Here is a 57,671-nt window from a genome sequence, read left to right on the forward strand (position 1 = left end):
CCATGCGGTCTGAAGTGTCATCCGGTATTAGCTCCGGTTTCCCGGAGTTATCCCCGACTTACAGGCAGGTTGCCCACGTGTTACTCACCCGTCCGCCGCTCGTTCCACAGTCTTCACCCCGAAGGGATCAGCCTGCTTCCCGCGCTCGACTTGCATGTATTAGGCACGCCGCCAGCGTTCGTCCTGAGCCAGGATCAAACTCTCCAATAAAAGTTTTCCTGTTGCTCATTCATCAATGCTATCAAAATAGCGAATTGACGTACTGGTTGTTTTGTTCAGTTTTCAAGGTTCGAAGTCCGTCACTCTCAAAGCGACTTAAATATTATATCAAGTTACCAACTGGATGTCAATAACTTTTTAATATTGTTTTATGCGCCGTTTCAAGCGACAAGAATTAATATAACATGTATAGCAATCCATTTCAATAGCTTTTTGTTATAACATTTTTAAATTATCTGCTGTGTAATCAACAGTAACTATAAATATAACATGAAAAATATTAGAAAATCAAGTGCTTTTTTGCAAATCCTTAACTAATGTACGATTTATAAGTTGGTTTAATCTTACTATGGCTAATTATAAATTATTACATACGAAAATCTTATGGTGAAAAATCTTTGAATGAGCTTCACTGTTTTTAATTCTTTTTCAAGGACAGATAATAATATATCATGTTCATCCTTCTTGAACAACACTTTACAAGTGTCCAATTTTTACCACTATATCTTTATAAAACAGGTTATTTTCGCAACGTTTTTCTCCTTGCTACAGATAGATAACACTTCACTTTCCATCGCTTCACAAGAAGTGCTGTTGTACGATGTTGGTAACGTATGGCTCATCGAACCTGCTGGTGAGTTTTCCTCCTCTTTATTAGATTAAAATATTCAGCTGTAATTATTCTTATCCTTCGTTATTAATAGTCATCACAAAAACAAAGGCGAAAGACTTCCGTTTAGTCATCAACGGAATCAAGTAGATGTTGACAGAGGGGAAAGAAGTATGGCTTGTCGCCGCACAATTTAGCTTAACGCGGGTATTCCTGAATGTTTATGTATAGAGATTCAAAAATATTATATCCTATAACATTAAAAAATCCCCAGAGTACAATATCTGAGGATTAATGATTTTTAAAATGTAACTTCACCTTTCCAATTTAGCATGCCACCAACCATGTTTCGGACATTATAGCCTTGTTCTTGTAAGTATTGGGAGGCATTATAACTCCTTCTGCCTGATCTGCATACTAAAACATATTCTTCATTTTTTTCTAATTGATCAAGGGATTCAGGAATTTGTTGTAAGGGAATGTGCCTGGCACCTTTAATCATACCCTGCTGAACTTCTTCCTGTTCTCTTACATCTATAATGGTATATTTGTTTCTTTCCAGACTTTCCTCTACTTCTTCTGGTGATATTTCTTTAATTTCATCAGCCATTGTATTCACCCTCCTTGTTTTAATCCAATGAACTTGTTTTAACGAAAAAGATAGAAGAAACAGTCTATCTCTTCTTTAAATGTTTAGTTCGCGACAATGTTAACAAGTTTCCCAGGTACAGCAATAACTTTACGGATGGTTTTTCCTTCTATCCATTCTTGAATTCGTTCATTTTCTAGGGCTAACTTTTCCATATCTTCTTTGGAAGAATCTTTCGGAATCATCATTTTGGCTCTAACTTTTCCCATCACTTGAACAGGGATTTCAATTTCATTTTCCACAAGCTGACTTTCATCATATTCTGGCCATGGTTCATAACTAATTGTGTTTTCATGGCCTAAGATGGACCATAATTCTTCGGAGATGTGTGGTGCTACTGGTGATAACAGTTTCACAAATCCTTCAGCAAATTCTTTTGGTATGTGTGAGGTTTTATAGCAATCATTCACAAACACCATCATTTGTGAAATACCCGTGTTAAAACGCAGCTCTTCAAAGTTTTCAGTGACCTTTTTCACCGTTTCGTGATAGACGCGGTTCATTTCATCATTTGATTCATCTTTAACTTTGTTATCAAGTTGGCCGTTATCATCAACAAACAAACGCCATACACGATCAAGGAACCGGCGGGAACCCTCTAAACCATTCGTACTCCAGGCTACATCAGCATCGAGTGGTCCCATGAACATTTCATAGAGACGAAGGGTGTCTGCACCATGAGTGTTTACAATATCATCAGGGTTCACCACATTCCCCTTTGATTTACTCATTTTTTCATGGTTTTCACCTAGAATCATTCCCTGGTTAAACAGCTTCTGGAATGGTTCTTTCGTGGGAACAACTCCAATATCATACAATACCTTGTGCCAAAATCTTGCATATAGAAGGTGTAGAACCGCATGCTCAGCGCCACCTATATAAATATCAACAGGCAGCCATTTCTTCAGTTTTTCAGGATCAGCAAGCTTCTCACTATTGTCTGGATCAATATAGCGCAAGTAATACCAGCAGCTTCCAGCCCACTGCGGCATTGTATTTGTTTCTAGATAGCCTTTCTTACCCGTTTTTCCATCTGTAACCACTACCCAGTCTTTTATATTGGCTAGTGGTGACTCACCTGTTCCTGATGGTTTAATTTCATCTGCTGCAGGTAGCTCAAGCGGTAATTTTTCCTCAGGCCAAGGCTCAAGCGTACCATCTTCCCAATGGATAATGGGAATGGGTTCACCCCAGTAACGCTGACGGCTAAATAGCCAGTCCCGAAGACGATAGGTAATTTTTCTTTCGCCGTAACCCTTGTCAACAAGCCAATCAATGGCTTTATTAATAGCTTCTTCCTTATCTAAACCGTTTAAGAAATCTGAATTTATATGTTTCCCATCTTCTGTATAAGCTTCTTTTTCAATGTTTCCGCCTTCTACCACTTCTTTAATCGGCAAGTCAAATTTTCTGGCAAATTCATAGTCTCGTTCATCATGTGCAGGTACTGCCATAATGGCACCTGTACCATAGGACATTAATACATAATCGGCAATCCAAATTGGCATCTGTTCATGGTTTATTGGATTGACAGCGTAAGCACCTGTAAAAACACCGGTTTTATCCTTTGCTAAATCCGTTCGTTCCAGGTCACTCTTCGTTTCAATTTCTTTTAAATAAGCTTCTACAGCTTCCTTTTGTTCTTTCGTTACAATTTTTTCAACTAGTGGGTGCTCCGGTGCAAACACAGCATAAGTTGCACCAAACAACGTATCTGGTCTCGTTGTGAAGGCCTCGAATGTTTCTTCAGAATCTTTTATTTGAAAAGTAATTTGTGCACCTTCTGATCTTCCAATCCAATTACGCTGCATATCTTTAATGCTTTCTGGCCAATCGAGTTCTTCTAAGTCTTCAAGCAGACGGTCAGCATACTCGGTAATTTTTAGCATCCACTGCTTCATTGGTTTACGAACAACAGGATGTCCGCCCCGTTCACTTTTACCATCAATAACTTCTTCATTGGCGAGAACTGTTCCAAGTGCTGGACACCAGTTAACTGGCACTTCATCAATATACGCCAGTCCTTTTTCATATAGCTTTAGAAAAATCCATTGGGTCCATTTATAATAGTCAGGGTCTGTTGTATTAATTTCCCTGTCCCAATCATACGAAAAACCTAAAGATTTAATTTGTCTTTTAAAGGTTTCAATATTATGTTCTGTAAATTCTTTCGGGTCGTTTCCAGTATCCAGTGCATATTGCTCGGCTGGAAGACCAAACGCATCCCACCCCATCGGATGCAGTACTTCATATCCTTGCATCCGCTTCATTCGGGATAAAATATCAGTTGCTGTATACCCTTCAGGATGACCTACATGAAGACCTGCGCCAGATGGATAAGGAAACATATCCATGGCATAGAACTTTTCTTTTTCACTTTCGGTATTGGTTTTAAAGGTTTTATTTTCTTCCCAGTAGGTTTGCCACTTTTTTTCAATCTTTCTGTGATCAAATGCCATACCCTTTCCTCCTAACTAGTTTTCCTTTTCCTTTATGTATTTCTTTATGAATATAAAAAACCCCCATCCCAGTCAAACATGGGACGAGAGTTGTATTCCCGCGGTACCACCCAAATTAACACCATTTGTGTTCACCTTAGAGCTCTTAACGCAAGCCTAACGTCAGATACTACTTTCGTTCATATCTGCAACTGTAAGGGCGAGTTCATGAACATCAAGGATAGCTCGCACCAGCCGCTACCTCTCTGACTTTCTTGATGGCTCATTACTATTCCTTCTCATCGTCATTTTACGTGGTTTCCTATATGTATGAATATTGTAATGAAGGAGATAACAATTGTCAAGAATCGGCAAATATTTAGGCAAAAGCATTAAGCCTTCATACTCTCCCTCTCTTCTTGATATAGGTTTTCCATCCATTCTAGAATACTCATTTTTTGTTCTTCTCTGATTTGTTCTACAGGCTTTCTCCCCATCAGTTTTCCTTCCTTTAACACTATGGCCACATCCAGGACAGACTCCACTTCTTTTAACTCATGTGTAGTTAGGATAACTGATTGTCTCGACAAATCAACAAATTGAATGAGCCCCTGTAAAATTGATTTACGAACCATTGGATCCAGTCCGCTAAAAGGTTCATCAAGGATTAAAAAAGGGGCATTACGCGATAGAGTCATGACCATTTTCACACGACCTCGATTTCCTTTTGATAAGTGACCAATTTTGGCAGTTGGTTCAAGACTTAAAAAGTCAATTATACTTTTAGCTTTTATGCTGTCAAAATCAGAAAATTGACTATGATAATACTGTATCAGCTCTTCGATTGTAAAATAAGGAAAATAGTAGTCCTGATCAGATAAATAAGCTACATGTTTTCTAGTTTGTCTTGATGCCACTTCCCCATTGATAGTTATAACCCCTTTTGTAGGCTTAAGAAGACCTGCCATCAATCGTAATAACGTCGATTTTCCGCTTCCGTTTTCCCCTATAATACCAAAAATCCTTCCGATTTCCAGTGAAAGAGTGATATCTTTTATCGCTGGATATACCCAATATTTTTTATGAACCTCTTCAAGCTTGATCATCGTCATCACCCTTCTTAGTATATTGATGTATTCCTTCAATCATTTCACGTAAGGAAAACCCTAAACTTTGCATATCAGAAACAAACGATTGAATATATTGCTGTTTCATCTCTTCCCTTAACTGATGCAGCCGATTGTGATTTTCTGTAATAAATGTCCCCTGCCCTCGTCTACTTTCCACAATGCCTATCCGCTCTAATTCCTGGTAAACCCGTTGAATGGTATTCGCATTAACCCCTATTTCCACTGCATAGTCACGTACGGAGGTCAATCGATCACCGGGGCATCTTTTTCCCCTAATAATCTCACTTGAAATGAGATCCATGATTTGCTGATAAATGGGTTTATCTGGTTTAAAATCAATACCCACTGCTACACCTCCACTTTACGTTGTAGGAGGTAAATGGATAATAGATAAAACAGCAAGGTGAATACAGCATAGAGAAGAAGACTGCCTATTTGAAACTGAATATTACCATTAGCTGTCATAAACAAGGATGAAGGACCCCCTGAATCGATAACAGGAAAAGTTGTCTCCCATGTTACAACTCCCCAATCTGAAAGAGTATTATAAACTTTTGTGTCTTGCAGTATGGCAAATAATTTATTCAAGATATACAGAAAACCGATAATCCCAATAATTCCAATTACAACATGAAACTTTCGAAACACGTGGTAAAGACTCCATAAAAACAAAAGAATGATTGTTGGGAAGATGGTGAGTAAGCTGATATTTACAACGAGCAAAATCATATTCACGAGTAATTCCCCTAAAGGAATTCGATTTTCGATTTGATTCATAATGAGAACAACGGTACCTATTAAACCGGCAAAAGACATCGCCAGTAGAAAACCATTTAAAAATTTAGCAAGTAAAACATTATGAAGAGATTGATTTATATGTAGAAACGCGTCCATTTGCAGTGCTTCAGTGTTCAAACTTAGTAAAACATAAACCGGAAATAGAAATACACCAACACCTAGATAAGTAAATCCTGACTCCAGCTCAGTTGTTAAACCAAATAAACCGATTACCAAAAATAAACTGATAACCAGTATAAAGGTGAAAGAATTCTTCATCATCTTCCATTCTTTTTTCCAGGCGCCTAAAAAAGCTTGACCGTTCATTTTCAACTCCCCTTGTGTAGTGTACTAGTTAAATAGTACACTAAAACAAACGTGGTGTAAAGAAGAGAAATAACTGCAACTAAAAAAACCGGAAGCGCTTTTTTGCGCTTCCGAGCGATATTCTTAGCTATACTCATTAAGGTCGACTTCATCTAAATACATATCATTTAATACTTGGGAAACTTGGAGGTGTAACCTGTGCAACTGTTCTCTTTGTTGATGATTGGCACTTAACTTCATTTGCTCAATCTCAGCTTCCGCTTGTTCTAAATCCGTTTGGGCATTCGTGTAATCATAATCTACATCATACCCATTCCTGTTGGTCTCATCCAGTTCTTTCTTTGCTGTATCAATTTTTTCTTTTATTTCTGTGATCAGTCGTTCCATGGAGTCGCGAGTTGCCATAAGCATCACCTCATTTTTAATGTTAACCAATCCTTTTAATCTATACGGGGGAATATAAATCCGATTTTTTCTTTTCTCTTAAGAATGCTAAACTTTTATTAATGAAGGTAAAATTAGGCTTTTTATAAACCCAAAATGAAGGAATGGAGTTCACAATATGTTAAAACGAGTATTAACTTATTCTCATGAATTACTGCAACAAACCGTTAAACCAGGGGATTTTGTCATTGATGCAACTGCAGGTAATGGTAATGATACACTAATGCTGGCTAAGCTTGTTGGAGATACAGGTCATGTTTTGTCCTTTGACATTCAGGAGAAGGCTATTGAAAACACCCGCGAACTTCTAAGGAAACACAACATGAACAACGTATCATTGATTAAAGATAGTCATAGTCAGTTGGAAAAATACTTGCACGGGAAGATGTATGGAAATATTGACGGTGCTGTATTTAATTTGGGTTATTTACCCGGAAGTAATAAATCCATTATTACAAAGCCTGAATCCACTATAGCTGCTATTCAGCAACTCTTACCCCATTTAAAAGAAGAAAAATTAATTGTGTTAGTCGTTTACTATGGACATGAAGGAGGAGAAAAGGAGAAAGAGGAATTGCTGCAAATGGTCAAGAACTTGGACCAAAAGCGTTTTAGTGTCCTGGAATATCGCTTTATGAATCAGCAAAATCATCCCCCTTTCCTTCTTGCGATTGAGAAAAGAAAAGCCCGCTAATGTTATTTTCGTAACAAAGCGGGCTTAACTTTATGATAGAGCTTGGTATTGACATAAAAGAATTTCGCCTTAGACCCTGCAGCATTTAAAAGTTTTTTTACAAACTCATTCCCATTCTTTACTTGTTTTACTTTTTGGTCAGCTAAATACAGGCCTACCAAGCCTTTTTGGACCATTTGATGAAAGGACCTGTTCGGGATTGAATGTATATGTTTACCAGTCTGTTTATAAATGTACAGGAATCGATTTTCTAATTCCTCCGCATTTGAATAAAAGCTGCAAAAATTAAGATCCCCCTCATTGGCGTCCTCTTTCTGATCAATGTAATAATCCAGCATAATGTGAAGGCCTTGTAAATAAGGAAAATACCCCTGATAAATGACCTTTGCCAGCTCAGATGATGACTTCCCATTCAATCCGTAGGAAACCAGACAAAATACACCTAGAGTCGATCCTGTGCAGGCTGAGAATTCATACCATCTTAAATCAGGGCACTGTTCCTGATAGGAATGAAACCAATTCGTTAAACGACTAATACGCTCTTCCTGCTTCACATGTTTATGTACCTGTAAATCACGGTATAAAGAAGCTAATTGAATGAGATAAGGTCTTAGATTCTTATACCGGTCTATTTTATCAACCATTTGTTGACAGGTTCGGACTAATTGTTGTAAATAACCGTCATCATTTTGTTCCTGTCGATAAGCATAATAGTTCTTTACTGGCTCACCAGGAGTTAACGCATCAAGCATCGACTGATGAAGCCATTCAAAATCCTGTGGATCGAGTGAGGTGCTGCGATCACATAAATTATCTAAATAATCACTAATAGTTTGATAAGCGACGATAAATCGAATGGCCTCAAGACGCTTTTCTTTAGCTAATAAAGCATAAATTCCGCCGCCCTCACAGTGAAACGTTTTAGACTCAATGCTTGCCAGGGCCTGTGTCCGAAGCTCCTCATCAGGAATTTGTTCGGCTCTTTTCTTCCATCCGTTTAATTCTTTATTTACATCAGGAAATATTTTTCGGTATACGGTTACCATTAATGGTATTGGCTTTCTTGGTATATGTTCTTTCAAAACTCATCCTCCATTGTCCTATTCAATCTTTTCGTTTATAAACGCTTTTGCATACTGAAAAACTTCGTCTCTTTCAGGTTCATTAAAAATTTCATGAAATAAGCCATTCCACTGCTTATACATTTTATTTTGTATCGGTAATTGTTTGAACCATTGCTGAACTTCCTGTGCTTGTATGATTAAATCCTTACCTGCCTGCATAATTAAGGTCGGGATTTCAGGATACCGGTTGATTTTTTGAAAAGCCTGGCTTATTGCTCTTTCAAACTCATGATACCAGCGGATAGATACCTTCTTCAAAAATAATGGATCCTCTTTGTTTCGTTGATGGTAATGAGTATTTCTAGTAGACATAAAGGGATGAAGAGTAAGCTTTACCTGAAATTCAGGTACTTTCTTTTCTAACATCCTGGTAAAAAACAAAATCCATCTGGGCGGTCGTGATGCTAATCCAAGGCCAGGAGAAGATAAAATCACTCCTTTAACATCCGGCCTTTTTTCTTCCAGCATTCGAATAACCGCAAGCCCTCCCATACTATGTCCTAACAAAAATACGGGTTTTTGAAAAGCTTTCGCCTCGATTAACCAGTTAGAAATTGCTTCTATATATTCATCAAATGAATCAATATGGCCTTTTATTCCAATTGTCTTCCCTTGACCAGGCAAATCTTTGCAAATGACATTAAACCCTGCTTCCTCCCATTTATCAGCAAGCCATCCATAACGTCCAGCATGTTCAAACGCACCATGCACAAGAACAATGGTCCCTTTACTTAATTCTTGAAATCTCTTCAAGAACAATGCCTCCTGTTCATTTGATATACTTATACTAACATACTTTTCACAAGGGGGATTATCCAAATGATTGATGAATACAAAGGATTGAAACCTAAAATTGACCCAAGTGCTTTTATAGCAGATGATGCTGTCATTACTGGAGACGTAACCATTGAAAACTATGCAAGTATCTGGTTCAAAACCGTTATTCGTGGTGACGTTTCTGCTGTAAAAATCGGTCAAAATGTCAATGTTCAGGACCAATGTATGATGCATCAAAGTCCTGATCTTCCACTTATCCTGGAGGATGGTGTTACGGTTGGACACCAGGTTCTTCTTCATTCAGCTATTGTACGGAAAAATGCTCTTATTGGAATGGGTGCCAAAATTTTAGATGGAGCCGAAATTGGAGAAGGAGCATTTATTGGAGCTGGGAGCCTGGTGACCCCTGGTAAAAAAATCCCTCCTCATACAATGGCTTTTGGCAGCCCGGCTAAAGTTATACGCGAAATAACCGATAAAGATAGAAAAGAGATGAATCGAGTTCGTCAGTCCTATATAGAGAAAGGACAGTATTACAAATCCTTACAAGAGCGAAAATAAACTGGTTTTTTTTCACTCAATTAGAAGGAGATTCATCACGTATGCTGTAAAACCTTCCATAAAATAAGGGGGAGAGGATGGTTCCTTTTTATGATTTTTTTGGTTCTTTTTTGTTTATTTATGAGTATTCTTTTATGGAAGACCAAAAAATCCATTCCAGCCTTTAAAAAAACAATCACTATATATAGTCAGTTATTCCTGTTAACAGCTTTTCTACTTGTTATGGTAACCACCTTCCAGTATAAGCAAACATGGCTACCTGTGGTAGAAAATCTCATAAAAAGCCAGGAACAAACACAAACAGACAAGGTAAATGCGATTCCTGTTTCAGCAGATGAAGATATCTCATTCTCCCCTTTAATGGAGGAGGTGGAAATAAAATCATCCATGCATTTAAAAGCTCCGCATATCTTACAGTTACCAGAGCTGCCTCGCGGGTGTGAAGTAACCTCCTTAACGATGCTTTTGCAATATCATGATATTGATGTTGATAAGATGACCCTGGCAGAAGAAGTAAAAAAAGATTCATCTCCTTATAAAGTAAAGGATGACAAAACCTATTTTGGCAATCCGCATAAAGGTTTTGTCGGGGATATGTACAGCTTTTCAGAACCAGGATACGGAGTTTACCACGAACCACTGACAAAATTGGCAGAGCAGTACATGAAAAAAGAAAGAGTAGCAGATTTAAGTGGGCAATCTTTCTATCGTGTACTCCAAGCCCTAAATCAGGAACAACCTGTATTGGTGATTATTAATGCCGAATATGAGAAGCTGCCAAAGTCATCTTTTCAAACCTGGTATACTACAGAAGGACCTATTGAAATTACAATGAATGAGCATTCGGTTTTAGTAACCGGTTATGATAAGGATTATATTTACTTCAATGATCCTTTAGGAAAACAGGAAAAAGCACCCTTTGAGGATTTTATAGAGGCATGGGAGCAAATGGGAAGTCAGGCTATAACAATTAAAAGCCTTGAAGAAAAACAGGAAATATAATGTAAAAAGCTGAAGAACCTCTTGGATCTTCAGCTTTCCAACTTTTTATGAAACGGCAAGTTTGCTTTGAGTTAAATCTTCCTTTTGTAAGTCCGCAAAAGAATACTTACCTTCTACATAAATTTGATGCCACAGCATAAACATAAGAACGGTCCAAATTTTTCTGGAATAGTCCCCTTTACCTTCACGATGCTTTTCAAGAAGATCCAGAACAACCTTTTTATGAATGAAATGATCTGTTTGGCTCTCCTGAATAAGGGTTTTGGCCCACTCATACATCTCATCTTTTAACCAATGACGAATCGGTACAGGGAATCCCAATTTTTTACGATCTAATACGTGGTCAGGAACTATCCCTTGGACAGCCTCCCTTAAAATGGATTTTGTTGTCCCGTTACCTATTTTATAGTCAACTGGAATATCCCCTGCTACTTTCATGACCTCTTTATCCAAAAATGGCACACGCAGTTCTAAGGAATGAGCCATCGTTACCCGGTCTGCTTTTAATAAAATATCACCGCGAAGCCAAGTATGAATATCAATATATTGCATCTGATTGACAAATGGTTCTTTATCTACTTGCTTATACAGCGGGTTCGTAATTTGCTTGTATGGATAAGCTGAATTGTAATGGGCTAATAATTGTTGTTTCTCCTTTTCACCAAACATTTTGGCATTACCAATATAACGGTCACTTAAAGGTGTAGTTCCTCGTTCTAAGAAGCTTTTTCCTTTTACACCTTCCGGAAGGGTTTTGGCTACTCTATTCAACAAATCTTTTGCCGGTGCAGGAATAGAATTAAAAATCTTTAACGATTCAGGCTCCCGGTAAATGTTATACCCTCCGAATAGCTCATCAGATCCTTCCCCTGATAATACAACCGTTACATATTTACTTGCCTCCCGGGCTACAAAATAAAGCGGAACACATGCTGGATCTGCCAATGGATCATCCATATGCCACATAATCTTTGGGAGCCTTTTCATGTATTCTTCAGGTGTTATGGTGTATGAAATATTCTCGACGCCAAGCTTATCAGCTGTTTCCTTGGCCACATCCACCTCTGAATACCCATTGCGCTCAAAACCAACAGAAAAGGTTTTAATGTCTGGATTGATTTCTCTTGCTAATGCGACAATAATCGAAGAATCAATTCCACCTGACAAAAATGAGCCAACTGGAACATCACTTCGCATATGGACGTTTACAGAATCGTATAGGACATCCTGGATTCGCTTTTTCCAATCCTTTTTATCCATTAATAACGGCTTGAATTGAACGTGGAAGTAACGATGAAACTGCGGACTTTCTCCAGGCTTTTGAATAAAGTAATGGCCTGGTTCTACTTTTTTGATGCCCTCTGTTAACGTTAAAGGCTCAGGTACATATTGAAAACTTAAGTAATGCTGTAAAGCTTCTAAATCCACCTTTTCTTCATTCAAAATCATAGACAGACTTTTTTTCTCAGAACTGAAGAAGGTTCGACTCCCACTTTCATAATAAAATAATGGTTTAATTCCAAATGGATCTCTGGCACCGACTAAGGTCTGCTCTGTCTTATCCCAGATTAAAATGGAGAACATCCCCCGTAATTGTTCAAAGGACTTCTCTCCATACTTATGAAACATGGCTAAAATTACTTCTGTATCTGATTCGGTTTTAAATTTATATCCCTCTTTTTGTAATTCACCTTTTAACTCTAAATAGTTATAAATTTCACCGTTAAAGACCATCCAATATTGATCATCTTCATAACTAAAAGGCTGCTTACCACTATCTATATCGATAATGCTTAATCTCCTAAAGCCTAACGAAATATGTTCATCATGGAAATACCCTTCATCATCAGGTCCACGATGGGTAATAATGTTGTTTTGCTGTTGAAATCGGTTTATTTCCTGGTCGTTTAATTCTTCTGATTTGTGTCGAATCATTCCAATAAAACCACACATGATGTTTGTCCTCTCTTTCGTATATCTTACCCTCTATTTTTTTAGTATATCACACCAATTATGTATTGCTGTATGATATATATACGTTAATAAAACCCTTGATTGTATATCAAGGGTTTGGTATTTTTTCCATTAAACACTAAGATGTTGTTTTAATCCTTCCACTTTGTCAGTTCGTTCCCACGGAAAATCTCTATCTGTACGACCAAAATGTCCGTATGCAGCTGTATCTTTGTAAATAGGTCTTCTTAAATCGAGCATTTTAATAATTCCTGCAGGTCTTAAATCAAAGGTTTTTCGAATGGCGCGGACCATTTCTTCCTCACTCACCCTACCTGTTCCAAATGTATGAACTGAAATCGAAACAGGCTGAGCTACGCCAATAGCATAGGCTAATTGAACCTCGCATGTATCCGCTAACCCTGCAGCCACAATATTTTTAGCTACATATCTTGCTGCATAGGCAGCTGACCGGTCCACTTTTGTTGGATCCTTACCGCTAAATGCACCACCACCATGTCGTGCATATCCACCATACGTATCAACAATAATTTTTCTTCCGGTAAGTCCTGCGTCCCCTTGAGGTCCACCAATGACAAAACGACCTGTTGGGTTAATGAAATATTTGGTCTGCTCATCAAGTAAGTCACTTGGAACAACTTCATTTATCACGTGCTGTTTAATGTCCTGATTGATTTGTTCCAGCGGGATATCCTGATGATGCTGGGTAGATATGACAATAGCATCTACACGAAGGGGGTGATTATTTTCATCATATTCTATCGTTACCTGGGTCTTCCCATCAGGACGAAGATAATCAACAACTTCGTTTTTCCTTACATCTGCTAGTCGTTTTGATAGCTTATGTGCCAAGAAAATAGGTAACGGCATTAATTCCGATGTTTCATTTGATGCATAACCAAACATTAATCCCTGATCACCTGCACCAATCGCTTCAATTTCCTCATCTGACATATTACCCTCTCTTGCTTCAAGTGCTTCGTTAACACCTTGAGCAATGTCTGGAGACTGTTCATCTATGGCAGTCAGGACCGCACATGTCTCCGCATCAAATCCATATTTAGCGCGCGTGTAACCAATATTTTTAATCGTCTTGCGAACGATAGCAGGTATATCCACATATGTCGTAGTAGAAATCTCTCCTGAAACTAGAACAAGACCCGTCGTCACGGTTGTTTCACAAGCTACCCGTGCATTCGGATCATCTTTTATAATTTCATCTAAAATCGCATCAGATATTTGGTCACAAATCTTATCAGGATGCCCTTCCGTGACCGATTCCGATGTAAAAAGCCGGCGTTTCACAGCCATTTATATTTCCTCCTTATAAGCATCAAAAAACTTGGCCATTCCAAGACATTAGACGCTATTCCCGAATTATCATATCGCTAAGGAATAAGAATGTCAACTATTCTGACACTAATCCATATAATTCTTAATAAATCGGCTCTGTTAAACATAGATGTTGATTTCCTCTTCCAGTTCGCTCGCTTTCGACGAGCGGTCCGAGAGCCTCCTCGGCATACACCTTAGTAGTCTCCTGTATACCGCTCCAATCGACTTGATAGAGAATCAACAATAAGCTTTCTCATAGTCAATAAATAAAATAATAATTTAACTTTTTTGCACAAATAGTATGGACGATTAATACGAATATGTTATACTAATTAAAAATAATATGACAGAAATCACTTAAAATAGTATGAAAAAGGGGAAACGTGCAATGAACAAAGTGGGTCAAAAGATTGTTAGAACAAGGCTGGGTAATGTGGTGAACTCGATGCACAGCAATTTATCCACAGCAGATTTAGTTGAAAAAGTTTTGAGTCGTAAAGAAGGCATTCTCACGTCAACTGGTGCCGTACGAGCAACAACCGGCAAATATACCGGACGTTCTCCTAAAGATAAATTTATCGTAAATGATTCGATCAGTGAAGACAAAGTGGAATGGGGAGCAGTTAATCAACCTATTTCTGAAGATGTCTTCTTCAACCTTTACCATAAAGTACTTGATTACTTGAAAGAACAGAATGAACTCTTTTCATTTAAAGGATTTGCAGGTGCTGACGTTCATTACCGTTTACCTATTGAAGTAGTAACCGAGCTTGCCTGGCATAATCTTTTTGCCAGACAATTATTTATTAAGCCAACTGAAGATGAACTTGAAAATCATCAGTCTGAGTTTACAGTCATTTCTGCTCCAGGTTTTAAGGCAAATCCTGAAATCGACAAGACTCATTCTGAATGCTTTGTAATGATTTCCTTTAAGCATAAAATCGTGCTCATTGGCGGAACTGAATATGCAGGAGAAATCAAAAAATCGATTTTCTCTGTGATGAATTTTTTACTTCCTAATCAAAATATACTGTCTATGCATTGTTCGGCAAATGTCGGCCAGGAAGGTGACGTCGCTTTATTTTTCGGCTTATCAGGTACCGGAAAAACGACCCTTTCTGCAGATTCTGAGCGAAAATTAATTGGAGATGACGAGCACGCCTGGTCCAATAATGGAGTTTTTAATATTGAGGGTGGCTGTTATGCTAAGTGCATCAATCTGTCAGCTGAAAAAGAACCACAAATTTTTAATGCCATCCGCTTCGGTTCTGTCCTGGAAAATGTGAAGGTCGATTCAAATTCACGATTACCTGATTATCATAACACTGCCCTCACCGAAAATACACGTGCAGCTTATCCGATCGAATACATTCATAATATCGTTAAACCAAGTATTGCCGGACATCCAAATACCATCATTTTTTTAACAGCAGATGCTTTTGGTGTCCTTCCACCAATTAGTAAATTATCGAAAGAGCAGGCCATGTATCATTTTTTGAGTGGATATACGAGTAAACTTGCTGGTACAGAAAGAGGGGTAACATCTCCGGAAGCTACATTTTCAACTTGTTTTGGTGCTCCCTTTTTACCTTTACCAGCTATTACCTATGCTAAAATGCTGGGTGATAAAATTGATGAATTTTCAGCTCATGTTTATTTAGTGAACACAGGCTGGACTGGAGGGCCTTATGGTGTGGGAGGACGAATCGAACTATCCTATACCAGAGCAATGGTCCATGCAGCACTTAATGAAGAATTAAATCAAGTGGAAACGACCAGAGATGACTTCTTTGGTTTGGAAATCCCAACACATTGTCCAGGTGTTCCAAGTCAGGTTCTTATTCCGAAGAAGACGTGGAATGATCCTGAGAAGTATGATCAAAAGGCTGAAGAATTAGCTGAAAAATTCCATGAAAACTTCAGGAAATTTGATCATATAACTGATGACATTAAAAATGCGGGACCTATTTATACCCCGCGCTAAAATCGTTTCTCTCATATCCTTAATATAGATATTTGAGGCTGTCTGCATGAACATTTGCAGGCAGTTTTTTTTTGCCCATCCATACTTTTTCCTTCATCCACACAAGAAGCATACAGTGGCCCTGTCACGCAAAATTGGGCGTTCGCATAGAATACCTCTAGATTTACTTAAACAACAAGGAGGATTATATACATGAAAAGTGCACGAAGCTTTATGGCGGTTGTATGTACCATACTGATGGTATTAATTCTTGGAGCCTGTTCCAATAGCAGCTCAAACGAAAAAACATCCATTAAACTTGCTGAGGTAACAAGAAGTATTTTTTATGCCCCCCTATATGTGGCCCTTGAAAATGGTTATTTTGAAGAAGAAGGTTTAGAGGTTGATTTAACCACGACATGGGGTGGCGATAAGACGATGACCTCACTTGTATCTGACAGTTCCGATATAGCCCTGGTTGGCTCTGAGACTTCCATTTATGTACATTCACAAGGAGCAAACGATCCTGTTATTAATTTTGCTCAATTAACCCAAAAAGATGGTACTTTTTTGGTATCCAAAAAGGCTCACGATAATTTCTCCTGGAATGATTTAAAAGAAAGCAACTTTCTGGGTCAACGTAAAGGTGGAATGCCACAAATGGTAGGGGAATACGTGTTAAAACAAAATGGTATTGATCCTCACCAGGATTTAAACCTTTCTCAAAATATTGATTTTGGTAATATCCCAAGCGCCTTTCAAACAGGAGATTATGAGTACGTCCAACTATTTGAACCAACAGCAAGTAAATTTGAAAAACAAGGGGTAGGACACGTACTTGCTTCCTTTGGTGAAGCATCTGGAAAAGTTCCTTATACCGTATTTATGGCAAAACAATCATTTTTAGAAGACAATTCTGAGACAGCGGAAAAATTCACAAGAGCGATTTACAAAGCACAACAATGGGTGGAATCTCATAAAGGTAAAGAAGTAGCAGAAATTATTCAACCTTACTTTGAAGACATTGAATTAGACATTATTGACGAGTCCGTTGAACGGTACAAAAATTCAGAAGCCTACGCTCTTGATCCAGTTCTGGATGAGGAAGAATGGAACAACTTAAAAGATATCATGGATGAAGCTGGAGAACTGCCTGAGGATGTAAAGCATGAGACACTCGTGAATACCGAAATTGCTGAAAACATTATAAATGAGTAGAGGTGAAAATCATTGGGATATTTGACGGTAGAAAAGGTCTCTCATTTATATTTTACAGAAAAGAACTTTACAAAAGCACTAGAAGATATTTCGTTAGATGTCAAAAAAGGAAGCTTTGTTTCGATTATTGGCCCAAGTGGATGTGGAAAAACAACCCTGCTTTCCATTATTGCAGGGTTGATTAACCCCACTCAAGGAAACGTTTTTTTAGAACAAAAACCACTTGAGCGCCAAAATTCATCGATAGGTTATATGCTGCAGCAGGATTATTTATTTCCTTGGAAAAACATTATGGAAAACGTGCTGATTGGCCCCCATATTCAGAAAAATATCACCAATGAAATTAGACAAAAAGCTAAAGAATTATTAAATGAAATCGGAATTGGCCAAACCAAAGAATCCTATCCTGATCAATTATCAGGGGGAATGAGGCAGCGTGTAGCGTTAGCCAGAACTTTAATTACTGATCCAAAATTACTATTACTTGATGAGCCCTTTTCAGCTCTTGATTATCAAACGAAATTAAAGCTGGAAAATCTCGTCTTAAATATTTTAAAGAAATATCAAATGACTTCCATCCTTGTCACTCACGATATCGGCGAAGCCATTGCTATGAGTGAAAGCATTGTTTTATTGAACTCAAATCCCGGTCGGATTGCAAACGTTTTTGATGTACCTGAAGAGATTGTAGAATTAAGCCCTTTTGATTCGAGACAGAGTCCAGTATACTCCGAGTTTTTCCAAACCGTATGGAAGGAGCTGGAGAGCCTTGAGTAATAGAGAAGATCACCTTTTATACGAACAATACCGTCAGAAAAAACGGAAGGAAAAACGCTTCGTCTTATCGTGGCAGGGATTGATTTTCATTGCCTTTTTTATTTTTTGGGAGGTAGCAAGCAGACTCCACTGGATTGATCCACTCATTTTCAGTTCACCTACAAGAGTATGGAACTTGTTTATAGAAAAGATCAATGATGGCTCTTTATTGATGCATTTACAAATTACCGGTTTAGAAACCATCGCCGGCTTTATATTAGGAACCCTGCTAGGAATTATCATTGCAACCATTCTGTGGTGGTCCTCCATTCTATCTAAAATCCTGGATCCTTATTTAGTTGTACTAAACGCCATGCCAAAAGTAGCATTAGGTCCAATTTTAATCGTCGCATTGGGACCTGGTTACACATCTATTATCGCTATGGGAATTCTTGTATCTGTTATAATTACAACTATTCATATATATTCAGCCTTTCGTGAAGTAGATGAAAACTATATCAAAGTGCTTCAAAGCTTCCAGGCTACTCGAACACAAATTTTTAAAGAAGCCATTTTACCATCTTCCATTCCAACAATGATTTCTACACTTAAAGTAAATGTAGGTTTATCCTGGGTAGGCGTTATTGTCGGGGAATTTTTAGTGTCAGAACGAGGCTTAGGCTATATGATTGTTTATGGATTCCAGGTATTTGATTTTAACCTTGTGCTACTAAGCTTAATCGTGATTGCGATTTTTGCAGCGGTTATGTATAAAATTGTAGAGGCTATTGAGAATAAATTAATCAATCATAAGTCATAAAAAAGAGGCTATTCCTTAAGGTGAGTCAATCTTTCTGATAAGAATGATCACCTTAAGGAATTTGCCTCTATTTTTTTAATAACTTTTAAGCTTTGGGGTAAAACCGCATCCTTCATCATAAAACTAAACAATGGACTTTTATGAATATCCCCTGGAAGAGCATCCAAAAGCACGGGGCCATCCGTCTCGAAGTAGGTATTCTGTTTTATTAACTGATCTACTTCAGCATAATAAACATTTTTGATGACTTCCCCACCTTTTCCGTCAACAAAATATTGACCAATATATTCAAGCCTTGATATCATTCCACCGGTTTCTTCCAAAACCTCTCGTTTAGCTGCTTCATCAGCTCTCTCGCCCTCTTCTACTTTTCCACCAGGGAACTCTAAACCACGATCTTTGTGTTTAGTTAGCAGCCATTGGTGTTGATATTTTGTAATGACCCATACATGCTTCGGTTGCTTTGAAAAAGGATTCTTTGTGAAAGAAAGCTTTACACTATTTTGATAATAATCCTTGAAAGTAATCATGGTTTATTTCACTACCTTTATTAACGACTAAAATTTTCTGTTTGGATAATATACCTTATGAATCATCCATCCTTTTTGCTCTTTATAAATAAATTCCATCTTTATTTTATAATTCCCATAAAGATCACTGCTATTAGACTGAATAATGGTGGCATGTCCATCTTCTACATGTTTTTCATAAGATTGATCAGGTACAAACCAGGCTGGGGTTTCTGTTGGAATAATATATAATTGTTGATTCTGCTCTTTATAATATAAATCTACATATTTTTTTGCAAGTGATTTGCTGGCTATATCTTTAAACTCCTGAACCAGTGCCTCTTTTGTATTGTAAGATTGAACTCTGTAATGATCATCGGTATCCTGGATGAGTTTTTCCATAAATTTATCGGTTAATTGCACAATTTTATCGTGCGTTAAGTCCTTATTCACTTGTTTCTCCTCATTGACTACAGACGAAGAGGTTTGTTCAACCGGCTGTATACCCGTTTGCATTTCGTGTAAAATACTGTCTTCATTATTGGATAAGCTAATTATAGGCATAAAGCTTACTATGAATAACATTGATTTAACCTTTAAAAAATCCAAGATAATACCTCCCTGTTATTTATATACCTTTCATTCTATGTATATAAACTTTTTGTCCAAATCTTTCATAAAAATGAAAATATTTTTTCTTGATAAGGAGGAAATTTTGTGTTGTTAAGAAAGCTTATATATATCCTATTACTACTTGTATTGTTCCTTACGGGGTGTGGAACTGCACAGGAAAGTCCAAAAAAGGTTTTTCAACAAGCATTAAAGGAAAGTAAAGACTTGCAAAGTTTTCAGGTGAATATGGACATTCAACAGGAGATACAGCTTGCTGATATGAATAAACCGATGCCTATGAACATGACAGGTATGGCCAAAATACAAGTAAAGCCTGAAGCTTTATATCAGGAAATGGATATGATGGGGCAAAAAACAAAGGTCTACTATGTAAACGATCAATTCTATGTAAAACCATCTGAAGAAGATGATTGGATGAAAGCTCCACAGGAAGTCATTGACCAAATGAATCAATTAACACAAGCTCAAGCGTCACCTAATAAGCAGCTTTCCCAGCTGGAGGAGTTTATAAATGACTTGGAAATGGAGGAAAAGAAAGATAATTATGCATTTTCTATCGTTGCTTCAGGTGATAAAATGAAAAATTATGTCCTGGAGAAGCTTAAACAAAATAAGTTCCCCGAAAATGACATAAGCGAAGAACAGTTGCAGGATTTCACTATTGATGATGTAAAAATTCATTTTGAAGTCGATAAAGAAACCTATTATCCACAAAAATATTCTATGTCTATGAATACTTCGAATAATCAAGATGGTGAAACAACAACGAACACACTGATTGAAGCAAATTATAGCCAATTTAATGAAATCGAAAATATCAAAATACCTGAACACATTAAAAAGAATGCAAAGGATTTAGAGTAAAAAAATGAGGCTGGGAGGGACAAATGGTTTTTATTAAAGAAAAAATCCAAACAATATCGAAATGATGGATGCTGCATAAACCCGCTCCAGAATCCGCGGGTGGCTGGTGAATATACTCGTGCTTTCACATTGAACGATTCCACCTATGCCTTACTCCCACAGGAAAGGAAAAGCTTTCAATACTTTACAACGAACGGTTTTATAAGGAGTATACGTATATTTTTCTGCGCTAAAATCGTTCATTGTTTTCTTTAGAGTTGATTGTCTTTGTTTTGTCCCAGCCTCGATTACCCTTTAATCCTCGGGATTTTCAAGCATTTGCATGGAGGCAATATGTTCTCTTGTTTGATCATCACCTAAACGATATAGCATTTGAAGAACATTAATTAATCCATCATCATAAGTATCATTATCATCGTCGTGGTGGTATTCCCGAAATGGAATATGGGCTCTTATAAAAGCACCTATATCCGCACCATACATTTCATTGAATAATTCTCTCAGTTCTCCAACCTCTTCGGGTGTCGCATAAATCACAAAATCCTCGTTATTTTGGGCTTTTAAACGTGAGATTTCCTGTGTTCCCAGACTTACATAATATTTTTCCTTATCCATAATAATCCCTCCTAATATTACTTTTTACTTAGAAGGGATTATTATGAATAGTCATTTAAGATAAACTAGTGTAACCGTGACGACCTCTTCACACCCACATCATTACGGTTACTATACAGAGGTTTAATACCAGGAGTCCTTTGTCAATCGATTTAGAATGAAGTTTGGATTGGGATGTTCTTCTTTTTTCTTTTTACAAAAAAATTGGTTTACCGTTTTTAAGAAAAAGGGTATGCTCCTATTTATCAGTTAAATGAATTAGCTTTTTCTGAAACTCCGCTTGCGGCTCTTTCATTTGAAGTATTATACGTTTCTTTTTTGTGATACATCTCTAACTTTAAAAGTGTTTCTTCTGATGGTTTTTCTGTAAAATTTGAAACTACCATCGTTACTACTAATGAAAGGGGTAAGGAAACTAAAATCTCGGAATTATAAGGCATCTCAAAGAGGAAAAATGCAATTAAAAAACTGACACCACCAACTATAATACCTGATACAGCACCAGAAACGTTTGCTTTTTTCCACCAAATCCCCAAAACCATTGGGCTAAACAGACAAGCTACCATAAAACCTACTGCTCCTGTATAAAGTACAACCAAATATTGTGGTGGATTTAAAGTCAACAGCATAATCACTAAACCTATAAACCAGGTAGCAATCATAGATACTTTTAATGTTTTTTGCTGGTCAGCCTCGGTATTCACAACCCCTTTATATAAGTCATAGGCTATAGCACTGCTGATGGCAAGCAATAAAGAGTCTGTTGATGACATAACAGCAGCCATAATGCCCGCAGCAATAATCCCCATGATAATTGGACCAAAAAATGTTTCAGCTATTAACAAAAGCCACATATCGGAAGGATTGTTTTGCAGCAAAGATTCTCCAAGCGTTCCGATAAACGGTACCAATAAAAAGACCAGCCCCAACATTAAAATACCGTAGATTAGCATACTGATATTTAACGATAACTTTGCACTTTTGGAGTTGGTTGAAGTAAAAATGCGCATAACCAAGTGTGGGGTAATACTGACTGCTGTTGCCCAAGTTACAAATGCCCCTAAATACCCTGCTACGGGAACGGTCGCGCCTACATTGCCCAGGCGTTGATTTTGAGTTGTAGCTTGATTGAAAAAATCAATCCATGATACTGGCAAGTGGATGATACCTGCAATTATTAAAGATAAAACGATAATAATCATTAATAACCCCTGGAGCAGATTAGTCCATGTTACCGCAAGCATTCCCCCCATGGAAACATATAAAATGAAAACCAGCGCAATGATAACTACTCCCCATTCATAAGACAAGCCAGTAACATAGGAAGTAATTAATCCACCGGCTTTCATTTGTGACATCAAGTACATCCCTGACCCCATGATGATTACAATCGGTACGGCAATTTTTATAGCTTTGCTGTCACTATACCGATCATTGAGAAATTCAGTAACCGTGACTTTCCTAGAGTTTCTAAGTGGTTTTGCTACCAATATACTTGCCAAAGCAAATCCCACAATTGAGCCGACAGTCATCCAGGATAAAAAAGGAATACCTAATTGCCACACGGTACCCGGTCCTGCCATAAAAGATCCGCCACTTCCTAATGCAGCAAGAATGGCCAGGGAATTTGCCACAGTACCAATATTCCGGCCAGCCGCATAATAATTAGCCATCTCCGCATTAGAGGAGGAAATTTTTCGTTGTGCCCAGATTCCCAATATAATACAGAACATAACATATAAAATAATGATACTAAGCTCTGTATATTTCACACACTAACCTCCCTCTTTAAATTGGGTTATGTCATCTATTAAGAATGCTTCTATTTCCTTTTATCCTGCCTTTCCGAAAGGGCTACCAATATCCCAGTAATTGGTGTAAGGAAAAAAAGCAGACTACCACCCCAAGCTACGAGCGATATGTCTAATAGTTTAATCTCATATGTCCAGGGAAGAAAAAACAAAAGCACATATAAGACAATTGCAATAAAAAAGATTGCATCCTTCTTTGGCATCGGAAACCAATTTCTGCTCTCCTTCATAAGAGAAACCTCCCATTCATCTATTTAGAAAACGCTTCCATTTTAATTTAGTAAACATTTGGAGCAATACGGCAAAACGGAAACGGGGATATTTTGTTATATTCCAAGGGGGATGAGGGCATTGAGTGGCAAATTTGTGCAGAATAACTGGTAATATATGACTTACCTTATTGTTATACTTGACTGAAAGCAACGAAATTCCATTAAAATGCCTGAATGTTCCAAGCAGTGAAGTAAATATTCGTGTGATGGGATCTGCGGAAACATAGATAATGGTTAGTACGAAGCCTTCAGCTTTCATAATCAGTTGTTCATGATTTGGATCATACATAACATTTGGGGGCGCTCTCTCCATATCATATTTAATATGCTGCTCTTTCAAAATTTGCTTAAATAGCTGAATGGCATCACTTTGGGAGATGTTTGCATACGCTTCCCATTTATTTTTCAGCATAAATTTCCCTGCCTTCTTTAAAGATTTAGTGTGCCTCCATCTATCACAAGTGTTTCACCTGTGATAAAGGATGCTTCATCTGATGCGAGGAATAAAACAGCATTGGCAATTTCTTCAGGTTCTCCAATCCTTCTTAACGCATTTGCTGTAGATAATACCGGCCACTTATCTGTTTTTTTCCAGTCCTCCACCATATTTGTATCAATAATTCCTGGTGCAATTGCATTTACACGAATATTCTTTCTTCCAAATTCGGTTGCTGCAGTTTTCGTCAAGGTAATTACACCGCTTTTTGAGGCAGAATAGGCAGATACAAGTTTTTGTCCTTTAATCCCAGCAATACTAGCCGTATTAATAATGGAACCACCAGAATCCATCCTCGGAATCACATGCTTCATCCCTAGAAAAATACCTGTGATATTTACATCCATAACTTGATTCCATTCTTCCAGTGAAACATCAGGCAACTTCTTTTCCTCACTATTTACCCCAGCGTTACCAAAGTAGATATCAATTTTTCCATATGAATCTATTACTCTGTCTGCCATGTCCTGCACATCTTTAGGAACGGTCATATTACATTGAATAGATTCAGCGTCTCCGCCCATTTTCTTAATCATGTCCGCTGTCTGTTTTGCAGCTTCTTCGCTGATATCTGCAACAGCCACTTTTGCTCCCTCTTTAGCAAAACGTAATGCCGTCGCTCTGCCTATGTCCCCTCCTCCTCCAGTTACAATCGCTACCTTATTTTCTAATCGCATATCATCACCCTTTCTACAATTTTAAAACCAGTCAGTTAGGATCTATAAGGTGTATTTATGGAATGGCTATCAATTTTCCATATGTTTTCCGGTCAGATAACACTTCGAGGGCATTTGGAACATCATTAAAATCATATTCGTTATATATCAGTGTTTGGATATATTTTCCATTGTATAGGCTGATTAGCTCATCATGAATATTTCGTACTTCTTCCGGAAACTTTTTAGCAAACAAGCCCCAGTGCACACCAACTATGGAATAACTTTTGATTAATGCATGGTTTACTGGTGCTTCCGGAATACGGCCACCGGCAAATCCTATTACTAAAATACGACCATCAAAAGCAATACATTTTCGTGACCGGTCAAATACATCAGCTCCAACAGAATCATAGATTACATCTGCACCACGTCCATCTGTTTCTTCTTTAACTACCGATACAAAATCTTCAGCCTTATAATCAATAGCAATGTCTGCCCCTAATTCTTTGCAGATCTTTACTTTCTCCGGTCCACCTGCTGTAGCAATAACTTTTGCTCCTTTTGCTTTACCAAGCTGAATCGCAGCAGAACCTACTCCACCTGCACCTGCATGCACTAATAAAGTCTCTCCTGCTTGAAGCTTGCTCCGGTAAAATAGCGCATAGTAAGAAGTTTGATAGGTTATAAACATTCCGGCGGCTTCACTTGCTGACATTGTCTCCGGTATAACGTATACCGATTCCTCCGGGACACTGACAAATTCAGACAGACCTCCATCTGGCAGGCCAGGCGTTGCAATAACCCGTGTCCCTTCACTTAATTTAGCGCCATTCCCTGTTTCACGAATCACCCCTGCTATTTCAGATCCTGGCGTAAAGGGGATTGGAGGCTTCTCCTGATATTTCCCCTGACAAAGCAGAATATCAAAAAAGTTGAGAGAAGAGGCTTCAACTTCTATTAATACTTCTCCATCCTTAACATTTGGCTGGTCTGTGTCCATTAATTCCAGTACATCTTTTGGGTCTCCCAATTTTGTTACCTTCCAGCTACGCATCAAATTACTCCTTTCAATTTAAGCTTAATACTAAATGGATAGTATTTTTTGAAGATTAAGATATTTCATTTTACCTTTATACAATTAAGTCCCTTTTTACGTATTACATGCTCAAATTAAAAACCTGTTGGCCAGTTTGCTAATAGTTTTTTACTCATGGAACCATTTTTGGCACAAGAATATTCCAATGTTTGACTGAGGAATTTTCTAGTATCTCTTGGATCAATTATGTCATCAATTAAATGCTTACCTGCTGCTTTATATGGTGAGCTGTCAAAGCCCCATGTTTCCAGTAATTCTGAACGTTTTTCCTTTACATTTTCTGCATTTTGTAATTCATTCCCATAAACAACATTAATGCCAACTTCCGGTCCTGTGAAATTAATTTCAGCTGTTGGCCAGGCCACAACAAAATCAGCCCCCATCGTAGGTCCACACATATTACCGTAAGCAGCACCAATACTTTTACGAATAACGATTGAAATCTTAGGTACAGTGGATTGGGCTAATGCCTGGTTCCACATCATAATTTTTGTTGGCATTTTCAGCTTCTCTGCATCACTCGATACACGAAAACCGGGAATATCATGTAAGAAAATGAGCGGTATATTATAAGAGTCACATAGGCAGATAAAGTCAGTCGCTTTTTCGCACTCCTTTGCTCCGGCTGCACCAGCAAATTGCATCGGTTGATTTGCAATCATGCCAACTACTCTGCCATTTATTCTCGTCAAAACCGTAATAAGTGCTTTGCCATAATCGGGTTTTAATTCAAAATAATCCCCTTCATCTGCAATGAGCTTAATAACCCTTTTCATATCATAGGCACGCTTAGTCCTTGTTGGTACAAGGTTTACAATTTCCTCTAAATCACGCTCTGGATCATCAGTTGTTTCCCGGTAAAATGGTTCTTCCTCTGAGTTCTGAGGCATGTAGTCGAGAAATTTTTTCATGTTTTCAATTGCTTCTTCTTCTGTTTCAGAAAAACGCTCAGCCTGCCCTGTATATTCGGCGTGTACCTCCCATCCTCCTAGCTGTTCGTTTGATACTTTTTCTCCTGTTGCAACTTCCAGCATACGTGGTCCGGCAACAGCCATAGCTGTTCCTTTAACCTGACTTACAAAATCAGATGAAACGGCTGTCCATGTCGGCCCTCCAAAACTGTCTCCCAGAATGGAAGTGATCATCGGCACTTGCCGATGATGCTGCAATAATTCCTGAGGAAACAGCATTTGACTTATACCATCAGACCCCATACCATCTGGCATACGCAGACCTCCGCCTTCCATAAGATTAAACAAAGGGAGACCCCGCTTTACTGCAAGGTTATGCAATGCTCGTGTTTTGCGGAAATAAACCCTACCCTCTGTTCCAGCAAAGACAGTTTTATCTGCAGCCTGCAGAGCAATGGGACGGCCATTCACTTTCGCAAGTCCTGTAATAACTCCATCTCCCGCACTGTTTGTTTCTTTTCCGTCTTGATCCGAATGGGCAAGTTGACCTAATTCTAAAAAGCTCCCCGGATCTATCAGTTTCTCTATTCGCTCCCTCGCCGTATAAAACCCAAGTTGATGCTGCTTTTCTATTTTTTGAAGGCCTCCTCCAAGCTTTGCATGATCTTTTTTCGTTACTAATTCATCAATTTCTTTTTCCATCTCAGCCCTCCTTTAATAGGATAGTAATAGGTTGGTTTCTAAAAGATGGTGCATTATAATTTCATCTTGATGCCCTTTTCAAGCAGTTGAAATACACGGAGACTCCTAGCCGGCTAAAAACCGCACGTCCTGTGTCAAAGCCGACACTAGAACGTCCTGTTCGTCGCGGGAAAAGTGAGACAGGTCAGTCCCTGCACTTAAAAAGCGGAGACGACCGTTTAGGCCCGACTGGATAAGGAAGCCCGCGTAAAGGCTGTGTTCTTTCAGCCTTGGAGAGGGATTGCTTATATCAGCTTGGGCCTGGGAGTCGGAGCTAGACTAAAGCGTAGCGAGAAGGCTTACCGCTCACCCGCGGAAAACGTAATATATATCAACTGCTGTCGTCCGAGCAAGAAGCTATGCGAAAACAGCCTATTATTAACTAAATTTCAGATATTTAAAGCCCTTTGCATGCTTTTGAATTATTCTTTAAGGAGTCTTCTTAATACTTTTCCTGAACTCGTTGCCGGCAGACTATCAATAAACTCCAACGAACGCGGATATTTATAAGCGGCCATTTTATCCTTTGCCCAATCTATCAATTCATTTTCACTGATTTTGCCTTTATATTGAGGTTTTAAAACAACATATGCTTTCACAATTTCACCTTTACTTGCATCAGGCACTCCAATACAAGCAACCTGTGAAATCGCCTCATGATCACTCATCAGTGACTCAACGTCTTCCGGAAATATACTGAATCCTGACGATTTAATCATTTCTTTTATGCGACCATTAAAATATAAATATCCATCCTCATCTACTTTTCCGATATCACCGGTGAATACCCACCCATCACGCAGCGTTTCTTCAGTAGCATCAGGACGGTTAAGATACCCTTTAAACACCCCAGGATTTTTAACCACAATTTCTCCCTGCTCCCCAGGTGGCAGATCCTCTCCGGTTTCCATATCAACAATACGAATCTTTGTATCGTATGTTGCAATCCCACATGTTCCATATTTGATATGTTCAATTGGCATGAAAGTGTCACATGTATGTGTTTCACTTAGTCCATAGGCCGCCTCCAGCAATACGCATCCGTTAGTTAAACTTTTCCATTTCTGAGCTAATTGTTCGTCTACCTGCATTCCGAAACTGGTAGCAAAATTAAGTTCCAGTGAAGTCAAATCTCGACTCTCTATTTCTGGATAATTTACTATCGCTGCATTCATTGTAGCAACCGTATATAATTTATTAATTTTATAGTCTTCTATTGCTTTGATAGCTGCTTCAGGGTCGAAGCGCGTGAGCAAAACACAGGACAGTGCCCTGTAAACCGGAATATTCACTCCCATAACCATTCCCGCAATATGGCATAACGGCGCAGAAGCAAGCGTCTTATCCTCTTGTTCCAACCTGTAACTATGAACAGTCGCAGCCGTCTTAAATAACGCATTCCCATATGTCAGCATCGCAGCCTTAGGTCTTCCCGTGGTTCCTGATGTGAATACCATGAGTCCGACATCATTCCAAATATCAATGGGTTCTGTTTCTATTAAAGGATCAACGGAGTCCATCATTCTTTTCATATCGAAAGCGTTTTCAATATCCTTCTTCTTGCTTAATAATTCATCAGGGATAGGCAATGTTAACGATTCAGGCAGAAAATCAGCATAATTCGTTGTAACCAAAAACTGAAGTGATGACATGTTATCTTTAATATTGTCAACCTGAGTGTATAATTCATCACCTAAAACAATCGCTTTAATCTCACCTTCATTGATGAAATAATCCAATTCGCTTTCCTTATACATGGGGTTCAACGGTACAACTATTGCCCCAATCATTTGAACAGCATAATGCGCTATCAAATATTGGGGACAGTTTTGCATATAGAGTCCTACGCAATCCCCTTTTTTAATTCCCTGTATTTTTAGGAAACCTGCAAAACTTCTCATGTAATCCTCTAATTTTTTCCAAGCAATCGTATTTCCATAAAAGATATATCCAGGTTTATCCGGTAATTCCTTGGCATTTTGCAGCAAGTATTCATGCAGGGGTTTTTCGCCTAATCGGTACTCTAACTTATCCGGAAGTTCTTTTGGCCAGCTTTTTTTCAAAACCTCATTCATGATTTAACCTCCTTTATATGCTCACGTAAAAAAATGATTCATTCGATGGTGAGCAGTACATCTCCCTCATTAACAAATTCTCCTTCTTGAATGTTTACCTTGCTTATTTTCCCGCTCGTTTCAGCTGCAATGGGGATTTCCATTTTCATAGACTCTAAAATGACAAGATCCTGCTCATCTTTAATCTCGTCTCCAGCACCAACCAGAACCTTCCATACACTACCCGCCATACTTGCTTTAATTTCCAAATCCTTTTCCTCCCTTATATGGTTTAGTTTATTCCCATCCGAAAAATACTCTTTCAATTTATATTTTTCTACTTTATTAGTAGGTGTTCGCGGTAACTCGTCGATAAATTTTATATGTTTAGGCCACATGAATTTTGGCATTGTTTCTTGTGTCCATTTTTTTAATTCGTCTTCATTCAATGTTTCGGACTGAGATACAACATAAATAACAATATCATCTTCACCGCCTTCTTTGGCCGGAACAGGAAATGCAGCACAAACTTTTACATCACTATGCTGGTTGACCATATCTTCTACTTGATAGGAAGATATATTTTCACCCTTACTGCGTATTACATCTTTCATTCGATCGACAAAATAAAAATTGTCCTGCTCATCTTTATAACCAGCATCACCTGTATGGAACCAGAGATTTTGAAAAGCTTCAATAGTAGCAACTGGTTTATTAAAGTATTCTTTTAGCTGCAGATGTGGGTAACGTGGTCTTAAAACTAGCTCACCCGGCTCACCTGTACCACATATTTCATCATTTTCATTAACAACAGCTGCTTCATAAAATGGAGTGGTCCTCCCCATGTATCCTTTTGCGAGGTCTCGACTGCCATTTTTAACCGGAATCTGAAGGGAATTGGCTATTTCTGTTGTTTCTTTCTTCGTGTAGCCCTTAAATAAGTGTGCAGGTGTCCCCTGATTTTCTCCCAATTCATCAATTAGACCTACAAATCCCACACCTGCTTCCGTTTGGCCGTAACCTGCAGATACGAAATGAATACCAAATCTTTTAGCAACCTCATGATGATATTTTGGAAGCGGTTGCATATGGACGCGATTTAATGTGTTTACATAATCAACTTCACTCGGCTCTTTATTCATAAGCCATGGAATCATAACATCCAGCAGAATAGCATTCGAAGCTTTGCTTACTTCGATTCTTTTCCAAAAATCAGCAGGACTGAATTTGTCCCAGAGTGCAACGGTACAGCCAAGAAAAGCACCTCTGGCGACTAATGCAAAAGCTCCGCCAACATGATACATTGGCAAATCGTTATAAATGATGTCATCCTGTTTGTTAAAAACCCGAAAGATGTACGTATAGTTATGAATCCATCTGTACGACTGAACTACTCCTTTTGCGTTGCCTGTTGTTCCGGAGGTGTAAATAATGTTTGCAGTGTCATAATAGTTAAGGTGGATATTGGGATTTGAGGTATTACTTCTTAATATTTCATCAAACGAAGCTGTGGTGAAATTCTCATGCGGTTCGATATGAATGCAATCTGACTGATAATCGTGATCCCCTTCTTTTGGGTCATATAGGATTAAAGACAAAGTGGGTATATCTGAATGAATCTCATTTAATAAAGGTACCATCTGTCGTTCCGTAATAAGTATGTCAGGTTCTGTATCGTTAATTTGGTAGGATAATAATCTTCCAGTGTAATTAAAATTGATTGGGCAGTATACTGCCCCTGCCTTCCAAATAGCAAACATCGAAATGGTAGTTATGAACGGATTTTTTAAAAAGACTGAGATTCGGTCCCCTTTTTGAACGCCTCTTTCTAATAAATTATTTGCAACGGAATTTGCCAGTTCATTGAATCGTTGATAGGAAATAGGTCGATCTTCTTCTCCATAATAAATAAACGTTTTCTCTCCAATTTCATCCGCCCATTTTTCCAATTGTTTTGTCACTAATTCCTCTTCAGTCCCCAGGGTCTCTTCAAAACTTTTAACCTCCACTTGTTAGCCCTCCCTAACTAATTTTTATGGACGCATAGTATGAGCTGATGGCCCAAGGTGCTGAGGAAGCATCATGTAAGCATCGTAAATCCAGTCACATAACAGCGGTCTTGTGTCCCTTGGATCAATGATTTCCTCTACCCCGAAAGCTTCTGCTGTTCTTAACGGCGACCTGACACTTTCCATCTTTTCTGTCAATTCCTCAAGTAATTGCTGCGGATTATCACTTTCCTCGAGCTTTCGTTTATAGGCAACTTGTATGCCTCCCTCAACCGGTAAGGAACCCCAATCACCCGAAGGCCATGCATAGCGTAAATGGAGACCATCTCCATTAATCATTCCAGCACCCCCAACACCGAACACTCTTCTTATGATGATTTCAATCATGGGTACTGTTGCCTGATAAATCGCCGAAATGGCACGAACACCTTTTCGAATAGTCCCTCTTTTTTCTGCAGATAACCCAATGGCAATACCCGGTTGATCAACAAAATTCACAATTGGTATATGGAAGGTCTCGCACAAGTCTACAAACCGCTCAATCTTTTCGCAACTTTCAACTGTCAGTCCTCCCCCGCCTACATATGGATCGTTCGCTAAAAATCCTACCGGGTGACCATCCAGACGTGCGAATCCGGTTACGGTACCACCACCATAAAAACGTCCCATCTCAAAGATAGATTCTTTATCGAAAACCATTTTTAGTATCGGCCGAATCTTATATGGTTTCCGGCGATTTTTAGGAATAGCCGAAATTAACTCTTCCTCTCTCCTGTACCGGTCGTCCTCCGATTCTCCCACAGGTGGTAATTGAAATACATTACTTGGCAGGTAAGATAAAAACCTTCGTATATGTTCAAACGCCTCATCTTCTGTTTTGACAATATTATCGATTGCCCCACTTGAGCGATGAACCTGTGTACCTCCCAACTCTTCCTTGGTAAGCTCCTGTCCCACACCAAAATTAACGATTTGTGGTCCGGCCACAAACAACTGTGAAATGTCCTCAACCATTACCGAGAAATGTGAGGCTGCTACCCTGGCAGCTCCAAGACCTGCAACAGATCCCAAACATGCAGCTACGACAGGCACTCTGCCCATGTTTTTCACAACATAGTCCCATGCAGGATTCACAGGAACATAAGTGCGGGATTCTGCTTCCAAAAATTTCACGCTGCCGCCTCCTCCTGTTCCATCAACAAGTCGAACCATGGGTTTTTGCAATTCATGAGCCATTTTTTCAGAGTACATCTGCTTTTCTATAATAGCCCCATCTGCAGCACCGCCTCGGACTGTAAAATCATCTGCACCTATAACCACTTTGCGATGATCAATTTTTCCTGTTCCAATCAGGAAATTAGCAGGTGTGAAGTTCTTTAATTGACTGCCCTCGTATTCCACTTTTCCGGCAATGGCTCCTGTTTCGTGAAAAGTGCCCGAATCAAGAACGCGCTGAATTCTGTCACGTACCGGAAGTTTACCTTTGGAGCGATGCTTTTCTACGTTTTCCTTCCCTCCCATCTCTTGTGCTAATTTCTCTCTTCTTCTAAGCTCATCAATTTCCGGCTGCCAGCTCATACTTGCTCTCCTTTCTGACACGTGCTGATTTATTGATGCTTAAATTGAGGTTTTCTTTTATGAATAAACGCATCTACCCCTTCTTTAATGTCCTCTGTTTGAAAGACCTCCTCAAATAATGCAGCTTCATGTTCAATGCCTTCTTGTAAACTCATAGTAAGGCCTTCATCAGTCGCCTTTTTAATCCTTGCTAATGCCTGAAGAGACTTCTCCGCAATAGTGTTTGCCATTTTCAGTGCTATTTCATATCCAGTTCCATTTTCCACAACCTGATTTACCAACCCAATACTAAGAGCCTCCTTAGAGGTAATTGGGTCACCTATGTACATCATTTCTTTCGCTTTAGCCTCCCCTACCAGTCTAGGAAGTCGCTGGGTACCAGCACCTCCAGGAAATAAACCAAGGTTAATCTCAGGAAAACCAAGCTTTGTATTCTCTTCAGCAATTCTAATGTCGCACGTTAAGGCGAGTTCCAATCCACCACCATAAGTCAGACCATCAAGAACCGCGATTGTTGGTTTTGGCAGATAATCCAGCTCATTCAGCACACTGTGCATAAACATAACGGATTCTTTCCTATTCGGGTTTTTCATCATTTGTGGAAATTCCTTTATATCTGTCCCAGCCATAAAGGCCTTTTCACCTGCTGTAGTCAATAAAACACTCACCACATCATGATCTTCTTTTATCTCTGGAATGACTGTTCCTAATTCTTGTTGTACTTGCTTATTCAAAACGTTTAACGGAGGATTATCAATCGTGATAATGGCAACACCTTCATCTTTTTCCAAGAAACTAAATTTGTCATTTTGTCACCGCTTCTTTTGAATAATCATACCAACCTTACCTTTAGCGCTTTAACTTCAGTATCCTTCAAGTAAGTTTCATACCTCCTAATGCACTACTCATGGCCATTTAATACCCCATAGATTCTGCACACATAATGGCTACTTTCCGATATCATTTTTATTCACCGTGATTTTCTCCTTAAATTAGGCGTTTTAATGTGAGATTGTTTTCCTTATAAATGGATGTTCATTTTCCAATAAGCATAAATACTAACTAGTTGGTATTTTAATGGGAAATAGATTCTGAGATTGCTTGCTATTAAATAATAAATAAAAGCTGAATCATACCGTTAAAAAAAGAATATTCCAATCAAAATTTGTCCCTCGTCGCTCTTACTTCTACAGAAAAAAAACGTAGTATTTCTTCTATTTCTATGCGGACATTGGAAATCCATTCTTCAATAAACCCCTGTTGCTGCCCATTCCCCATAAGACTAACATTATTTGTAATCGCTTACACAAATCTTCAAAAATTTCTTCATCCTTAGAATATACAATTCTATTTTAACTTGAGTGCTTTCTCAAGAATACGGAAAGTTCAATTCTTCTGCCTCCTTTAATTTTCATTATACATACCTACCGGATAGTATTTTCTGAATATTTATTATATTATAACAATGAAAGGATTTATTGTAAATGCTTTGTCTCCTAGTAAAAAAGAGTGATTCAAAACCAAAACATTAACGCATTGAAGACTAAAAAAGGCCCTCCTAGAGAACCTTTTTGTGTCACAAATAAAAGGATTTGATTTTCCAGCACCGTAATTATAACTGGCCTGATCAGATGAAGCAGAAACATGATTTTCTGGTCCTGACATCCTTCCATAACCGGAACATATCCGTTCGTACCCCTTATTCCATCGGGTAATCTTCTTTTTTGTCATTGAATAATCCCCGTTAGAACCATTTCGGCAAATATTTGTGTCAATTCTTCCGGTGATACCTCTCCATCCGGATTAAACCAGTTATAACTCCAATTCGTCACGCCCAGTATGCCAAATGCGGTCATATCAATCCGCAGGTCCTGTGGAAATTCTCCTTTTTCCACACCATTTCGCAGCACATCTTCCACATTAAGGCGAAAATCTTCTCGTTTTGTTTTATATCTTCCCTATTTTCGTTAGTCAAGTGTCGCATTTCCCGAAAAAACACACGAGCTCTTGGGCCTTTATCAGCGATATCTGTTATTAACAATCGAATAATACCGATGATTTTTTCCTTTTGGGTAAGTCCGCCTTTATCTATAATTCGCTTCTGACGCTCTAATAAATTGTAAATGTACTCACGATGTATTTCCATCAAAAGCTGTTCTTTACTTGTAAAATAGTAATAAAACGTACCCTTGGTAACCCCCAACGCATCTACAATGTCCTGAATCGAGGTTTTGCTGAATCCTCTTTCCCCAAATAATAATATAGCTTGATGTGTTATTTGTTCTTTCATTTTTACGACCCCTCTTGTTTCAAATAGTTATGGATGAATTTTTTAATCCCCTCTTTTTATCAGAATATGAAAAATTCTTCTTTCATCTCCCTAATTTACTTTTTATACCTACCAGATAGTATATATTCAGAATATTGGGTATTATTTTATCAGATAGTCGGCTTATTTCCAACATAAGAAAACCATTATGCCTCGCACACTAAAAACCCGGTGTCTTCATAGACCCGGGCATTTAAGTGTATAAGTATTCGATAATGTTGAGGGAAACAAAAAATTATCTTGCTTTTTGCATTTCCTGTTTTATTAAACAACGTCCTTTACCATGAGGGATACACATGGGTGTGCCAAATAAAGGGTCATAAGTGACATCACATGCCATTCGGAAAACGCTTTGTACAAAGTCGATTGTGACAATGTCTTCAGGCTTTCCTTGCTCCCACACTTTTTTATCTTTTAATGCCACAATATGATCTGCATATCTGCATGCCAGATTAATATCATGGAGAACCATCACTATCGTTCGGTTATCGGTTTCATTTAATTCAAAAAGTAAATCTAAAATTTCAATCTGATGAGTCATATCTAAGTATGTGGTCGGTTCATCCAGGAAAATAATATCTGTATCCTGTGCTAATGTCATAGCAATCCAGGCTCTTTGTCTTTGACCACCTGATAAGGAATCAACAAACCGATCCTTTAAATCCAACATATTGGTTGATTCAAGAGCTGTCTCAACTGCTTCTTCGTCTTCCTTACTCCATTTTTTCATCCAGCCCTGATAAGGATAGCGTCCCAATTTAACAAGCTGATAAACCGTTAACCCTTCTGGAGTAGTTGGACTTTGGGGAAGGATTGCCATTTCTTTAGCAACATCTTTTGTCTTGAAGTTGGCAATATTGCTTCCATCTAATATGACCTCTCCATCTTTAGGCTGTAATAATCTGGCTAAAGAGCGTAATAGTGTAGACTTTCCACATCCATTACTTCCAATAAAAACAGTCATTTTCCCCTTAGGAATGGAAATATCCAGATCATTTATAATAATTTCATCACCGTATCCAAGCGTTAATTGATTGGCTGCAAGTGATTCCATTCAAACCTCTCCTTTTAAATGAGAGAATAAAAAGTTAAAGTCCCTCAACCATTTAGAAATAACTGCTGGACTATTTATGTTCTTATTAAAATCTCCACAAAGTCAATTATATGAAAATCATTCTCAATATATACTTTAATTGAAAATGATTCTCGTTTCAAGAGTTTTCTATAAGATTCCTTCTGAACCAATCATTATTGTACGAATTGTCAAAAATTCCACATACTCACGGTTAATCTGAACACCAATACCATATCCTTCAGGTACCTGTACTTCTCCTTCATGAACCTCAATATTTGTTGTGAGAAGATCTCTTTCAAAGTAGCGATTAGAGGCTGAAATATCTCCGGGGATCGTAAATTGAGGTAATGAAGCCAGTGCAATATTATGAGCACGTCCAATACCAGTCTCAAGCATCCCCCCGCACCAAATAGGAATCTGATATGCCTGGCATAAGTTATGTATATTGATAGCCTCGGTAAGTCCTCCTACTCTTCCAGGTTTAATATTCATAATCTGGGCACTTTGTAATTGTATAGCCTGCCAGGCATCATGATACGATTCAACACTTTCATCCAGACATATAGAAGTATCCATTTGCTGTTGGAGTCTTCGATGTAAAACCAGATCTCCAGCAGGAAAAGGCTGTTCAATCATCAACAGACCTAAGTCATCAAGAGAAACTATTTTCTCCATATCCTCTTCATTATACATGCCATTTCCATCAAACATTAGGGGTAGATTGGGCATGATAGAGAAGACATTTTCAAGTAAAGCCCTTTCCTTCCCTTTTTCCACCTTAAGTTTATAGCGCTTATATCCAGCCTTTACATACTCCATTAATCGTTCTTCTAAGTTTTCTCCTAAACTAATAACGACACCAACTTCAATTTTATCTCTTACTCCACCTATACACTCCGCTAAACTCATCCTTTTCTGCTTGGCATATAAATCCCATAATGCTGCTTCTAAAGCTGCCTTTGCCATATAATTTCCTTTCAAAGGACGTAAACAGGCAACCATATCATTTGGATGGTTTATGGGCTCATTTAAGACCTCAGGAATGATTAAATCTGTTAACATCGACCAGGCCGTATCAATCGTTTCAGCTGTATAAAAAGGTGTGGAAAAGGGCACACATTCCCCCCATCCACTTAATCCATCCTCATCTAAAATCTCTATTAAGATAACTTCTCTATCTGTTACTTTTCCAGCATGTGTAACAAAAGGGCTACGAAGCGGTAAAGAAATATGATATAACTGAATATGCTTAATCCTCATCATAGTTATGAATTCCTTTCGTCCATTCTAAAAGAGTCGTGCGAAGCAGTTTCTTTGAAGCATTCCGTGGTAAGGATTTCACAAAATAAATCCTTTTTGGCATTTTATATGAAGCAAGCTGTGTTTGAATATGTTCTAAGATCCTCCCCGATGTTACGCTCTGGTTTTCTCTCCTGACAACAAAAGCTACAGGAACCTGGCCCCACTTATCATCCTCTATTCCGACAACTCCTGCATCTTGAACTCCTTCTATTTCTTTAAGAACAGATTCTATTTCTGCTGGATAAACATTTTCACCACCGGAAATAATTAAATCCTTACGCCGGTCCACTACATAGAGATAGCCCTCTTCATCCAGGTAACCTAAATCACCGGTTTTCAGCCAATCCTGGTCAAATGATTTCTCATTTGCATCCTCTCGTTTGAAATAACCTTTTGTGACCATCGGACCTTTAACCAGGATTTCTCCTACCTCATAAGGTTGATTAATACCATTTTCCTGCTCGATTCGTAATTGGGCAGGAAACAATGGTTTTCCAGCAGATCCCAATTTTTTCAGCGCATCCTGTGAACTTAACGTGATGATTTGGGATGATGTTTCTGTCATCCCATAACTTTGAAAGACAGGAATATTTTTTTCTTTACAGCTTTCCAATAATGGCTTGGGAGCCGGGCCTCCGCCAAGAAGCATACAACGTAAAGTTTCGGGATAAGACTTCTCATGTAAATCAGCCATCAATTGTTCGAGCATCACAGAAACAACCGAAACAATCGTAACGCCTTCCTCCATTATTTCCCGCTGTGCATCCTCTACATGAAAACTTTCATGTAAATGAACCGGCATTCCGTAAAGGAGACTGCGAACAAGAATAGATAGACCACTGACATGAAATAGAGGAACCATAGCCAGCCAACGATCATTTTCATAAAGACCCAAATTTAAAGCTGAGGAGGATGCACTCCAGTAGTGATTCCCATAAGTCAGCTGAACACCTTTTGGAAAACCAGTCGTGCCTGATGTATAGATTATCGTAAACGTATCATCCAAAGCGATTTCTGCTGGAATGGAAAAGGAAACTTGCTCCTGTTGATTGACAGTACTAAAGCAAAACATTTCATCAGCATGCTGTTTTTCAATCTCCTCTCCTTTTCCTTTAAGATCATCCTGGAAAATTAAAAAGCAACTTTCAGAATTCTCATATTGAAACAAGAGCTCTTTCGATGTTAATCGCGTATTTAATAAAACAACTGTTGCTTGTAAATAGGTTAAGGCATGAATAATCGTGACCATTTCATAGCTGTTTTTTGACAATAAAGCTACATGATCATAAGAGGATATTCCAATTCCCTTTAATCTTTCAGCCATTTCAATAGAATCCTTCCGTAATTGCCGAAAAGTTATTTTCGTTCGATCCTTTAGTTGTATCGCTGTTCGGTCTGGTGTTAAATCATATCGTTTCTCAAGCCAATGTGCAATATATGTCAACATCGTGCACCCTTTCTTTTCAGATATCTGATTGTTTACCCAAATATCAGGTATTTATAAGCTCTTTATTCCAGGATAATAGTACCCCATCATACGTGACAAAAACCCTTATCGCAGGTACGACAAGGGTTTTTCACAAATTAATGAATTAGCATTAAGGGAAACGAGGGAATTGTTTAAAGTCTGGTTTTCTCTTTTCTTTAAAGGCGTCGCGTCCTTCTTTCGCTTCATCAGTGGTATAGTAAAGAAGGGTTGCATCTCCACCCATTTGTTGCAGACCAGCCAGTCCATCAGTATCAGCATTAAAGGAAGCTTTTAGGAAACGTAGTGCCGTAGCTGATTTTTCAAGCATTTCCTCACACCACTGTACCGTTTCTGCCTCTAATTGTTCGAGAGGAACAACAGTGTTCACTAAGCCCATTTCATAAGCTTCATCGGCAGAATATTGACGGCATAGGTACCAAATTTCACGGGCACGTTTCTGACCTACCATACGTGCAAGAAGTCCTGCCCCATAACCTGCATCAAAACTTCCTACTTTTGGACCAGTTTGTCCAAATATTGCGTTGTCTGCTGCAATCGTTAAGTCACATACAACGTGGAGAACATGACCGCCACCAATGGCATATCCACTAACCATAGCCACAACAGGTTTAGGAATCACACGAATCAATCGTTGTAAATCTAATACGTTAAGGCGTGGAATTTGGTCCTCACCTACATAGCCGCCATGACCACGAACCTTCTGATCCCCGCCGGAACAAAATGCCTTATCACCCTCACCAGCAAGGATAATTACCCCGACATCAGAATTGTCTCGCGCTCTTGAAAAGGCATCAATTAACTCATTTACCGTTAAAGGCGTAAAAGCATTACGAACCTCTGGACGGTTAATCGTAATCTTAGCGATACCATTATACGTTTCATACTTAATCTCTTCATAATCACGCTCTTTCACCCATTCAATTGCCATAAAAAGAATCCTCCTTAATTTCTTACTAAACTTATTTATGTAAGATGAAATCACTTACTATTTTACCAAAAATCTGTGGTTCTTCCACATGAATAGCATGTCCAGCATCTTTTATCAACTGATGCTCTCCATTTGGCAGGAGGTTTACCATTTCCCTATTTAAAGCTGTAAATTTTTCATCAAGCTCTCCAGTAATTAACAAAACTTTGAAGGTAAGCTTCTCAAGCTGATTCCACCAAGAAGGCTGACTGCCTGTCCCCATATAACGTAAAGATGCAGCGAGTCCTTTTGCATTATGACTAAGACGTTCCTGTTTCAACTGATTCTGAATTTGCTTTGGAAGGTGCTTTTGTGTTTCGAATAAGGGAATGTTTGTCCAATAAGAAACAAATGAAAACAATCCCTCATTTTCAAGTTTGATGGCCAGCTTCTCATCCCATTTTCGTCGGTTTTCCTGTTCGTCAACTGTTTTTAAGCCCGGTGAGGAACTTTCTAAAATCAATGATTCAACACATTGAGGATAGAGACATGCAAAAGATAATGCCGTTCTTCCTCCCATTGAATAACCAAGTAAATGAATATTATCAAGATCAAGTCTATTCATAATTTTGTATATATCATCACAAACCGTTTCTATTGAAAAGGGTTCATACGCTTTTGTCTTACCGTGACCGGGAAGATCAATGCTAATAACATGAAAGTTTTTACTCCATTGTTGAATAAACGGTGACCATGTTTTCGTTAAGCCTGTAAAACCGTGAAGGAGAACGAGTGGCTCACCTCTTCCTTCTTGTTCTACCCAATACTTTTTCGAGTCTATTTCAATATACATCAGCTTTCACCTAGTATATCCAATGCATGTTTTTCAATATGATCCCATTGTTTACGATGCCACTCTACATTTTCCCGGCGATCGGTTTGAACTTCTAAGACCTGTAAGCCACCGTCCTGATAGGCATGGTTAAGAGACTCCTTTAACTGCTCCAAGGATTCAACCTTCTCATGATGTCCCCCATACATGGTAATTACATGATTAAACTCTAAATCTAGAGGAGTACCAAATAAAACCTCAAAATGATTGGATGATTCCTTAGCTTGTGGTAGAAATGAAAAGATTCCTCCTCCATTATTGTTAATCAGAACAATCGTTAAATCAATCCCATACTGTTTAGCTATATGCAAACCATTTAAATCATGGAAAAAGGTTAAATCTCCTAAGAGTAATGTAACCTTTTTGCCGTGTGCGGCGGCCCCGACAGCTGATGAAACCGTACCATCAATTCCATTCGCTCCACGATTTCCTAATATTAAACCTTCCCTGTCAATAGTCGTAAAAAAGGTGTCTACATCTCGTATCGGCATGCTATTTCCTACAAATAATAAATGGTTATCCTGATAGACCTGATTAATAATTGATACAGTATGTCCCTCTGTTAATTCATCGCCCTCTATCCATTTATGTTTTATCATGTCGTTCATTTTGACCCATTTATCTGTCCAATCCGGATCCATTTCAATACTCGAACTCTGTTGGACCGATTGGGTGCAAAATTCTACTGGATCGCTATAAATATACTGTGTATTTTTAAGTGTCGGTTCTCGAAAACCTTCATATGCTTCTACAACGAAGTGAAGCATATGTGGGTTTTCTTCAATAAAGAAACGGTAAGGTTTGGAAACAGGCATTGCACCAAAGCGAATTATAAAATCAGGCTTAAGCTGCTTGCGTACTTTTTCACTCTTTAAAATCGTATCATAGCCTTCAATAATCAATTCTTTAGAATGACGACCCGTTCTCAATTGTGAAAGTGGATCAGCTAAAACAGGGATGTTCCATTTGTCGGCAAGTTGAGCTATACTTTCCCTGAAGCGAATATCTGTCTGAGGACCACAAACCAATAACCCTTGTTTTCCATCTTTAAGCTGGGACAGTATCATTTTCAGCTTATTCTCATATAAAGTACGTTTTCCCGAAAAATAAGGTAAATAAACATCTTTTGTCGAACTTTCCCAAATATTTGGCAATGAAAAATCAGGAACAAGGGGTTCTCGCAATGGAAAATTCAATTGAACCGGTCCGGGATTACCTTGATGAGCTGTGGAAACTGCTCGTGATGCCATGCTTCTGGCGTAATTTAACATCGCTTCACTTTTATCTGGTAAAGCCATTTCATGAAACCATTTCACATAATCCCCATACATTTTGATCTGATCAATTGCCTGGGGAGCACCAACATCTCTTAGTTCATGCGGGCGATCAGCTGTTAAAACAACCAATGGAACCCGGCTATAAAAGGCTTCAATAATAGCTGGATAGTAATTAGCTGTAGCAGTACCGGATGTACATACCAAAGCGACAGGGCGCTTTTGCTCCTTAGCCATTCCTAAGGCAAAAAAAGCTGCTGATCGTTCATCCAGATTGACCCAATGCCTGATGGATGTATGTTCGGCAAAAGTAAGTGATAGAGGTGTTGAACGTGAACCAGGAGAAATCACAACATCCTTAATTCCACTTCTTACAAGCTCATCCACAAATTGAGCAACATAATAGGTTAAATTCTCTTGGTGACTCATTGTAATCCTCCTAGCGCCATGAGCATTGGTAAAAATTTAATCTCGGTTTCCTGAAATTCTTTTTCCGCGTCAGAGTCCCTTACAATACCGCATCCCGCAAATAAAGATGCTTCATCACCCTGTATTAAACCTGAGCGAATCGCAACAGCAAACTCACCGTTATCCATAGCATCCATCCAGCCAATCGGAGCAGAATACCAGCCTCTTGATAAGTTTTCTTCCTGCTGAATAAACGTAAGAGCTTTATCCCTCGGAACGCCCCCCATAGCCGGAGTAGGGTGAAGCCTTCTTACTACTTCTAATATTGAGTGCCCTTCCTTTAAAACACCTTGTACTGGTGTATATAAATGCTGCAGATTTCTGAGCTTATAAAGTACCGGGGATTCTGGCACCTGTACTTTGACACTGCATGCTTCAACTGCCTGTTTAATCATATCCACTACAAATGCATGCTCCATTCGGTTTTTATCATCATCAAGGAGCTGTTTTCCTAACCTTTCATCTTCTTTTAATGTTTTTCCTCTAGGGGAAGTACCTGCAAGACAAGTCGATAACAAGTGACGATTTTCTACTTTCACCAATCTTTCCGGTGTAGCACCAATAAAGCAATCATCTTCACTTTCTATCGCAAATATATAGCTTTGTTTTTGCTGTTCTAATAAGTTTTCCAAAACATAAGAAACAGGGATGTTACGATTAAAGGAAACACGTAGTTCGCGAGCCAGAACAACCTTTTCCATCACATTATTTTCTATCGTTCCTGTTGCTTTTTTAACCGTTCTTTTCCACTCATCAGCGTTAATAGCTTGCTGATTCATAATCGCTAAGGGATTATGTGCATGTTTGGTCTCTCGTTTAATCGTTTCCAGCATTTTTACAAACGCGCAGCTGGAATCCTCTATGTCAAGCTCTTTGTCTAACCATACATGATAAGTTAAAAAAGCTTCATTTTTATCAATGGTAATTAAATATTCCGGTAAAGTCATTTGTGTATTAGAATAATTACGCCAGAGCTGACTGGATTCTTCAGGATTAAAGGAAAAACCCCCCATAAAAACAGGACCAGTACCAGGATGCTTATATGGATTATCAACATAAATTGAGTTCAACATCTTTTTCCAATTAGAATGAACCTGTTTAAACCGATTGGAGTTCGTATCTTCTGTTCCATTAAACGAATAAACAGATCCTAATCCAATAAGAGTCACCTCATCTTCAGGACTCGTCCAAAAAATTCGCGAGCCTTTAAAAGATTGGGTATTTTGAAAAACAGCAATCGGGCTGATTTGATCAACACCTGCTATTTTTTCTGTATAGCTAAACAACTGTGGCGTATCCTCATGAGCCCTTTGACCGATAGCTTCATTTATTGATTCGGTAAACCGTTGCTGTTTGGTTTGAATCATTTTCATTACCTCCAAAACAAAAGGGACTTACGTTTTATTTTATCTTTATTTTAACACGGATTAGGAAATCCAATCTCATTTTAATCTCTTTTTGACCGTATCTCAAGCAGTTACCATTGTAAGCGATAATTCTACGTTTTTCTGAAGACTTACTATCCTATTTTCTTTTTTTGATTGCCTTCGTGATACTGGTATAGGGCTATTACTGTCTGCGTATACATGGTAAACTTAATACATAAAGTACTGAAGGAGAGGATACGAATGGAAATGCAGACATCGAATACGTTATTAGAAGCATTAGACATAGAAATGGTTGAAATGAGTCCTGAACGAGTTGTATTATCTATGCCCGTTGGCCCAAAAACCCATCAGCCATTAGGGTATTTACACGGTGGGGCCAGTGTTGCATTAGCTGAAACCGCTGCCAGTATAGGTGGTGCTTTAAATATTGACTCCGAGACGCAAAATGTCTTTGGGATTGAGATTAATGCCAACCATTTAAAAAGCAAACGTTCCGGAATGGTTACGGGAACTGCTGAACCGATACATATTGGAAGTCGGACTATGGTTTGGGAAGTTAAGATTCAGGATGAAGAACAACATGTCATTTCCATTTCCAGGTGTACTCTTGGCGTGGTCACCAAACGTTCTAAAGCGTAATACACAGAAAAGGAGTTATCTCATTATATGTTGAGATAACTCCTTTTTTGGTTACCTGGCCAAATTCATTTGTTTTTCTTCTATCCACGGCTTCATTTTCACAAAAACAGGAATGAGCAATAAGGCTACAACCATTCCTTTTATAGCATTAAACGGAAGAATCCCGACTAATACCGCTGATAATTTAACAGTGTGACTCATCGTATCCCAGCCCATGAACCATGAATAGGCTGGTAAAATAAGAAAATAATTTAATAAGGACATCCCAATTGCCATAACAACGGTACTGGTTACAATACCTGATATCACACTTTTTACCGTCTTATATTTGTGATACAAAACGGAAACGGGTAATACGAACATAGCACCAGCAATAAAATTGGAGACAACTCCTACTGGATCCCCTGCTCCTGAATAGAAAAAATAAATAACATTCTTCATTGCTTCGACAATGATACCCGCTATGGGTGAAAAAATAAATGCTGCGATAATGGCGGGTACATCACTAAAATCAATTTTCAGGTACCCAGGTAAAAACGGTAATGGAAAATTAAGCAGCATTAAGATCATGGCAATCGTTGATAAAAGAGCAATAATAATTAATTTTACTAAATGTGATGATTGACGCATCCTTTCTCCTCCTTCACTTTACCATTCAAATCTTAAAGTGAAGGGAAGCGACACCCAAACACAACTAAACCCTAAAGCCTGTACGGGGCTTTAGGGTAGGATAGCATTGGGAAATAAAGAAGACGAATTTTTGGTTATTACCAACGTCTTCGCTTCTTATTATCGCTTCACATCTTCTCCCATCCAGACTTTAACTGTCGGTCCCAGATTTTTCACTGGCTCAGCCGCTTGGTATAAACCTCACGGGTCACGGACTTAGAACTTATCTTAAGTTCATCACCGTCGGTCGGGAATTTCACCCTGCCCCGAAGATTGAATGGTTATTCATTTTTTATACACTTTTATTATAACGTAGATTTCTAAATTTGTATAGTATTTAGCATATAAAGGGAAGCATTCGTTTAGAATTATGAAATACATCTGGAAGAAAGCACCTGTTCTCCCCTTTAAACCCAGAGTAAAAAAAGATAAAATTTATCTGGATTAATCCTCTAGTGGATTTAATGATTCATTTCCCTTTAAGTTTACTATCATATCGACAAGTAAATCAATTTCCTCTTCCATATCTTTCATACTAACGGTTTCAACAGGAGAATGCATATAACGAAGGGGCAAGGAAACTAAAGCAATAGGAACACCTGCACCTGTATATCGCATTTTATCAGCGTCAGTACCTGTATTTCTTGGTGTAAGTTCATATTGCACATCCATATTTAGTTTAAAAGCTGAATTTTGCAGAAGCTGGTTGACTTTTCGATTAATAGGAGCACCTTTAGCTAAAACAGGGCCTTTTTCAAGTTGAATATCGCCATATTTGGTTGTATTTACTCCTGGATAATCCGTAGCGAATGTCACATCACAAGCAATGGCCATTGATGGCTTGATCCCGGCTGCAGCAAAATAAGCACCCCCCATATTTGTCTCCTCATTCACAGTACTGGTAGCATAAACACCAACTTGAATGTCCTTTTCGGATAACTTTCGTAAAACTTCTGCAACCATAAAGGCACCTGTTCGATTATCCAGACCTCTTCCTGTAATGTACCGATCCATGAGTACCTCTGGGTTTCGTTTATAAACAGCTAAGTCTCCTATCTGTACAAATTTCACTATCTCCTCTTTTGACTTAGCACCACAATCCACATATAAATCTTCAAATTCCAATTTTTCTTTTACTCCGCCATGATGTTCAGCATTTGCCCCAATTACACCCGTTAGCGTTTGATGAGCGCCTAAAATATTCACTTTCATGCCTACTGCAAGCTTTGGGCTAATGCCGCCCATCTTACCAATACGAAGGAAGCCATTCTCTTCAATCTTCGTAATAACAAATCCAATTTCATCAGAATGGCCAGCTAATAATACTTTAAAGTCCGCCTCAGGATTTAATACACCAATCACATTACCTGCATGATCTGTTTTGATTTCATCAGCATAGGGCCTTACATAGTTCATCCATTTTTTTTGAATGTCCATTTCCATACTTGATGGAGATGGGGTACTTAATAAGTCCATTAGAAAAGATTGATTCTGAAGCATGGTATTCACTCCTTGATGTATGTATTTAAATGGTTTTAGTTAAACTAATGCGTATGAGAAAAAGACAACACGTTAGCGAAAAAAGTATATCAAACTTAAGTTTTTATTGAAAGGTGCGGGAAAGGATGCTACAGATGTTTCTACGCTGGTATTTTCAAATTCCAATATATTTACGACTGCTATTAACTGTCATTTTTTTTATGTTTCTGTTTGGCTCTGTCATGCATTTGGTAGAACCTGATAATTTCCCCAGCCTTTTCGATGGTTTATGGTGGGCGTTTGTTACAGGATCAACAGTAGGTTATGGAGACTTTGTCCCATTAAGTATTGCCGGGAAACTTATTGGGATTTTAATGATTTTAGCAGGTGGTGGAATTGTTACATATTATATGGTCACAGTAGCTTCTGGAGCAGTAGAACGGGAAAAAGAGATGGATAAAGGAAATGTTGCTTATAAAGGAAGCGACCATATCGTCCTTATAGGCTGGAATGAGCGCTCGAGACAATTATTAAATATGATCAATGATTACAAACCCACTGAAGAAATTGTTTTAATCGATAATTCTTTAAAAAAAAGCCCTAAACACTACTATCATTTCCACTTTATTCAAGGAGATTCATCTTTAGATGATACGCTAAAAAAGGCAAATATTCCACAAGCAAGACAAGTGATGATCACCTCAGATCAATCAAGACCTGAAAAACAGGCCGATCAGTTAGCTATATTATCAACTGTTGCTGTAAGAGGAGTAAATCCAGACATTCCCATTGTTACGGAAATTTTAACCAAAAATCAAATTCCAAACGCAGAACGTGCAGGTGCTAATACCGTTATTCGTTCGAACGATTTTATGAGTACATTATTTTTTCATGAAGTTTATCGCTCCTACCCCGTAAAGCCGTTTGATATTATGCTGGAACAGTTAGCAAGCCAACAATACAACCAGCACGATCTTCCTGAGGAACAAGTAGGGAAAACCTTTTTGGAATGTTCAAATGATTATGTGAAAAAGGATGAATTATTATTGGGTATTATCCGGAAAGGGGATGTTTTGATTAATCCACCTTTCCAGATGAATCTTGAAAAAGGAGATCAACTTATTGTCCTTTCTTCTTTAAGAGAGTAGCGCATGTTCTACGGTTTTTATTAAGTCGTCACCTTTGCTCTGGATATCCTCGGGTACTTCTGTATCAGGATCAACAGGTGATTGAAATTGATTAATGGGCGCTGTTACATTCCCAATCATCGCATCTTCATCTGTGCCTGATGCATATTGGTGTCCTAATAAGAAGGGTCTGCCTACTCTTACTTGAACACCAGGCTCATCTAATTGACCAATCTCTGCATTAAATGGAATACGTAAAAAATAATAGGTTTCTTTACTTTGAAACGGGTAATCAAAATAACCATGATCATATTCCCAATTACTTCCTATGATAAAGTTAAGCGGCTTTAATTTATTTTCTAAATCATTTAATTCAAACACTTGATTTTCAATAGCTGAATCTAATTGAAGCATAACAACTCACCTTTTTCTTTAATGAAGTTATGCATAGTATACCCGCCAGTCCCTATTTACATAAAAAAAGGATTTGCCATATTATGACTAATGCCTTACCTTTTTATGACTATTTCTTCAATGTTTTGACGAAAAGCAAGTGCTAGAAGATATGCGAAAATTCACGTAAGAGGTGGGAATGAATCCTGTAAAGGCAGAATGAATGATGTTTTAAAAAAATCAGCTTTTTTGGAGAATGGTTGGGATGTTGATGAAGTGAAGGATAGATTCTTTAAAACAAAACCCCCTATTCCCGTACTATGGATAAGGAATAGAGGGTTTTATCCGATTGGGGGCTAATCGCAGTCCCTTCCACTTTTCTTTGTCCAGCTCCAGGGCCTAGCCCCTAGTCGATATAAGGAAACCCCATTACGTGGCAAAATACGCCACTCCATGGGGGTTCCTTATACGATCGGGGCTAATCGCAGTCCCTTCCGCTTTTCTTCTTACTTAAATCTTTGTTCCAGTTTTTCTTTTTCGTCTTCGAAGCCTGGTTTACCTAGTAGGGCGAACATGTTCTTTTTGTAGGCTTCTACACCTGGCTGGTCGAATGGGTTTACGCCCATTAGGTAGCCGCTGATGGCACAGGATTTTTCAAAGAAATATACAAGATAGCCGAATGTGTAGGCATCTAATTCAGGTACTTGGAGAATTAAGTTAGGAACCTGACCATCTGTATGAGCTAATAAAGTACCCTGGAAGGCCTTTTTATTAACATCATCAAAGGTCATGTCAGCAAGATAATTCAACCCATCTAAATTTTGCTCATCTTCAGGAACATCAATATCCTGACGAGGCTTTTCTACCTGTAATACCGTCTCAAACATTTGTTTACGTCCATCCTGAATAAATTGACCAAGGGAATGTAAATCTGTTGAGAAGTTTACGGATGAAGGATAGATACCTTTATCATCCTTCCCTTCACTTTCACCGTATAACTGCTTCCACCATTCTGAAAAATATTGAAGGGATGGCTCATAATTAACTAATAATTCAATGGACTTCCCTTTACGATACAAAATGTTACGAATAGCCGCATATTGATAGGCAGGGTTTGTTGATACATCATCATTATTAAGGTCCTTAGAAGCCTGTTCAGCACCTTTCATCATACTGGAAATATCGACACCTGTAACAGCAATGGGGAGTAACCCTACCGCTGTTAATACAGAATAGCGGCCACCAACATCATCAGGAATTACAAAAGTCTCATATCCTTCATCTGTAGCCAGCTTTTTCAAGGCTCCTTTTTCTTTGTCTGTCGTAGCAAAAATACGTTTTTTCGCTTCTTCTTCCCCATATTTTTCAATTAAGAACTTACGGAATACACGAAAGGCCATAGCAGGCTCCGTAGTCGTTCCACTTTTTGAAATAACATTTATGGAAACATCTTTTCCTTCTAAAACATCGAATAGTTCTTTAACATACGGTCCACTAATGTTATTACCCGCAAAAATTACTTGAGGATGTTTGCGTTGATCGTTTGAAAGCATGTTATAAAAAGAATGATTTAATGCTTCAATTGCTGCTTTGGCACCAAGATAAGAACCGCCTATTCCAATAACAAGTAAAACATCAGAATTTTGTTGAATTCTCTTGGCGGCCTTCTCAATTCTTTCAAATTCATCTTTATCATAATTTGTTGGAAGATCAAGCCAGCCTAAAAAGTCATTCCCCGCACCTGTCTGGTTATGTAACGTGTTATGAGCAGTTTTCACCGCATCATACATATATTCAAGTTCACGCTCTTGAACAAAATCCGTGGCATATTCATAACGAAAATCAATATGTGTCATATTTATTACTCCTTTGCAGTAGTTGGTTCAACCAATATTATAACGCGAATGATGTGTTACAAAACGCGAAATTTTATAACGATTTGCGTAAAATCTCTAAAACATCTTCCTTTTCCAGCTTATTAAAGTTGCCAAAAGCACCGTTAAACATGGCATGATCTGCGATTTGGTCAAATTTTGAATCATCAATATCATAATTAGCAAGACGATTTGGAGCTCCTAATGAATCCCAGAATTTACGAAGTTCATCAGCACCTTCCATGGCAATCTCTTTATCTGATTTTCCATCAGGATTAACATGGAATACACGTACGGCTAATTGTTTAAATCGTTCTGTGTTCACATCGATATTATGCTTCATCCAATTAGGGAAAAGAATCGCTAATCCACCTGCATGTGGAATATCATATACAGCTGATACGGCGTGTTCAATATTGTGAGTAGCCCAATCCCCACGATATCCCATTTGCAGCATTCCATTTAATGCAATAGTACCTGCGTAAAGAATAGTTTCACGATGGTCATAGGACTCCAGATTTTCCAGTAATTTAGGTGCTGTTTCAATAATGGATTGGAGAACTCCTTCACACATTCTGTCCTGAACAGGTGAATTTGTCGGCTGATGAAAATATTGTTCAAAAATATGAGTCATCATATCCACAATCCCGTACACTGTTTGATTTTCAGGTACTGTATACGTATTTTCCGGATCCAAAATGGAGAATTGAGGAAACAGTAGTGGGCTGCCCCAACCATATTTTTCATTTGTTTCCCAGTTCGTAATAACAGCTCCTGAATTCATCTCAGATCCAGTCGCAGCCAATGTTAGAACCGTGCCAAATGGTACAACTTCTTGAGGCTTGGCCTTTTTTGTTACAAAATCCCATGGATCACCATCATATTTGGCTGCTGCGGAAATCGTTTTGGTACAATCAATTACACTACCTCCACCTACAGCCAGAATAAAATCAACATCTTTCTGTTTGCAGATTTCTGCTCCCTTTTTCACCGTTGCTAAACGAGGATTAGGATCTACACCCGATAGTTCATGAACATTGATGTCTACTGACTCAAGCTCTTTTAGAACGTTATCATAAATTCCATTCTTTTTAATGCTTCCTCCACCATATACTAATAGTATATTCTTTGTATCCTCAGGAATTAAGTTTGGCAGGCTTTCTACTTGTCCTTTTCCAAACACAAGCTTTGTTGGATTGTAGAAAGTGAAATGATTCAAAGTCAAAAACTCCTTTCATAAAACCATTTATTTTATTATGTTTGATTTTTTTAGCAAAATCAATTCATAGGAAAAGAAGGACAGATTCACCTTATCCACCTCTGGAGATAAACCTGTCCCTGTACAAAAAAGGCATCGAGCCTGATTTTAACAATAAACCATCAGTCGATGCCAGTAATATTAACTACGGTATGTTTCTTCACGTTCTTTTGATTGTTTAATCCAATCCTCTAATTTATTCTTAAGCGTATTGAATCCTGCATTTGAATTTGTTGCTGATTGTTCTTTTGGCTGACTCGATTGCTTCGTTTCTGTTTGTTGCTTTTTAGGTGGCTCTTCTGCTGCACGAATGGAAAGTGAATATTTCCCTTCTTCCTCATTAATATTAAGTACTTTTACTTGCACAACATCTCCAACCTTTAAGTGATCATGAATATCTTTTACATAACCATGCGTTACTTCTGATATATGAACAAGTCCTTGTATATCATCATTGAGTGCAACAAATGCACCATAAGGTTGAATACCTGTTACTTTTCCTTCCAGAATCTGACCAACTGCTACATTTCCAACCATCACGAACAACTCCCGACTGTTTTTTCTCTTTTCATTACACAATTAATGATTTTATCATAAACCGGCAAGTCAAGCAAAAGCCCTTTCGTCCATAAATAACATATACTCTATATGTTTACATATAAATTTAGTTCTTTTAACCTACAAAAAACTCAAAAAATAATGTTTAAACAACGTATAATACGGTTATATTATAAATGTAAGACTTTCTCGTATTCCCCCTGTGTAGCAAAGCGTTTAAGCGCTTTGCTTTTTTTTGACTCTAAAATAAATATAGGGGACCAGGAAAAAATGCAGGAATGGCCACATCCAGTCTTATTAAAAAGCAATTAGCAAGAACTCTTCACCTTCTTATGATAAGTCAACTTCGACTCACTTCGTTGTGCTTTTTTATCTCCTAAGGCTTTCGTGTAATTCGTGCTTCACTAAACGGGAGCTTCTAACTTTTTTTCTCCTTCTCTTTTGAAAGTGAAAGATTTCTCATTTCCCTTTATTTTCGTTATGATATTAGTATCGATATGTAAAAAGAAGAGGTGATAGAAGTGGAGAAATTCCAGCAAAAATGGGACCGAACCGGAACAAGATCTGTAAAATGGGATTTATCGGAAACAATCTTTAAAAATAAAGATGTCCTCCCTATGTGGGTTGCTGACATGGATTTTCCTTCTGCTGACGCTGTTCAGGATGCAATTATCGAACGTGCTAAGCATAATATCTATGGTTATAACGTGATGGATCAACCATTAAAGAAGGCTATACATAGCTGGCTCAATAAACGGCATAACTGGGAGATAAATACCAACTGGCTTCTCTTCAGTCCAGGTGTTGTCACTTCCTTACACATGGTTGTTCAAGCCTTAACGAATGAAAAGGATCATATCTTAATCCAGACCCCGGTTTACCCGCCATTTTATGACGCTATCAAAAAACATGGTCGTAACCTGGTGAAAAACAGTCTTCAGTTAAAAGATGGAAAATATGAAATTGATTTTGATGATTTTGAGCAAAAAATAAAGGATCATCAAGTCTCCCTGTTTATTCTTTGTAGTCCACATAATCCCCTGGGACGTGTTTGGACAAAACAAGAGTTATCTAAGATGGGAGAAATTTGTTTGAAGCATAATGTTACCATTGTTTCAGATGAAATACACGGGGATTTAACCTATCATGAATATACCCATATACCACTAGGCTCCCTTTCAGAAGAATTAAGCCAAAATGTTGTGACCTGTATGGCTCCTTCAAAAACGTTTAACCTGGCAGGCTTGCAAGGATCTTATTTAGTTGTACCTAACAAAGATAATCGGGATAAAATCGAACAGCAGTTTAAGAGTCAAGGGCTCGGAATGCTCAATACCTTTGCTATTGTTGCTATGGAAGCTGCTTACTTACATGGAGAAGAATGGCTTGATCAATTACTGAAGGTTTTACAGGAAAATAAGCAATATGTCCAAAAAACTTTCCATGAAAATACAAATCTAATCAAGGTTTTAGATGCGGAAGGAACTTATCTTTTATGGCTGGATTGCCGAAATATGGGGTTAAGTTCCAGTGAGCTAAAACAATTTTTCCAATCCAAAGCTAAAGTGGGATTAAATGATGGGATTTCTTTTGGACATGAAGGTGACGGATTCATGCGTATGAATATTGCATGTCCTAAAGAAATAGTTATAGAAGGTGTACAGCGTATTTTGACTGCTTTGGACGAACGGTAATATACAAATGACGATAGATGTAAAAATGCTTGGAAAATTTCCAAGCATTTTTATAAGGCTCTTTGGTTTATTTATCTTTTTGTGGACCATCATCAGCTGGATTTGATGGAGTTTCTTTCTCATTGCTTTCTTCTAAAGTAATTTGGCCGCATGCTATTCGATTACCTGAATTGCCTCCTGGCTGTGTAATACCATCATCCTGATTCTCAGTAATTATTAAAGAAGTACCTTCCCCTTTTAATAAGGAATTTTTCCCATCTTTCAGCGTGGCCTCCTGCACAGTTACTTCAACATCAGATAATTTTCCATCTGGGTCCGCTTCAATATTAGGCATATCTCCAAGATGTGGACCTTCCGGGTGCATTAAACCATGGAGCTTAGAATCAGGATTTAAATGGTTTCCTGCCGATTTAAAGTCAGGTCCTTCACACTTTGGATATTCATGTACATGAATTCCATGTAGTCCAGGGTTAAGTCCTGATAAATTAAGAGTAATTTTAACACCTTTTGGATCTTCTGCTAAAGTGGCTTTTCCTAACGAATCACCATCCGGATTGTACATATCAATTTCAATCGGAGTACGGCTTTCATCCTGACAAGCAGTTAAAACAATCAGAAAAATGATAAAAAGTATGGCAAGGAACTTTTTCACAACCAACAACTACCTTTCTCATCATATGTTACAAAGGTAGTTTTACCAAAGACATGATAAATTAAACAGAGAGCAAAAACACTCCAATCCCTCTTGAATAGGAGTACTTCGTTTAATCATCCCGTTGATTGCTCTGATTAACCTTCATTTGATCTCCATATTGCTTATCAATTTTTTCCTGTTCCTTTTTTGAAACTTTAATGAACATTCGTGTCACAATAATCGCAATGACACAAAAAAACAAAACAACAATAATCCCTGGAAAATATTCCATTTTATCTTCTGGAAAATATAAAAACTCCATTCGTTTCTCACAACCTTTTAATCCTATTAAGTCAATTATAACAAAAATAAAAATGGAGCAAAATGTATGGTTGGATATTCATTTGTGTTTCGAATAGGTCTATGATAATTTTAACTTAGTTCAATCAGGAGGTTTGATAAATAATGAGTGTACATATTGGTGCGAAAAAAGGAGATATAGCAGATAAAATTTTATTACCAGGAGACCCGCTTAGAGCAAAATACATAGCTGAAACTTATTTGGAAGACGTTACTTGCTATAATGAAGTTCGCGGTATGTATGGTTTTACAGGAACCTATAAAGGTGAGCGAGTATCTGTACAGGGGACAGGTATGGGGGTACCTTCCATATCGATTTATGCAAACGAACTCATGCAGGAATATGATGTCCAAAAATTAATCCGTGTAGGCTCATGTGGAGCTTTGCAGGAAGATGTTAAGGTACGTGATGTTATACTTGCATCCACTTCTTCAACCGATTCCCAAATCAACCGGATGACTTTTGGAAACGTAGATTTCGCTCCGTCCGCTAATTTTAATCTGCTTAAAAACGCTTATGATGTAAGTGCTGAAAAAAACATCTCACCAAAAGTAGGAAACGTCTTCACAAGTGACAGTTTCTACCGGGACAATGCACAAAAATTTAATCAATTATTAGCTAAATATAATGTACTGGCTGTAGAAATGGAGACCACAGCCCTTTATACACTAGCTGCCAAATTCAATAGAGAAGCATTATCCATTTTAACTGTAAGTGATCATATCATAACTGGCGAAGAAACCACCGCTGAAGAAAGACAGACTACCTTTAACGACATGATGGAAATCGCACTGGAGGCGATTATTAAGTAGCACAGAAGAAGACACACTATAGACTAAAAATGTGTAACCCCCCTTATGCGCCTGACATTTGTCAGGGATAAGGGGATTTTTTGTATCATTACTAAATGGAACCAATGATTAAAGAAAAACAAGATAAAAGCAGAACCAGTTAATAGGGTTTTATCAATCATAGGCCAGCCATGTCGAATAATCATAAAAATAGGATTCATTTATCATCTTTGTAAGAAAGCACACAGCATCCTCCCCTCCTCATATATTAATGATTAAGGAGGATGATACGATGCACTATTTATTACCCCCATATTTTTATGTTCCAAGCTTCTTTAAAACCAAACAAGAAGAAAAAGTTATTAGACAAGATCCTTTTCCCGAAGTTGATACCGATCTCTTTACGGAATCAGCCCAGACTTTTCAAGTTCTCATGCAGGATGCTGAAAAGATTATAGAAAAAATTGCTAATTCTAAGGATTTCGCTTTTCATGTTATGGATGCAGCTCAAAAATCCGAACATGACAAGGTAAAAAATCTTATCAACAGTTTAGATATCTCTCACCAAGCTGAGGTCGATTATAATCCAGATAATATTCGAATAACATTACTTGCTCAAACACAGAATATGGATTGCTGCAAGCTGATTATGGCATTACACTGGTAGTAATGTTTTTTGTTAACCTTGAATAAAATGAGGTTGACAATATATAAACTCGCTCTTATGATGGTAAATAAAGGAGCGTGAGGAGCATGGACAAAAAATCGGGAAATGGCTTCCGTACCATTGATTTAACACTTGGTGCATTATTTGTAGGCTTGATGGCGATTGGAGCAAATATTGTTGTATGGTTGCCATTTCTAAAAATCACTTTTGGAGGAGCTACTGTCGAACTTACTCTTCAAACGTTTTTTGCAACATTAGCTGGTTTAATGCTGGGGAAAAGACTTGGAGCCTTTTCTATGTTTGTCTATTGCATGATTGGTATCATCGGGGTTCCTGTTTTCGCGGGTATGCAAGCTGGATTTGCTCAGTTAATTACCCCAACCGGCGGCTTTATACTATCATTTATGTTTGTTGCCTGGATAGCAGGCTATATTGTGGAAAAGAGTCCGTCTTCTTCTTTTGCTACATACCTACTATCTAGTTTTACTGCACTCGTCGTAAATTATGGAATTGGTACAACTTATCTATATTTTGCCTTAAATACGTGGATCGGCGGAAGTATATCCTACGTTGGATCCTGGGCCATGATGCTTCCATTTCTCATCAAAGACCTTGGTCTTACATTTCTGGTAGCCTCTTTGGCTGTCGTTTTGGTGAAACGAGTATCACTAACATTTAAACCTGCTTAGGTAATGATAAGACTTTAATATTCCAAAGATTAATAAAAACCAAAAATTAAAAACGGCCTCCACAGGCCATTTTTAATTTTTTTGTATTTTTTCCCGAAAGACTTGTAGAGCTTCATTTTCATTCAACTTGTTAAGGGCTTTAGTGGTAAGGGATCCATCGCCTTTTTTAATAACGTATACTTCCACTTTTTTCTTACCCCATTTTTTATATACATCATTAACCGTTTCAAAATATAAATCCAGTTTGTTCCCTTCAATTGCTTCTCCTTTATCTGCCACTACACCATATCCATAGCCAGGGATAAAAAGAATTGTTCCAATAGGAAACTTATCTAAATCTGCTGCAATCGTCGAATATAAATCCCTGCGTACTTTTACACCAGAATAAGTAACACCATACAATTCGTGACCAGGATTTTTACCAGTTGATTCAACTCCTGCTGTATATCCTGTAGCAGTAACCGTTTCCGTTGGATATTTCGAAAAATCAATCGCATCACTAATACGATCAGGAGCATTTACTTTTTGACTGGAAATATATCGTTCACTTGGGCGTATTTTATTTATATCTTTTTTTTCTAGTTCAACTGTTGAAGAGTCATGTTTAATATCATCCATACTACCAGATACTACTTTGGTTTCCCCATT

The 57,671-nt window shown here is 38.1% G+C and carries 53 protein-coding genes, 1 rRNA gene, 1 pseudogene, 1 riboswitch and 1 other annotated feature (1 of these 57 running past the window's edge); of the genes and pseudogenes, 14 read left to right on the forward strand and 41 right to left on the reverse strand.

The annotated features are described in order from the left end of the window. The 7 genes from BMX63_RS00005 to BMX63_RS00035 all read right to left on the reverse strand — a co-directional run. Positions 1-210, reverse strand: a 16S ribosomal RNA gene (locus tag BMX63_RS00005); the annotation flags it as partial. Positions 211-1,130: 920 nt separating this feature from the next. Then, positions 1,131-1,439, reverse strand: coding sequence for a rhodanese-like domain-containing protein (locus BMX63_RS00010; RefSeq protein ID WP_093130701.1), 309 nt, complete (start codon positions 1,437-1,439; stop codon positions 1,131-1,133). 83 nt (positions 1,440-1,522) lie between these two features. Next, positions 1,523-3,937, reverse strand: coding sequence for a leucine--tRNA ligase (leuS, locus tag BMX63_RS00015; RefSeq protein WP_093130705.1), 2,415 nt, complete (start codon positions 3,935-3,937; stop codon positions 1,523-1,525). A 76-nt stretch (positions 3,938-4,013) separates the two neighbouring features. Then, positions 4,014-4,228, reverse strand: a binding site (T-box leader). An 80-nt stretch (positions 4,229-4,308) separates the two neighbouring features. Further along, complete coding sequence (locus BMX63_RS00020; protein WP_342730630.1) at positions 4,309-5,028, reverse strand: ABC transporter ATP-binding protein; 720 nt, start codon at positions 5,026-5,028, stop codon at positions 4,309-4,311. Beyond that, the gene (locus BMX63_RS00025; RefSeq protein ID WP_093130709.1) at positions 5,009-5,392 is read right to left on the reverse strand and encodes a GntR family transcriptional regulator; all 384 of its coding nucleotides are present in this window, start codon (positions 5,390-5,392) and stop codon (positions 5,009-5,011) included. The genes BMX63_RS00020 and BMX63_RS00025 overlap by 20 nt, the downstream gene beginning before the upstream one ends. A gap of 2 nt (positions 5,393-5,394) precedes the next feature. Further along, positions 5,395-6,150: a hypothetical protein gene (locus BMX63_RS00030; protein WP_093130711.1), complete on the reverse strand. Its 756-nt coding sequence runs from the start codon at positions 6,148-6,150 to the stop codon at positions 5,395-5,397. Between the two features lie 123 nt (positions 6,151-6,273). Continuing rightward, positions 6,274-6,555, reverse strand: a complete 282-nt coding sequence (locus tag BMX63_RS00035) for a DUF2524 family protein (RefSeq protein WP_093130713.1) — start codon at positions 6,553-6,555, stop codon at positions 6,274-6,276. A gap of 157 nt (positions 6,556-6,712) precedes the next feature. On the opposite strand from BMX63_RS00035, the gene mnmM reads away from it, so the two are divergent. Then, positions 6,713-7,288, forward strand: a complete 576-nt coding sequence (mnmM, locus tag BMX63_RS00040) for a tRNA 5-(aminomethyl)-2-thiouridylate-methyltransferase MnmM (RefSeq protein WP_093130715.1) — start codon at positions 6,713-6,715, stop codon at positions 7,286-7,288. A gap of 2 nt (positions 7,289-7,290) precedes the next feature. On the opposite strand, the gene BMX63_RS00045 is transcribed toward mnmM, so the two are convergent. Next, on the reverse strand, positions 7,291-8,370 hold the full coding sequence (locus tag BMX63_RS00045) for a tetraprenyl-beta-curcumene synthase family protein (protein ID WP_425441434.1): 1,080 nt from the start codon (positions 8,368-8,370) through the stop codon (positions 7,291-7,293). A gap of 18 nt (positions 8,371-8,388) precedes the next feature. Beyond that, positions 8,389-9,165 carry an alpha/beta hydrolase gene (locus tag BMX63_RS00050; RefSeq protein WP_245732654.1) on the reverse strand — a complete coding sequence of 259 codons (777 nt, stop codon included), beginning with the start codon at positions 9,163-9,165 and terminating at the stop codon, positions 8,389-8,391. 66 nt (positions 9,166-9,231) lie between these two features. Here BMX63_RS00050 and BMX63_RS00055 point away from each other — a divergent pair, with 66 nt between their 5' ends. Together BMX63_RS00055 and BMX63_RS00060 are read left to right on the forward strand one after the other, a co-directional pair. Then, positions 9,232-9,750: a gamma carbonic anhydrase gene (locus BMX63_RS00055; RefSeq protein WP_093130719.1), complete on the forward strand. Its 519-nt coding sequence runs from the start codon at positions 9,232-9,234 to the stop codon at positions 9,748-9,750. A 90-nt stretch (positions 9,751-9,840) separates the two neighbouring features. Then, a complete protein-coding gene (locus BMX63_RS00060; RefSeq protein WP_093130721.1) occupies positions 9,841-10,752 on the forward strand; it encodes a C39 family peptidase in 912 nt (303 codons plus the stop codon). 45 nt (positions 10,753-10,797) lie between these two features. Here BMX63_RS00060 and asnB read toward each other — a convergent pair whose 3' ends face one another. Both asnB and metK read right to left on the reverse strand, forming a co-directional pair. Beyond that, positions 10,798-12,705, reverse strand: coding sequence for an asparagine synthase (glutamine-hydrolyzing) (gene asnB, locus BMX63_RS00065; protein ID WP_093130723.1), 1,908 nt, complete (start codon positions 12,703-12,705; stop codon positions 10,798-10,800). 132 nt (positions 12,706-12,837) lie between these two features. Then, positions 12,838-14,037: a methionine adenosyltransferase gene (gene metK, locus BMX63_RS00070; protein WP_093130725.1), complete on the reverse strand. Its 1,200-nt coding sequence runs from the start codon at positions 14,035-14,037 to the stop codon at positions 12,838-12,840. Positions 14,038-14,449: 412 nt separating this feature from the next. On the opposite strand from metK, the gene pckA reads away from it, so the two are divergent. The 4 genes from pckA to BMX63_RS00090 all read left to right on the forward strand — a co-directional run bounded on the left by pckA (position 14,450) and on the right by BMX63_RS00090 (position 18,818). Continuing rightward, a complete protein-coding gene (pckA, locus tag BMX63_RS00075) occupies positions 14,450-16,045 on the forward strand; it encodes a phosphoenolpyruvate carboxykinase (ATP) (RefSeq protein WP_093130727.1) in 1,596 nt (531 codons plus the stop codon). Between the two features lie 192 nt (positions 16,046-16,237). Continuing rightward, the gene (locus tag BMX63_RS00080) at positions 16,238-17,242 is read left to right on the forward strand and encodes an ABC transporter substrate-binding protein (RefSeq protein ID WP_093130729.1); all 1,005 of its coding nucleotides are present in this window, start codon (positions 16,238-16,240) and stop codon (positions 17,240-17,242) included. A 12-nt stretch (positions 17,243-17,254) separates the two neighbouring features. Further along, complete coding sequence (locus BMX63_RS00085; RefSeq protein WP_093130731.1) at positions 17,255-18,019, forward strand: ABC transporter ATP-binding protein; 765 nt, start codon at positions 17,255-17,257, stop codon at positions 18,017-18,019. Continuing rightward, entirely contained in the window at positions 18,012-18,818 is an 807-nt protein-coding gene (locus BMX63_RS00090; RefSeq protein ID WP_093130733.1) for an ABC transporter permease, read from the forward strand. The genes BMX63_RS00085 and BMX63_RS00090 overlap by 8 nt, the downstream gene beginning before the upstream one ends. A gap of 47 nt (positions 18,819-18,865) precedes the next feature. Here BMX63_RS00090 and ytkD read toward each other — a convergent pair whose 3' ends face one another. Next, positions 18,866-19,348 carry an RNA deprotection pyrophosphohydrolase gene (gene ytkD, locus BMX63_RS00095; protein WP_093130735.1) on the reverse strand — a complete coding sequence of 161 codons (483 nt, stop codon included), beginning with the start codon at positions 19,346-19,348 and terminating at the stop codon, positions 18,866-18,868. 27 nt (positions 19,349-19,375) lie between these two features. Continuing rightward, a complete protein-coding gene (locus tag BMX63_RS00100) occupies positions 19,376-19,936 on the reverse strand; it encodes a hypothetical protein (RefSeq protein ID WP_093130737.1) in 561 nt (186 codons plus the stop codon). A gap of 108 nt (positions 19,937-20,044) precedes the next feature. Here BMX63_RS00100 and BMX63_RS00105 point away from each other — a divergent pair, with 108 nt between their 5' ends. Next, the gene (locus BMX63_RS00105) at positions 20,045-20,824 is read left to right on the forward strand and encodes a DUF6612 family protein (RefSeq protein ID WP_093130739.1); all 780 of its coding nucleotides are present in this window, start codon (positions 20,045-20,047) and stop codon (positions 20,822-20,824) included. Positions 20,825-21,118: 294 nt separating this feature from the next. Here BMX63_RS00105 and BMX63_RS00110 read toward each other — a convergent pair whose 3' ends face one another. The 19 genes and pseudogenes from BMX63_RS00110 to BMX63_RS00205 all read right to left on the reverse strand — a co-directional run bounded on the left by BMX63_RS00110 (position 21,119) and on the right by BMX63_RS00205 (position 44,169). Continuing rightward, complete coding sequence (locus BMX63_RS00110; protein WP_093130741.1) at positions 21,119-21,439, reverse strand: hydrolase; 321 nt, start codon at positions 21,437-21,439, stop codon at positions 21,119-21,121. Between the two features lie 245 nt (positions 21,440-21,684). Further along, complete coding sequence (locus BMX63_RS00115) at positions 21,685-23,211, reverse strand: sodium:solute symporter family protein (protein WP_093130743.1); 1,527 nt, start codon at positions 23,209-23,211, stop codon at positions 21,685-21,687. A gap of 50 nt (positions 23,212-23,261) precedes the next feature. Beyond that, positions 23,262-23,480 (reverse strand): hypothetical protein, encoded by a 219-nt coding sequence (locus tag BMX63_RS00120; RefSeq protein ID WP_093130745.1) that lies wholly within the window; start codon positions 23,478-23,480, stop codon positions 23,262-23,264. A gap of 16 nt (positions 23,481-23,496) precedes the next feature. Further along, a complete protein-coding gene (locus BMX63_RS00125; protein WP_093130747.1) occupies positions 23,497-23,934 on the reverse strand; it encodes a hypothetical protein in 438 nt (145 codons plus the stop codon). 17 nt (positions 23,935-23,951) lie between these two features. After that, positions 23,952-24,695 carry an SDR family NAD(P)-dependent oxidoreductase gene (locus BMX63_RS00130; RefSeq protein WP_093130749.1) on the reverse strand — a complete coding sequence of 248 codons (744 nt, stop codon included), beginning with the start codon at positions 24,693-24,695 and terminating at the stop codon, positions 23,952-23,954. 55 nt (positions 24,696-24,750) lie between these two features. Continuing rightward, the gene (locus tag BMX63_RS00135) at positions 24,751-25,731 is read right to left on the reverse strand and encodes an NADPH:quinone oxidoreductase family protein (RefSeq protein ID WP_093130751.1); all 981 of its coding nucleotides are present in this window, start codon (positions 25,729-25,731) and stop codon (positions 24,751-24,753) included. A gap of 116 nt (positions 25,732-25,847) precedes the next feature. Next, positions 25,848-27,386 carry an acyl-CoA carboxylase subunit beta gene (locus BMX63_RS00140; RefSeq protein WP_093130753.1) on the reverse strand — a complete coding sequence of 513 codons (1,539 nt, stop codon included), beginning with the start codon at positions 27,384-27,386 and terminating at the stop codon, positions 25,848-25,850. Between the two features lie 461 nt (positions 27,387-27,847). Next, a complete protein-coding gene (locus BMX63_RS00145) occupies positions 27,848-29,500 on the reverse strand; it encodes a class I adenylate-forming enzyme family protein (protein WP_093130755.1) in 1,653 nt (550 codons plus the stop codon). Between the two features lie 38 nt (positions 29,501-29,538). Then, positions 29,539-31,488: an acetyl-CoA carboxylase biotin carboxyl carrier protein subunit gene (locus BMX63_RS00150; protein WP_093130757.1), complete on the reverse strand. Its 1,950-nt coding sequence runs from the start codon at positions 31,486-31,488 to the stop codon at positions 29,539-29,541. 24 nt (positions 31,489-31,512) lie between these two features. Then, positions 31,513-33,066: an acyl-CoA carboxylase subunit beta gene (locus BMX63_RS00155; RefSeq protein ID WP_093130759.1), complete on the reverse strand. Its 1,554-nt coding sequence runs from the start codon at positions 33,064-33,066 to the stop codon at positions 31,513-31,515. Positions 33,067-33,095: 29 nt separating this feature from the next. Further along, complete coding sequence (locus BMX63_RS00160) at positions 33,096-33,857, reverse strand: enoyl-CoA hydratase (RefSeq protein WP_093130761.1); 762 nt, start codon at positions 33,855-33,857, stop codon at positions 33,096-33,098. A gap of 936 nt (positions 33,858-34,793) precedes the next feature. Beyond that, positions 34,794-35,356: pseudogene (locus BMX63_RS00170) on the reverse strand (TetR/AcrR family transcriptional regulator). A 274-nt stretch (positions 35,357-35,630) separates the two neighbouring features. Further along, complete coding sequence (locus BMX63_RS00175; RefSeq protein WP_093130765.1) at positions 35,631-36,449, reverse strand: ABC transporter ATP-binding protein; 819 nt, start codon at positions 36,447-36,449, stop codon at positions 35,631-35,633. Positions 36,450-36,617: 168 nt separating this feature from the next. Next, entirely contained in the window at positions 36,618-37,730 is a 1,113-nt protein-coding gene (gene menC, locus BMX63_RS00180) for an o-succinylbenzoate synthase (RefSeq protein WP_245732655.1), read from the reverse strand. Then, the gene (locus BMX63_RS00185) at positions 37,720-39,219 is read right to left on the reverse strand and encodes an o-succinylbenzoate--CoA ligase (protein WP_093130769.1); all 1,500 of its coding nucleotides are present in this window, start codon (positions 39,217-39,219) and stop codon (positions 37,720-37,722) included. The genes menC and BMX63_RS00185 overlap by 11 nt, the downstream gene beginning before the upstream one ends. Positions 39,220-39,370: 151 nt before the next feature. Continuing rightward, the gene (gene menB / locus BMX63_RS00190) at positions 39,371-40,189 is read right to left on the reverse strand and encodes a 1,4-dihydroxy-2-naphthoyl-CoA synthase (protein WP_093130771.1); all 819 of its coding nucleotides are present in this window, start codon (positions 40,187-40,189) and stop codon (positions 39,371-39,373) included. Positions 40,190-40,220: 31 nt separating this feature from the next. After that, the gene (gene menH / locus BMX63_RS00195; protein ID WP_093130773.1) at positions 40,221-41,021 is read right to left on the reverse strand and encodes a 2-succinyl-6-hydroxy-2,4-cyclohexadiene-1-carboxylate synthase; all 801 of its coding nucleotides are present in this window, start codon (positions 41,019-41,021) and stop codon (positions 40,221-40,223) included. Then, a complete protein-coding gene (gene menD / locus BMX63_RS00200; RefSeq protein WP_093130775.1) occupies positions 41,021-42,763 on the reverse strand; it encodes a 2-succinyl-5-enolpyruvyl-6-hydroxy-3-cyclohexene-1-carboxylic-acid synthase in 1,743 nt (580 codons plus the stop codon). Before menD ends, menH begins: the two co-directional genes overlap by 1 nt. Continuing rightward, positions 42,760-44,169 carry an isochorismate synthase gene (locus BMX63_RS00205; RefSeq protein ID WP_177167104.1) on the reverse strand — a complete coding sequence of 470 codons (1,410 nt, stop codon included), beginning with the start codon at positions 44,167-44,169 and terminating at the stop codon, positions 42,760-42,762. The genes menD and BMX63_RS00205 overlap by 4 nt, the downstream gene beginning before the upstream one ends. A 267-nt stretch (positions 44,170-44,436) precedes the next feature. Here BMX63_RS00205 and BMX63_RS00210 point away from each other — a divergent pair, with 267 nt between their 5' ends. Next, positions 44,437-44,829 (forward strand): hotdog fold thioesterase, encoded by a 393-nt coding sequence (locus BMX63_RS00210; RefSeq protein ID WP_093131601.1) that lies wholly within the window; start codon positions 44,437-44,439, stop codon positions 44,827-44,829. 51 nt (positions 44,830-44,880) lie between these two features. Here the strand turns inward: BMX63_RS00210 and BMX63_RS00215 are convergent, their stop codons facing one another. Then, on the reverse strand, positions 44,881-45,459 hold the full coding sequence (locus BMX63_RS00215) for an ECF transporter S component (protein ID WP_093130780.1): 579 nt from the start codon (positions 45,457-45,459) through the stop codon (positions 44,881-44,883). A gap of 167 nt (positions 45,460-45,626) precedes the next feature. Further along, positions 45,627-45,776: riboswitch (FMN riboswitch) on the reverse strand. A 166-nt stretch (positions 45,777-45,942) separates the two neighbouring features. Continuing rightward, complete coding sequence (locus BMX63_RS00220; protein ID WP_093130782.1) at positions 45,943-46,998, reverse strand: M20/M25/M40 family metallo-hydrolase; 1,056 nt, start codon at positions 46,996-46,998, stop codon at positions 45,943-45,945. A 134-nt stretch (positions 46,999-47,132) separates the two neighbouring features. Between BMX63_RS00220 and BMX63_RS00225 the strand changes: the two genes are divergently transcribed. Continuing rightward, complete coding sequence (locus tag BMX63_RS00225; RefSeq protein WP_177167105.1) at positions 47,133-48,125, forward strand: potassium channel family protein; 993 nt, start codon at positions 47,133-47,135, stop codon at positions 48,123-48,125. Here BMX63_RS00225 and BMX63_RS00230 read toward each other — a convergent pair. The 4 genes from BMX63_RS00230 to yugI all read right to left on the reverse strand — a co-directional run bounded on the left by BMX63_RS00230 (position 48,114) and on the right by yugI (position 52,166). After that, a complete protein-coding gene (locus BMX63_RS00230) occupies positions 48,114-48,518 on the reverse strand; it encodes a YugN family protein (RefSeq protein WP_093130786.1) in 405 nt (134 codons plus the stop codon). The two genes, BMX63_RS00225 and BMX63_RS00230, sit on opposite strands and share 12 nt — an antisense overlap. Before the next feature lie 485 nt (positions 48,519-49,003). Further along, positions 49,004-50,353, reverse strand: coding sequence for a glucose-6-phosphate isomerase (locus BMX63_RS00235; protein ID WP_093130788.1), 1,350 nt, complete (start codon positions 50,351-50,353; stop codon positions 49,004-49,006). 73 nt (positions 50,354-50,426) lie between these two features. Beyond that, positions 50,427-51,590, reverse strand: coding sequence for an iron-containing alcohol dehydrogenase (locus BMX63_RS00240; RefSeq protein ID WP_093130790.1), 1,164 nt, complete (start codon positions 51,588-51,590; stop codon positions 50,427-50,429). A 180-nt stretch (positions 51,591-51,770) separates the two neighbouring features. Continuing rightward, a complete protein-coding gene (gene yugI, locus BMX63_RS00245; protein WP_093130792.1) occupies positions 51,771-52,166 on the reverse strand; it encodes a S1 domain-containing post-transcriptional regulator GSP13 in 396 nt (131 codons plus the stop codon). Positions 52,167-52,708: 542 nt separating this feature from the next. On the opposite strand from yugI, the gene BMX63_RS00250 reads away from it, so the two are divergent. After that, a complete protein-coding gene (locus BMX63_RS00250; RefSeq protein ID WP_093130794.1) occupies positions 52,709-53,881 on the forward strand; it encodes a MalY/PatB family protein in 1,173 nt (390 codons plus the stop codon). A 67-nt stretch (positions 53,882-53,948) separates the two neighbouring features. Here the strand turns inward: BMX63_RS00250 and BMX63_RS00255 are convergent, their stop codons facing one another. Both BMX63_RS00255 and BMX63_RS00260 read right to left on the reverse strand, forming a co-directional pair. Then, entirely contained in the window at positions 53,949-54,533 is a 585-nt protein-coding gene (locus tag BMX63_RS00255) for a superoxide dismutase family protein (protein ID WP_245732656.1), read from the reverse strand. 112 nt (positions 54,534-54,645) lie between these two features. Beyond that, positions 54,646-54,807 (reverse strand): hypothetical protein, encoded by a 162-nt coding sequence (locus BMX63_RS00260; RefSeq protein WP_245732657.1) that lies wholly within the window; start codon positions 54,805-54,807, stop codon positions 54,646-54,648. A gap of 173 nt (positions 54,808-54,980) precedes the next feature. On the opposite strand from BMX63_RS00260, the gene deoD reads away from it, so the two are divergent. The 3 genes from deoD to BMX63_RS00275 all read left to right on the forward strand — a co-directional run bounded on the left by deoD (position 54,981) and on the right by BMX63_RS00275 (position 57,023). Next, a complete protein-coding gene (gene deoD, locus BMX63_RS00265; RefSeq protein ID WP_093130798.1) occupies positions 54,981-55,688 on the forward strand; it encodes a purine-nucleoside phosphorylase in 708 nt (235 codons plus the stop codon). A gap of 271 nt (positions 55,689-55,959) precedes the next feature. Next, positions 55,960-56,334: a YuzC family spore coat inner layer protein gene (locus BMX63_RS00270; RefSeq protein ID WP_093130801.1), complete on the forward strand. Its 375-nt coding sequence runs from the start codon at positions 55,960-55,962 to the stop codon at positions 56,332-56,334. Between the two features lie 86 nt (positions 56,335-56,420). After that, positions 56,421-57,023, forward strand: a complete 603-nt coding sequence (locus BMX63_RS00275; protein WP_093130804.1) for a biotin transporter BioY — start codon at positions 56,421-56,423, stop codon at positions 57,021-57,023. Positions 57,024-57,095: 72 nt separating this feature from the next. On the opposite strand, the gene BMX63_RS00280 is transcribed toward BMX63_RS00275, so the two are convergent. After that, a protein-coding gene (locus BMX63_RS00280; protein WP_093131605.1) for a 3D domain-containing protein crosses the window boundary here: on the reverse strand, positions 57,096-57,671 show its 3' portion. It continues 120 nt past the right edge of the window; the window shows 576 of its 696 coding nt (coding positions 121-696); its start codon lies beyond the right edge, outside the window; its stop codon occupies positions 57,096-57,098.

Origin of the sequence: Salinibacillus kushneri (assembly GCF_900111405.1) — a bacterium.
In the GTDB taxonomy this organism is placed as follows: domain Bacteria; phylum Bacillota; class Bacilli; order Bacillales; family Alkalibacillaceae; genus Salinibacillus; species Salinibacillus kushneri.

Coding starts and splice junctions, on each gene's coding strand:
- BMX63_RS00135 (WP_093130751.1), bottom strand. CDS start 25,731: ATGCGTAGCTGGAAGGTAACAAAATTGGGAGACCCAAAAGATGTACTG.
- BMX63_RS00055 (WP_093130719.1), top strand. CDS start 9,232: ATGATTGATGAATACAAAGGATTGAAACCTAAAATTGACCCAAGTGCT.
- deoD (WP_093130798.1), top strand. CDS start 54,981: ATGAGTGTACATATTGGTGCGAAAAAAGGAGATATAGCAGATAAAATT.
- BMX63_RS00185 (WP_093130769.1), bottom strand. CDS start 39,219: ATGTTGACATATATTGCACATTGGCTTGAGAAACGATATGATTTAACA.
- menH (WP_093130773.1), bottom strand. CDS start 41,021: ATGTATATTGAAATAGACTCGAAAAAGTATTGGGTAGAACAAGAAGGA.
- BMX63_RS00035 (WP_093130713.1), bottom strand. CDS start 6,555: ATGGCAACTCGCGACTCCATGGAACGACTGATCACAGAAATAAAAGAA.
- BMX63_RS00230 (WP_093130786.1), bottom strand. CDS start 48,518: ATGCTTCAATTAGATTCAGCTATTGAAAATCAAGTGTTTGAATTAAAT.
- mnmM (WP_093130715.1), top strand. CDS start 6,713: ATGTTAAAACGAGTATTAACTTATTCTCATGAATTACTGCAACAAACC.
- BMX63_RS00210 (WP_093131601.1), top strand. CDS start 44,437: ATGCAGACATCGAATACGTTATTAGAAGCATTAGACATAGAAATGGTT.
- asnB (WP_093130723.1), bottom strand. CDS start 12,705: ATGTGTGGTTTTATTGGAATGATTCGACACAAATCAGAAGAATTAAAC.
- BMX63_RS00220 (WP_093130782.1), bottom strand. CDS start 46,998: ATGCTTCAGAATCAATCTTTTCTAATGGACTTATTAAGTACCCCATCT.
- BMX63_RS00145 (WP_093130755.1), bottom strand. CDS start 29,500: ATGAATGAGGTTTTGAAAAAAAGCTGGCCAAAAGAACTTCCGGATAAG.
- leuS (WP_093130705.1), bottom strand. CDS start 3,937: ATGGCATTTGATCACAGAAAGATTGAAAAAAAGTGGCAAACCTACTGG.
- BMX63_RS00225 (WP_177167105.1), top strand. CDS start 47,133: ATGTTTCTACGCTGGTATTTTCAAATTCCAATATATTTACGACTGCTA.
- BMX63_RS00020 (WP_342730630.1), bottom strand. CDS start 5,028: ATGACGATGATCAAGCTTGAAGAGGTTCATAAAAAATATTGGGTATAT.
- BMX63_RS00175 (WP_093130765.1), bottom strand. CDS start 36,449: ATGGAATCACTTGCAGCCAATCAATTAACGCTTGGATACGGTGATGAA.
- BMX63_RS00130 (WP_093130749.1), bottom strand. CDS start 24,695: ATGCGATTAGAAAATAAGGTAGCGATTGTAACTGGAGGAGGAGGGGAC.
- BMX63_RS00030 (WP_093130711.1), bottom strand. CDS start 6,150: ATGAACGGTCAAGCTTTTTTAGGCGCCTGGAAAAAAGAATGGAAGATG.
- pckA (WP_093130727.1), top strand. CDS start 14,450: ATGAACAAAGTGGGTCAAAAGATTGTTAGAACAAGGCTGGGTAATGTG.
- BMX63_RS00060 (WP_093130721.1), top strand. CDS start 9,841: ATGATTTTTTTGGTTCTTTTTTGTTTATTTATGAGTATTCTTTTATGG.
- menD (WP_093130775.1), bottom strand. CDS start 42,763: ATGAGTCACCAAGAGAATTTAACCTATTATGTTGCTCAATTTGTGGAT.
- BMX63_RS00205 (WP_177167104.1), bottom strand. CDS start 44,169: ATGATTCAAACCAAACAGCAACGGTTTACCGAATCAATAAATGAAGCT.
- BMX63_RS00155 (WP_093130759.1), bottom strand. CDS start 33,066: ATGAGCTGGCAGCCGGAAATTGATGAGCTTAGAAGAAGAGAGAAATTA.
- BMX63_RS00010 (WP_093130701.1), bottom strand. CDS start 1,439: ATGGCTGATGAAATTAAAGAAATATCACCAGAAGAAGTAGAGGAAAGT.
- BMX63_RS00080 (WP_093130729.1), top strand. CDS start 16,238: ATGAAAAGTGCACGAAGCTTTATGGCGGTTGTATGTACCATACTGATG.
- BMX63_RS00215 (WP_093130780.1), bottom strand. CDS start 45,459: ATGCGTCAATCATCACATTTAGTAAAATTAATTATTATTGCTCTTTTA.
- BMX63_RS00270 (WP_093130801.1), top strand. CDS start 55,960: ATGCACTATTTATTACCCCCATATTTTTATGTTCCAAGCTTCTTTAAA.
- yugI (WP_093130792.1), bottom strand. CDS start 52,166: ATGGTTGGAAATGTAGCAGTTGGTCAGATTCTGGAAGGAAAAGTAACA.
- metK (WP_093130725.1), bottom strand. CDS start 14,037: ATGGCTGTGAAACGCCGGCTTTTTACATCGGAATCGGTCACGGAAGGG.
- menB (WP_093130771.1), bottom strand. CDS start 40,189: ATGGCAATTGAATGGGTGAAAGAGCGTGATTATGAAGAGATTAAGTAT.
- BMX63_RS00260 (WP_245732657.1), bottom strand. CDS start 54,807: ATGGAATATTTTCCAGGGATTATTGTTGTTTTGTTTTTTTGTGTCATT.
- BMX63_RS00125 (WP_093130747.1), bottom strand. CDS start 23,934: ATGCTGAAAAATAAATGGGAAGCGTATGCAAACATCTCCCAAAGTGAT.
- BMX63_RS00120 (WP_093130745.1), bottom strand. CDS start 23,480: ATGAAGGAGAGCAGAAATTGGTTTCCGATGCCAAAGAAGGATGCAATC.
- menC (WP_245732655.1), bottom strand. CDS start 37,730: ATGAGGATTAAGCATATTCAGTTATATCATATTTCTTTACCGCTTCGT.
- BMX63_RS00110 (WP_093130741.1), bottom strand. CDS start 21,439: ATGGATAAGGAAAAATATTATGTAAGTCTGGGAACACAGGAAATCTCA.
- BMX63_RS00140 (WP_093130753.1), bottom strand. CDS start 27,386: ATGGAAAAAGAAATTGATGAATTAGTAACGAAAAAAGATCATGCAAAG.
- BMX63_RS00275 (WP_093130804.1), top strand. CDS start 56,421: ATGGACAAAAAATCGGGAAATGGCTTCCGTACCATTGATTTAACACTT.
- ytkD (WP_093130735.1), bottom strand. CDS start 19,348: ATGATTACTTTCAAGGATTATTATCAAAATAGTGTAAAGCTTTCTTTC.
- BMX63_RS00235 (WP_093130788.1), bottom strand. CDS start 50,353: ATGACACATATTGATTTTCGTTATGAATATGCCACGGATTTTGTTCAA.